The sequence below is a fragment of the Labilibaculum filiforme genome, assembly GCF_002843315.1.
Taxonomy (GTDB): domain Bacteria; phylum Bacteroidota; class Bacteroidia; order Bacteroidales; family Marinifilaceae; genus Labilibaculum; species Labilibaculum filiforme.
Genome location: NZ_MVDD01000005.1, coordinates 115,343 through 173,013 on the forward strand (window position 1 = coordinate 115,343; position 57,671 = coordinate 173,013).

Here is a 57,671-nt window from a genome sequence, read left to right on the forward strand (position 1 = left end):
TGGGAATCGAAATTCGACCGGTTTATGAAGTATGTGCAATATGAAGCCAAGCATGAGCATCCAAACAAATCCGAAATTACACAACAATGCAAATTATTTTTTCAGGAAGCTTTGGCATACTCTAACGAGCAACTTGAATTGATCTTTTCGAAAAATATGACCGCTGCCACCAAAGATTTCATTCAGCAAGCCTGGCATTTCGATCCTCAATTAACGAATCATGAAATTTTTCAGGCCTTACGTAACGTTTGGATCATGCTTGGCCTACAATCTTTTTTCGGGAAAGAAATCGTAATTACTCCTTCGCTTTTAGCCTACAGTCTTTTGTATCCTTACACCGACAATTTAATGGATGATGCATCGGTTGGAAAGGAAGAAAAGCTTAATTTTTGCAAGCGATTTGCCTCGCGATTGGATGGAAAACAAGTGGAAGCACAAACCAGAACGGAATCGAGAATCTACGATTTAGTTGCTAAAATCGAATCGGAGTTTGATCGAGAAATATATCCCGAAGTATATCTTAGTTTGCTTGCCATTCACGATGCACAAACAAAAAGACTGGCATTGGTAAGCTGCAAACCTCGCTTGTCGAAAAAGGAAACCTTTAAAATCTGCATCGAGAAAGGAGCATGTTCGGTAATTGCCGATGGTTATTTAGTACTCGGAAATATTGATGAAAAACAATTGGTTTTTCTTTATGAATACGGAGCTTATCTGCAAATTTTAGACGACCTGCAGGATGCACGACAAGATTATTTGGATGGAATCATGACTTGTTTTTCGCGAAAGCTTCCCTACGAAAATCTCGATAAAATACTTTGCAAAACTTATTTTCTTGGCAAAGCTTTTTATGAAAGCATCTCCAATTTATATCCCAATCAATTGACTTTTCAAGGCTTGGTTCAAAAGAGTTTTGGATTGCTCTTTTTAGCTTCTATTTTCGAAAATCAGGAAGATTTCAGTGTCGATTTTGTTCGTAAAATAGAAAAGCATGCTCCTTTCCGGTTTTCCTTTCTTCAAAAACGAAAAAAAGAATTGGAACCCTTTCGGAATTTGTTGCTGCAAAAAATAGAAGCCTATCGACTCGAAGCTTGTAAAGTATAAAAAAGGACTTTTCGAATTGAAAAGTCCTTTTTTATCTATACGAATAGTGAGTTATTGCGAAGCTTCGTTGGTATTTCCCAACTTTAATTCCTCCTGAATAACATCCTCGGCGGTAAGCAAAGGTGAAGCTTCCAAATCTTCAATCTCTAACATAGTAACCAGCACATCCAATGATTTACTAATTAATTCCAATTCTTCACCAGGTACTTTTTTCAGCTTTAACGCCAACCTTTGTTGCAACAAATCGGGAGTTTCCTGTAAAAGGTTATCTCCCAAAGAAGTTAAAGCAATTAGGGTGGTTCGTCGGTCGCCAGCTTTTGGCAAACGAGCCAACATCCCTTTCTTCTCCAATCGTCCTATAATCCCGGTAACGGTACTTGAATTAAGATTCAACTGATCTCGAATCGATTTTTGAGTAGCCTGATAATTGGGTGAATTCTTAAGACATTCCAAGCACAATATTTGCGGAATACTTACTCCGTAATCCTTTTGAATCTTTTTTGATTCCAGGTTAATAGATCGAACAATTCGTCTAATTTTAACTATAATATTCTTATAATCCATTCGTCATCATCTAATCAACGGCACACTTTCCAAAAATAATACCAATTTAATTTCAAAAGTATCTTTAAATAAAATGGAATAATTTTCTGCTGTATCAATTCAAAAAAGTAAGAGATAGCCAAGTTAACTTGCGTCTTTTTTAACGAAAACACAGCGAAAAAGAAACATTTTATAAGATCTATTTTGATGTTAATTTGGTACAATAGCTAATTTAATTTGAAGGTCCCTCTATTCCAAAAAAAATGGAACAGCACCTAACCATTACTATTAATGCTCTCGTTGAAACCTAACAATTACTTTTCCTAACTGTTTATCACCTTCTTATCGATATACTTTGAACCTAATAAACGCAAAGCTCCCACGTAATCGAGCTTAAAGCTTAACAAATCACCAATTTTATAATCCTGATTGTTTTCCCCCAAGTCAACCACTAACATATCCGAGCTTGCTCCAACAAATTCGATTCGTTTATCCTTCGGTTTAATATGAGATTCATCTACATCTAGTAAACCCAAATCGATTATCGCTCGATAAGATGTTTTACCAGAATTATCGCTGTCGAATTCGATATGATCTCCTTCGAGATTAGTACCAAGTTCGCCGGTAGGAACCATTGGCTTTTCAATCAGTTCAATAATTTCGGCATACAAGCAAAATACATCGGTATTTAAACTTTCCATGTCTTCCCCGTTGTACACATCCGTTCCTAAAAACAGCGTTTCTCCTACCCGAAAATGATTAATGCCAGAAGGAAGCGAATCGTTAAAAATTAAAGGTATTGTTACCGAAGCTCCACCCGAAACCAATGGGATTTTCTTTTGAAACCGGGCTTCTACAAGTTGTCTGTACAAGCTTAATTGAATCAATTTATCCTCATTTGGAAGCACGCCACTTAAGCAGGTAAAGTTGGTTCCAATACCAACCACCTCAATATTTGGCAATTCAAAAACCTTTTTATAGAATTCCATAAAATCATCCCGCATTACTCCTTCGCGTAATTCTCCCATCTCTATCATGATGATGATTTTATGAAGCTTGTTCTGCTTTTTTGCCTCTTCCGACAACCATTTAATTGTTTTGTATTCAGTATTCATACTGATATCTGCATACATCACCACTTTATCGATATAACTTTTTGGGGGTGGCTTAATATAAATAGTTTCAATTCCTGGAGCTAGCGTTTTAATCATTCTAAGATTAGAAACACGCGAGTCGCACAGACTCTTAACACCTAACAAAATCAACTGTTCTAAAAATTTCTTATTGCCACATAGCAATTTAGAAACTACTGTCCACTTAATGTTTTTCTTTACAAACAAATCGTTTAACCAATCGTAATTCTCTTTTAATTTTACGGAATCTAATGTGATAAAGGCCATAATACAATTTATTTTTTTAATCTCATTTCCAGATACTTATTTTGAAATCCTATTTTTTCGTATAAAAATCTGGCTGGATTTTCAGGCTCCACGTGCAACGCAATATCGCCATCGCTCGTGCTAATTGCCTGTTTCATTAATTTTTTTCCAATTCCCTTGCCTCTGGTTTTTTCATGTACGGCAATATAAACCAAAATATTTTCAGGAATATAACCCTCCATTCCTGTTTTATTCACCACTACACAGCCAATAATTTCGGAATCATCTTTTGCAAGCAGAATAAAACCACCTTTTGATGCATCTGCTGAGAGAGAATAAAGAACTGCCTTTTCGATATCTTCCTTATCGTCGCCATACTCCCCTAAATGCTTATACAAAAAGCTAACCAGAGCTTCTTGTTCTGTAGCGTTGGGTTTCGCAACTGTAGTGTATGTTTTATAATTTACCATAAAAAATCTATTTATATTAACTGTCTATTTATTATTAGAAATGAAACAATTTTATCCATCAAGCTTTAATTGTTTCTACACCACAAAAGTAATCGAATTAATTCGAAAACCCAATAAAGCAGCGGCTTCGCTTTCCCATAAACATATAAAACACTTACTAACAATAATGTTAAGCATGCCAAATTTACACGCAAGTCATCCCTTTTTGCAGGAATTTAAACATTTTTACTATTTGTTGTGTAGAACCTATTTGTACAATTCAAACCCTCTTTATCTGCATGAAAGTTCAAGCATTTCGTATTTTTATTTCCGCTTAACTGCTACAATTAGCATACGAAAAAGAACAAAAAAATCCGCTGAGAATACAAATCGAGATGTATTCTTAGCGGATTTTACTTCCTTTTCCTTTTGATCAGGATTTGTTTTTTGTGTACTTAAGTTAAGCCTTACAGTACCGAAACTATTTATGCTTAAAAATTTAAATCTTACTAAATGTTAAAATTAGCTTGACTAAAATTATTTTCACCTATTCTTCAAAAATAAACGCTCCTTTTTTTTCAGCGGCAAAAATTCCCCAATCCGTTATTGCTTCCAATACAGGAATCAAACTTCTGCCAAAATCAGTAAGTGAATATTCTACTTTCAATGGTGGTGTTTTCGTAAATACCTTTCTTACTACTAAATCATCTTTTTCCAACTGCTTTAGTTGTAAGCTTAGCGTACGTTCTGTAATCATTGGCAATTCTTTTCTTAACTCATTGTAACGTTTCTTTCCATCTATTAAATGTATTAAAATAACACTTTTCCATTTCCCTCCAATTAATTCCATAGCCGCGCTTGTTGGGCAAAGAAATAATTTCTCGTGAAGTTTTATCATCGGTTTTTTCTCAAGTAATTCTTTTCGATCCATAATAAATCCCTAGTTAATCTGACTGTAGAATACAAAGATATATAACTACACTTAGTTTTGCAACTATACTTTTTATAGTTTTTTTTAATATGTTACAATGTTGATATACCGAGCATTGAAGTCACACCTGCCTACTATACTTCTTGACCGTTATTGTGAGGAATTAAAACTATACATACTTTTGTCACTATAAAAATGATAGTATGACTGAAGGCAAGTAGTAGGAAACAATTCTACTTAAAATTTTTTGCCTTACAAAAAAATAGTAATGTATCCTTTTTGTTAGTTCTGTCGAGCGCAAAAGACCTGAATACTCTAAAAAATTACTAGACGAAGGCGTATTAAAAGCTCATGTATGTAAAACATTCCCATTTGCAGAAATGGTGGAAGCACACTTAGAACTTGAATCAGGAAAAACCGTTGGAAAAATAATTGTTACACTTTAAAAAATATAGGTATGAATTTAATAGATGTTTTAAATAAACGATATACAGTAAAAGAATTTGATGCTTCAAAAACAATTTCGGATGAAGATTTTGAGCAAGTAAAAGCATTATTACGCTTAAGTCCGTCAAGCGTTAACTTACAACCGTGGCATTTTTTAATTGCAAACACAAAAGAAGGTAAAGAACGTATTGCAAAAGGAACAGAAGGTTTCTTCAAATTTAACACCCCAAAAGTTTTAGATGCTTCTCACGTAATTGTTTTTGCGGCAAGAGTAGATGCAGAGGAAAAATACATGAAAAGCATTTTAGAACAAGAAGATAAAGATGGTCGTTTTGCAACGCAAGAATTTAAAGATCAAATGCACGGTGCCCGTATGTTGTTTGCAGATATTCACCGTTACGACCTTAAAGATTTACCTCATTGGATGGAAAAACAAGTTTACTTAAATATGGGTTCTCTTTTAGTAGGTGCAGCAACATTAGGTATAGATGCTTGTCCAATGGAAGGTGTTGATGTAAAAGCTTTGGATGAAGAGTTTGGCTTACGTGAAAAAGGATATACAGCCTTAGCTGTGGTGTCTTTAGGATATCGAAAAGAGACTGATTTTAATGCAGAATTACCAAAATCCAGATTCCCAGAAAAAGAAATTATTACTCTATTATAAAATTTACAACAAAGCGGAACATTGCGAAAGTTTTGTAGCTACATTGAAAGAAGCACAAACACTAAGGATGTAGTAGTTAGGCATTAAATAACAAAAGTCAACCTGTAGTAAAAAACATTCTAATAAATAAACATCATGACAAAAAAAATTAGCAGATACCCAGTACCGGAATTAAACGAATTACCAGAAGACATTCAAACCATTTTAAATGGTGCAAAGGAGCATTTTGGTTTTGTTCCTAATGTAATAAAAGCACTTTCTCATCGTCCTGCAGAATTGCGTGCATTCCTGGCCTACAATGATGCATTAATGAACAAAGAAAGTGGTTTAAGTGGTGCCGACAAGGAGATGATTATTGTTGCTTTTTCTGCAAAAAATGGCTGTTCGTATTGTGTGCAGTCACACGGAGCATCTCTTCGCGTGCAATCGGGAAATCCTTACATTGCCGACCAAGTTGCCATTAACTATAAGGAAGCCGATATTACTGAACGTGAGCGCGCAATGATCGATTTCGCTATGAAAGTAACTTTTGATTCGGCTTCGGTAAACGAAAAAGATTTTGAAGTATTGAAAGGTCACGGTTTTAGCGACGAGGATATTTGGGACATTAATGGAATTACCGCTTTTTACAACATGTCGAACCGATTAATGAGCTTTTTAGCCGTTCATCCTGATGAGCAATTTTATAGCATGGGACGCAACTAACTAGAAAGGATTATTTTGACTTCCTAAAAGAAGTTTACCAATGTAATACTTAATTAAAAATAAACTACATCCCAGATACGATAGCTCGTTTGGGGTGTTTTTTTATGTCTGTAAATTACCATTCGAATTTCAATATAGCTTCTCCCTATTTCCAATGATCAAGTATCCTTAGCTATGGGTTATTTTTTCCATGAAAAAAAAAGATATTGGTTGGAATAATTACTTCCAAAGCTTAGCTTTGTATCGAATAAATTGAAGATTTCAAAAAAAATGAGTTAGTAATATGTCCGAAAATTATAAGTTTTTCCAAAATAAAAAGTGCGAATACTTTCCCTGTCATAAAATTGAAAACGAGAAGGACTTCAATTGCTTGTTTTGCTATTGCCCATTGTACATGCTAAAAGATAAATGTGGAGGTAATTTTAAATATACCAATGGATTTAAAAACTGCAGCGACTGTACGTTACCGCATGAAAAAGGTTCTTACGAATACATTATGAGTAAGATGAAAATGGTTTCAAAAATTGGTAGCGAAAGAGATTAAAGGGGCAAGGTAAAATAGAAAGTACTTCCCTCATTTAATTTGCTTTCCAACCAGATTTCACCTTTCATCATCTCGATAAATGCCTTCGAAATTGCTAAACCAAGACCGGCACCTTCGTGAACTCTTGTTGTAGAAACATCGGCTTGTATAAAACGTTCAAAAATTCGCTCCTGTTTTTCTTCAGTAATACCAATTCCAGTATCTTTCACATAAAATTGAACATTGCCAGCCGTAATAATAAACCCGAATTCAATAGCTCCTTTAAAAGTATATTTAATTGCATTCTTAACTAAGTTTATTAAAATAGCATACAATTTTTCTTTATCTGTTTTTAGAGATACAATCGCGCCTTGTTCCGGTATGGTCCTAATCAATTGCAAACCTTTACTTTCGGCTTCGGGTTTAAAAAAGGAATATATATATTCGATGGACTGATACACATTTACATCAGACATATGCACATCCATTAGTCCAGCTTCAATCTTAGAAATATCAATAATATCATTAATAATAATAAGCATTCTATTTCCACTTTCCTCAATAATATTAATGTACTCTTTCTGGGTTTCGGCCGAAAGATCGGGTTCCTTAAGTAGTTCTGAAAACCCTAGTATTCCGTTCATTGGAGTGCGAATTTCATGACTCATATTCGCCAAAAACGCCGATTTTAACTTATCACTTTCCTCTGCTTGTTCTTTCGCTTTTACAAGTTCTAATTCGGCCAATTTCCGATAAGTAATATCGCTTCCAAAACAAGAAACCCCTACTACCTTCCCACTTTTAATAATTGGATTCATAGTAGCTTCGAAGTAAATATGCCCATTCTCTAATTCAAATTTATCCTCTACCGTAAATTGCTCATTTGCCAATGCTTTATTATAGCGTGCTATCCATTTGCTTCTTATAGAATCTGGAAGGTGATCAATAATACAATCTCCGGCATCAAGACGAAGCCCAAAAGCTTGGTAAAACTCCTCCTTAAAAACCTGATTGAGGTACAAAATTTCATACTCTCGGTTTACAGCCCAAATACTATCCCCTGTTCCCTCAATTATTGAGGTAATATTTGCATTAATAACTTCTGTCGCATTTTTCGCACCAATCAATTCTTTTGTTCTTTCGACAACTGTTTGTTCTAAAATTTTATTTTGTTCTTCTACCGTTAATTTATCCCTATCTAATTTTCGGTTCAGGAAAAAATTACGTCGATTTTGCAACTCCATATAGTAGGCTGCAAACATTCCTATAAGATTTGCACTAACAAAGAAAAAATTAGAACTGATAATTGTTTCGAGCGAAGAATGGGAGTAAAATATAGAAAGAAGATTGAAAATTAGTAAAATTAACCATCCTCCCAATGTCGCCCATAAAAAACGGAGTTTAAGAAATAAATAACCCGAAAAAAATATCAACATCATGCCCGAATAGTAAGTATGCACTTTCGGTTCCAACAAAACCATAAATATAATACCCACTCCACCAAGCACATAATCGAATGTAATTACTAACTGCCAAATTTTTTCGAAAAGTTTTGTATAGGATAAAAGAAGTATACAAACATTTAAAGGAATGACAATGTAGAACCTAATTGCATGAAAAAAATCAACGTATTGAGGAAAGATTAATAGATCCAAAAAACCAAACAATCCATATAAAAACATCACCAAAACAATGGCAATTCTAAGTTGCAGAATGGAATTTGTAAAATAGGTTTTGCGAAATAATACTTCAGTACCTTCCTGAAAAGACAAAGTTATCTTATTGCAACCTATCTTTTCAGTTAACATATCTTTTGAATTAAAAATGGAGAAGTAATTAGCCATTATTCGCATACTACGATTAAGCCCTAAAAAGGTTTAATTACCGCGCATTTCGCATTCGGAATTTACCACATAACTGGTTGCAATTCATGCTGCTATTTGCCAAAACAAAAGCGCAAAATTCATTAGAAACTATATGGTAAAATCATTAGGAGTGGTTTTATGCAGCTCCATAGTACTACACGCATTAAACTGCATAAAATCGGGTAGTTCCTTACACAAAGCTTCCGCAAACGCATCTCTTTTCACCAAACTCGATTCCAGCACCAAATGATTAATATGCAATATCGATTCTTTTCGATCTACTTTGCAATCCATTCGTGCCACTAATTTGCCATCCCATAAAATAGGCAGCGAAAAATAACCATACTGGCGTTTTGCTGCAGGGAAATAACATTCCATCTGATAATCGAAATCAAAAATATTTTTCATTCGCTTGCGCTGAATCAGTAAATTATCGAAGGGAGAAAGAATTTTTAATTTACTTAGCGGCAATGGCTTAGATAGTAATTCTAGTAAATTAGGCAAAGCGTAATAGCTGTTTTCGCCAACTGCTACTCGCAACAATTCGCCGGCAATATGCATTTCCTGCAAAGTAGAAGAAATTAAAGCCCTGGTATTTTTTAGCAAATAAGCCATTTCAGAGGCTTGTCCCAGTCCGTTACTCTGTAAATAGCGCAGTATCAAAAAACGAGCGTATTCCTCCTGCGAAGGCGTCGAGCAGTCCATATTATCAGGTAATACTCTTTCGGTAAGATCGTAAACTTTATGAAAATTTTTCCGGTAAGGAATCATCAAATCGCCCTGCATAAACAAATATTCTAAGGCTCGCTTGGCAGGTTTGCTTTCCCAATCCATCTTTTTTTTCGCGGTATGCTCAAAATCCTTCGCAAGCAAAGGCCCTTCCTTGCGAATTCGCCTTAGTACTTGTTTCATCAATTTCTCGTCCCTATCGTACCAATGGCTCTGCTTCCCACTTGCAATTTCTCGTTTTCGCACCAAACTATAGCGATAATCGCACATCGGTAGGTAAGCTGCCGCATGCGACCAATATTCAAACACCTTTTTATTGCAGATTAACTGCTCTAAATGAGTATTTTGATAGCGTGGGTTTCGTGCCCATAAAATATGATGATGCGCCCGTTGCACTACCGAAATAGTGTCGATTTGAATATAAGAAAGATGCTCAATAGTCAAAAGCGTGGCATCTAATGCCGTACCTGTTTCCTTTGCAGGCGGTAACTTTTGTGATAACAAAACTAGTTTTCGGGCTTCTGCTTTGGAAAGGCTTTCGCTTATTTTTATCATGTAGATCTTCCTTGAATTACACCAATTTAATATCAAAATACCTTTTTATAACCAGCTGTTTTTTAACTATTAAAAAGCATAAAACTAATGACTTATAAAATAATACTGATCGTAATTTAGTTCTACCGCCCCTCTTACCAACGAAGCTAAAACTGGTACAAAAATTAAACTGCCAATATAGTAAACAGAATGCGAAGCGAAAATTATTGAGTCCCTTTTTTCCTATTCCGAAAAAATAGTACAGGAACTTTTCACCTCTAGGTAAACTTGCATTTTCATTACCTGATTCACAAAAACTTCCAGCGAACTTTCTGTTTGTATGCATTCACCATCTACAAACAGGGAAAATGCTTCTTTTGAGTCATTTTTCACCTCTAACCAACTACTCTCCTCCTCATTCGCCCTTATCACCTTAATTCCCTTGCGGGATAATGCTCTTCTTAACAAAACATATTCGAAACCGTGGCCTTTTACAGCTACTTGCGAATGTTGATCGTGCATTACTTTAAACAATCCCGTTTTATTATCGAACACGATTCCTTTGTGCTGAAACATTCTTTGAAAGGCATTTTGCAATAATAAATCTTCGGGACTACCAGTAATTAGGGGAACACCATTTTGTAACAACCACAAACGATCGGATAGTTGCAAAGCCAAATCTAAATCGTGAGTCGACATTAAAATTGATTTTTGGGAGGTATTGGCAATATCTCGCAATAGCTGCATAATTTCTACCCTGGCAGGTAAATCTAAAAACGCCGTTGGCTCATCCAAAATAATCAATGGAGTATCCTGCGCAAGCGCCTTAGCTATAAAGGCTTTTTGTCTTTCTCCATCGCTTAACGATGAAAGTAAGCTGTCTTTTTTGTGATCGATACCACACTCCTGCATCGCCCGCGACACCATAATTTTGTCCGCAGCATTCAATCGTCCCATCATCCCCGTGTAAGGGCTACGCCCATAACCTACCAATTCCTGAACACTGGCATTTGGAACAACAACCCTATCGGTTAAAACAACCGCAATTCGTTTCGATAATTCCTTTTCGCTTAGCTGATTCACTTCCAAATCATCAATAAGAACAGAACCGCCTAAAATAGGCTGAAAACCACAAATACTTCTCATTAAAGTACTTTTCCCTGTTCCATTCGATCCTAACAGACAAATTAACTCCCCGGCTGGAATCGTTGCAGATAGATTTCCGGCAACAAGTTTGTTCCCATAACCAATCGAAAGATTTTTAATTTGCAATAGATTTTTATTCATATCAGAAGCTAAAAGTTTTCTTTGCGTTTTTTCCAGATTACCGAAATAACCACCGGAGCACCAATAAAAGCAGTTACCGAATTAATTGGCAATTCACTATCTATTCCGGGAAGACGAGCCAATAAATTGCACAATAAGGCAGTTATCGCCCCTAAAATACAGGCATTACAAATTAAATAAAAATGATTGCTTGTACGCGACACCAATTTGGCCAAATGCGGAACAGCCATACCAATAAATATAATGGGTCCACAAAAAGCAGTTACAATAGCTGTTAAAGTTCCTGCACATAGAATGATTAGTAAACGTGCTCGTTTAATTTTTAATCCCAGGTTACTGGCATACCGATCGCCTAAAGCCATTAGGTTTAACGATTTGCTTAAAAATAAAGCAAGTAGCGAAGGAATAATGGTAATTATCGCAAACAAATAAGCCCGATCAACCGACATACGTGAAAAACTACCCAAACCCCAAATTACGTAGTTGTGTACATCTTCTTCCATGCTATAAAATTTTAACACCCCAACCACCGAATTGGAAAGGTAACCAATCATCACCCCAATAATTAAAACACTGAGCGTTCCTCCTATTTTATGGGAGATAAATAAAATAATAGCCAATACTGCAAAAGCACCGCCTAGCGAAGCGATAATTACTGCTAAATCGCCCCAAATACCCAATCGAGAGAAAGAAAAACCCCAAAATTGTCCGGCAATTAATAGCACAAAACCAACCCCTAAACTAGAACCCGATGAGATTCCTAAAACAGAGGGACCTGCCAAGGGATTACGAAAAAGTGTTTGCATTAACAAGCCAGCCACTCCCAAAGCCATTCCGGCTCCCATAGCAACAATGGTTTGTGGCAAACGGGTGCGCAATAAAATATTCTCCCAAATAATATTCGAGGAGCCATGCCCAAGCACTATATCAAAAACTTCGGAAATAGGGACGCTTACCGACCCCATTGCTAAGTTTAAAGCAAGTAAAATCAGCAAAATACCGAGAGATAATGGAATGAGAATTGATTTTCTTAGTAAGTTGTTCTGCATATTTTTTTACTTTAAAACCTCATAAAACTCCGGTTGATAGTTGGGCAATAAATTAGGATGAAAAAAATGAATATAATCTGCTAATATCACATCTGGTTTCATAGCATTTTGCTCGTAATAAGGCTTTTCTCGAATGTTACACATCACTACATTTCCATTTTTATAAGCTTTAAAATCGCCATATCGTGCATCTTGCTTTACCAAAGCTTCCCGATCGAAACCAACTGGCTCTGGAACCAAAATTCGCCAAAAATCGGCATTAGCAGCTTTGGTGTAAACACTTTCGAAGCCCAATGGATAGGCGCCTTGCTGATCGTCCTCAATAATATATTTCGCACCTGCATCGCGAAAATAATTGGCGTAAAAGCTTTTCCCTCCGGGCACATACCAAGTACCCGATTTCATTTTCCCCGAAAATACCGTTGGTCGCACCCTTACATTTTCGGTAAGGTTTTTCAGCGAATCGTAGCGAATAGAAATTTTTTGGAACAAAGAATCGGCTCGCTCCTCTTTTCCAATAAAAGGAGCAATCATCTTTACCCATTCAGCTCTTCCCAAAGGTGTTTTTTCATCGTAAGCAGCCATTGGAATTAACGGAATCCCTAAGTTTCTTAATGCATCGTAACCACCCGACTTAAAGGGCGATACAAAAATTAAATCTGGATTTAATCCGGCAATTAATTCGGCATTAAAGTGACCTTCTTTTCCAACCCGTTTCACACTTCCATTTTTAATTCGTTTGCTTATTCCCTCGTGAAACAAATGACGACTACTATTGGTCGCTACAATATTATCGATATCCTTTAAGGCAAAAAAGTAGGTAAGTTGTGTTGACGAAAGGCAGATTATTTTTTTACAAGGAACCTGAATAGTTGTGGTACTTTTATCGCCTGCTAATTTCTTTTTTACCAACTTAAATTCCTGATATGTAGAATCATTTGCTTTATCCTTGTAAATTCTGAGTAACTTATCCTCTTGGGAATGAAAAATTTCGAAGCCCTTAGCATGCTCCAAATTTTCCTTCTTGTATGTTTTCGATACTTTAGAATCTAAATTCTTAGCACTAGGTTTACAAGCTGTTACCGAAAACAGAAGTACAATCAAAATATACCATCCAAAATAATTCCTTTTCATATCATTCTATGTTTTTACCTTATGGAACCTAACACGCTACAACAATCAATTTCCTTTAGGTGCCAACGCCTTTACCATAAACGTTTCATCATCTTTTTCTTAATGCTCTAGTCCCTTTTTGATATATTTAACAAAACCCATCGCTCGCCCTTCTTTATCATACGAATAGGTGTGTTTTGAATCGCCGCGCCTCCCTGTTTTATAACTCGCGAAGCTTTCTACTAGTTGGGAATTCGAATTGTAAGAATAAGCATTACTCTTCACCAATTCTTCATCGTCGTTCCTTTTGTACTTTTCAATCAATCGGCCGGTTGCATCGTACTTGTTTTCGGTAAAAAACAGCACCAACTGCTCATTTTTCCCATTGCTTTCTTTATACTCCGTCTGATCGCCATTTTTGTTGTATTTATAATACACTCTTTTCGTCAACTGGCCATTGTTATCATATTCCGTTTCAATATTCTGCCCTAAACTATTGTAGCGATAAACCTTACCACTTTTCGAGCTTTTTACCCAATCTGTTTTTTGGCTGACAACTTTCTGATTTTGTGCATTAAACTCATATTCATAAGTAGCCAACAAAGTGCCATCGGCTAAATATTTCTCCGTTTTTATCTTATTCCCCTTATCATCGTAAGAATAAACCACCCTTTTGGTCAAAATATTGTGAGCATCAAAACTCAACTTCTCAGTACGTAGTCCACTTTCATTGTAAACAAACTTCCCAATGCTCGAAACCTCGTAATCCTTCGCATCCTGCCCGTTCACCAACACGCAATGCATCAAAAACAACCAACTAATTAAGTATTTCATACTTCTCAATTTTAAGCTTCTAATTCCTTTAAGCTTTCCTGCAGGTGCTCTATCCAAATTTGAACAACTCCTGGCAAATCAGCCATTCCTATTAAAACTGCTTCTACTTGGTAACCTTTTGCCTCCAATACCGACTTCCAAGACTCCTCCTCTGTTCCTGCCATATCGTTTCGAGCATGATCTCCAGCAATCGTCATAAAAGGAAGTAGATACACCTTGTTTATTTTTTGTTTCAATAGCTTTTCCATCACCTGATTTAATTCGGGATAGCCTTCGACAGTAGCTAGGAAAACATTCGGATTTTTTTCCCACAAATAGTACTGCATGCCAGGATAATAAATATTAGAAGAATGATGGGTTCCATGTCCCATATAAACAAGCGCATCGCCCTCGAGCATTTCTTTAGGCAAATTTTCCAACAAAACATTGCCTAACTTCTCCACATCTTTTTGGTGAAATAACAAAGGCTTGCCTAATTTCACCACCTCAATTCCCTTCGGAATTCCCGAAAAAGCCACAACCGTCTTTTTCAGATTTTCGTATTCTTCGCCTGGAATTACGTGTAAGGATTGAACCGCAACCTTAGTAAAACCTTCCTCACCCATTTTCGCTAAGGCCTCTGCAGGTGAATCGATAAGTTCACCTCTCGAGCGAAGAATTTTGCGAATTATTTTTGAAGTAAAAGCCCAACGTATCTCCCGATCGGGAAAACTTGCTTTCACTTTATCTTCGATATGTTGAAAACTTTCTCTGGTTTCGGGATAACTGGATCCAAACGAAACAAGCAAAATTCCAGTTTTATTCGATTTTTGTGTGTGGGCTACCGCCATAAAGGAAGGCATTAGTAAAAATAGGAACAAGCCTATCTTGCAAAAATTAGGGAATTGGTATTTTTTCATCATTGTATTTTATTTTTAACCAGCTTCGCTGGTGCCGAAAGTGACTTTTTAGCGCTTCTCTTCATCCATTTTACTCCCAACACCAAACCCGTTGCACTTAGCACTGTTCCTCCTAAGGATAAAAATAGGAGCAGGAACTTTCGTAACCATTCGTGTTGTTTTAAAAAGGGAAAATCCAAAGTATGTAAGGATCTGTACAACCAACGGTGCGCCCTGTCGTTGCTATTGCAGCTTTTTAAAAGCGCTCCCGTTTGCGGATGGATGTACATGCTGGTTTTATCGGCATCCTGTAAATTGATTTGCCATACTGGTAAAGGTCGTCCCCACATTCCTGATTGCTGATAGTAGGAATCAAATTCATTTAGCTCTTTTAGCTCGTAATTGGTATTTGCAAATACACGATTGCACCAAATGCTTACTTCCTGCTTGGAATAAACTTCTTTTGCAATAATCCCATCACTATCAATTACATAAGTATCTGGCAACTCGTAATTATCGCGATACACCCAAAAGCAGGCTTGATTCATTACCGTTTTCCAAACTACTTTTCGAATGGGTTTTTCTCCTTTTATTACCTTCCACAAATCGGGGAAGGATACTTCTGCATGCTGTTTCACATCTGTTTTCTGGTTCCAAACTTTAGACGGAACTTCCTTCGCATGCACAGGAATTATAGCTGTAGGAATATCCACCACCGAGAAAAATCCACTCAATATAAAGGTGAATACAAAAAAACCAAACAAAAATCCACTAAGGTGATGCCACTTGTACCAAAACTTTTTATAAGGACTAAAAGCAGTCCATTTCGCACTTTTTTTCTTTTTTTTCAGCCGTATAAAACCAGCAATTAAACCACTTATACTCACCAAAATACCTAGAAAGGATATCCAGGCAACTACATTGGTCCAAAGTCCTGCTTGCAAACGAAGCGATGTAAAGTAAATCCAATGAGGAATAGCTCCCAAGCGTGCTGCCCATCTGGTTCGTCTATTGGTTTCCTGAACAATTGTTCCACTTTTTGCCGAAATATAGATTTGAGTATGTGCCTCATCATCCATATAGCATTTGTATAGTGGAAGAAAACTTCGGTAGTACGACCAGGGAATCCATTGATCTAACTGTTGTACTTTTACAAGCGAAGACAGCTTTGCCTTGCAAAAATTTTCGGCTAAATAAACTGCTTCATCCTCACTGGTATTTTTACATTTCTGCAATGAGATAGCATCATACACTTCTTGAGATTTACGGCCGGAATAAACTCTATAAACAGGCTTTCCATTCATTTTCTCCAATTCTATCTCTCCCGAAAAAATATCCAACGGAGCCTGAATAGCATCAAAATCAGCCTTTGTTAAGGAGGATAAGTGTAAGAACCTTTCCTCTTTGGAAGCATGCGGAAAACCAGCGAAAATCAGGACAAATCCTGATAAAAACCAAATCACAAACATCAGGCTAAGAACACTGCCCGTTAGATCGTGAATAGATAAAATAAGATTTTTTAATCTGCTCATAATAAGCTATCAAAATTGGCAAAGAGCAAATCCCCCGATCCTAAATTTCTAATTTTTAAACAGTTCAGGAGATTTGCTTTATGCAGATAAATGTGTATTCTATTTTGCAAATTTAATGTTACAACCAACAAATACGGTTCTACCCGGATTTAGAGTTCCGTAATGAGATCCGTATGGACGATCGTCTACGTAATCGAAAATATTATCAAGCCCGGCAGTAATTTCGAAAGATGTACCTGCTCCGGTAAAACGATGTGCAGTAGTCAATTTCCAAAGGTTATATCCCTCGGCATTTTTTTCTCCCTCGTAAAATTTATCATCCTGAATTCTACCTGTTAAGCTTACGTTTAAAGCATAATCTTTCCAGTTTCTATCGTATAGTAATCGTAAATTAACGTAGTTCCTAGCAACATTCTCTAAACGGATATCATCTGTTTCATTCATCGCATCAACATAAGAATAACCACCACCAAACGTAAAACCTGCACCAACTTTCACATTAAACAAAAAATCAAATCCCTGCGATTTAGTTTCTCCAATATTGTAATGCTCCCGGGTCTTTTTAACTCCTTCGGCTAGGTCGGAAGCACTAGTCTCTATGCTTCGGTAGGAAATCATATCATTAATACTATTTTGATAAGCCGATACACTAAGTGATAATTTGGAAACAATGTATTCTACCGAAAAAGAATAATAATCGGACTTTTGCGCATCAAGATCAACATTTCCCAGGTAAAGAGTTCCACTTTTTTCATAATGATAATACAACTCTTTTAAAGTTGGAGCCTTAAATCCTTTCGCATAAGTTGCTCTAAAATTAAAGGCATTCCATTTATACAAAGTTGATAATTTCGGGGTAAAATCGCTTCCAAATTCTTTGTGCTTCACATAGCGAATACCAGCTACCAACGAAAGATTTTTTATTAGTTTAATTTCATCCTGAGCAAAGGCCGCAAAAGTATAAGCCTCCTCTTTGGCACTTACTAATCTGCCATCCGATTCCAAACTTTCGTTAACATACTCTCCACCCAAAGTAAACTGGTGAGAGTTTCTGATTTTGAAAATGTATTTTAGGTTTACATCCTCGCGTTTTTGATTGGTATTAAGAATTTTATCGCCTAAGGCATGAAGTTGTTCCCCTGTTTTCGAAGAAATATCCTCCTGATTGTACTTGTAGTAGTATTTGTATTCGTCGGAGTTAAAATCAAGACTGATGTAATCTTTCTTATTCAGTAAGTACTTTGCTCCTGCCGAATACGAAAAATCTTTGTAGTAATATCCATATTTTTTTACCGTAACAGGATACAATACATCCTTTTCGTAAGTCGATCCTAAGGCATAAACACTCAATTTTTTTGTTAGTGCATAATCAAAACGCTGACTAATGGTGTAATCCTCGTAAGCATTTACCTGCTTGGCATCTGTAGCTACAAGTACATCATCCGATGTGTCTTCGGTATCCATATCGTTTTGTATTTCGAACTTGCTTACCTGCCATCCCTTCGACTCCTTTCTGGTGTAGGTGGTTAGCGATGAAAAACGACCTAAGTTCAGACCTACTTTATTAAAATACTGTCTGTTTCCATATTCGCTAAAACGAGAATTACTTTCTGCAGCAACTTTTCGTTTCGATTTTTTTGTAATTACATTAATAACACCAGCAATAGCTTCCGATCCGTACAAGGAAGATGATGCTCCTTTTACCACTTCTAATCGCTCAATATCATCTGGGTTGATTCGACTAATATCATTCTGTCCCCCAATATCTCCATACAGTCTTTTTCCATCCACCAACACAAGAATGTAATCGTTGCCCAATCCGTTTAATTGCATAAATGCACCCATACTTCCCGGACTAAAATCAAAAGAGGGACTTACTCCTGTCATTAAATCAGCAAAATCGCTTGGTGCGACTGCTTCAATCAACTTCTTACTAATTAATTCGGTTTGAACCGGTGCATTTTTTAAATGATGGGGAGTTCCTGTACCAGTAATTACCACCTCCCCAATTTCTTTTTCCGATTTCTCTAACTGAAAATTAAGGGTGTTAATTCCGTCCTTAATTTCAATCATCTCTTTTGTTTTACCATATCCCGAATAGGAAACAACTATTTCGTAAGCTCCTACTTTTAAATTGCGAAACGAATAATATCCTTCACTATCGGTCGCCACTCCAATGGTGGTTCCATAAAAATAAACATTAGCACCAATCAAAGGAGTAGTCCCGTCCTTTTCTGTAACTGTTCCAGACAATGCCCCAACTTGAGCAAATAAACCCTGACTTAATCCTAAAAATAGACAAATCAGTAGGTAACTTTTAAACTGCATGATAGAATAGTTTTTTTTAATAAAACATTACATCCTGCTTCCAAAAGTTTACAAAACAAAGAATTTTAGAGTAGTAAATACTGAACACACACGCAAGTCCAATACATAAACTTCGATTCCCGGAAGCAAAATGATATTAGTTACGACTTGGCAGGTCTCCTGACTTATCTCAGTTTTTACAGCCTTCCCCCCTTTACGAGAGTGGCTTGCGGTGTAAAAACCATATTCTGCACATTGCAGAATGAGATTTACAGTAGCGGGTACTGTTCCGGTTTCTCACCGGATTCCCTTTTCATTCCCTCCAACGATAGTTCGAGTAGAACACCAAAATCGAGACAAATGTATACTGTTTTTTTTAATATCCTGTTAAAGAAATATTTAAATCATCCTGTTTTTAAACACAAGCCTTACAGAAAATGAATTTTGAAATTTATCTGCCATTATTATTGATTTTCACCCCGTAGAAACGCAATTTATCGCGTCTAAAATGACAATCAGTTCTAATAAAATCCAATCCATAAAAATTCCCAAAACATAAAAAAAGCGATGAATCGCGTCTCTACGAGATTTGATTTCCATGCATACAAAAATGAATTGTTGAAAAATCTAAAAAAATGGAAAACATTTTACGAAACAGCTCAACTAAAAAAAAACAAAACCCTCATAATCATATGATTATGAGGGTTTTTAGTAGCCCCAACAGAACCCAATTTAGAACTCATAAACAACTCTTTATTAGTTTTTTGTGTGGTTTTTCTCAGGTGAAAATCCCCTTATTTGTCCCCCTTATAAATATTCATTGAATATTGGGTTTTACGGCAATCTCTCTAATTAATCTAAATAAATTGCTATCAAGTTTTACCTTTTTAGACAGTCTGACGTACCGGCTATGCAGCGTAAGTTTGTGTTGCACCTGTGGCAAGCCTATGATGTATGAGCCATTGTGTGGCTGGGGTTGTTAGTTAATTTGACGCATTATTATTCAACAATTCTTTAACTTCTTTTCGATAGCTTCTGCCAATATTTAGCCTAATATCATCTACTAAAACTTCATCAAGAGAATGTTCTTTAATTCTATCAGTATTGATTATAAATGAACGGTGAATTCTTAAAAAAGTATCGGGTAATCTTTCCGATAGTCGACTTATTTTCTCTTTGCTTGTAATTTCTTTGTTGCTAGTAATCACCTTGATATAATCCGATAAGCTTTCGATGTAAACAATATCGTCGTAGGCTATTTTGGTCATTTTTCGATTAGACATGATTTTAAGAAATGATTTCTTCATTTTCTCTTTTTCCTCCAAAAGTTGTTGAATTACTTGTTGGTTTTCATTTATTTGATTAAACATCAAGAGAAACGAACCAACAAATACCAGCAAATACAATACAACTGCTAAAAGCATCGGTTTAGCAGCATCAGTATCCAAACTTTGATAATTCATATTTACCAAGAAGAAAAAAGTAAACAATAAAACCAACATTTCGAGGTAAAACGAAATAATAGCTGTGCAAAAAGTATAAAATGCAAACCTCCTGTACCTTTTTGTAAAGTAAAATCTAGGTACAAGCACATAGTTGAAAAAATAAGAGGTCCCTATAACAACTAGAAAAATCATGCTCACGAAGTAAAAGGCATTGATCCTGTCTTCCCACGAAAATCCGAATGCTCGGATTAGAACGAGTAAAACAAAAATCCAATAAGCAATATGTAAATGAATATTTTTTGGTTTTTTATACATTCTATTTAATTATTTCGGGCTAATTTCGGCAAAGATATCGTTATTACCATTTAGTGTCGACAAACAACCGATTAAGAAGCGGATTCGACCTTGATAGATTTACTTATCTCACATAATTTGGCAGAAGTATTAATTGCAAATTTACTTATTTATGAAAGATTTATTTATTACGGGAGGATCTTTTTTTATGTGGGTTCTAACTCTTTTATTAATTATTACAGTTGCTTGGATTATTTATCATTTTATACTTGCTTACAGTTCCAAACAAACAGATAAAGCGGTTCTATTACGAAAGCTTGGATACGGAAAATCAATTGGACTATTTGCACTAATGAGTGGAATTTTGGGTCAAATGTTTGGATTTTTTAGCATGTTTATAATATTGGAAGAAGGAGTAGCAAAATCAATTAATTATGCGCCATCAGCAATATTTGAAGGACTAGAAACTACTACAATTGTTCCATCTTATGGAATTCTCATTTATCTTTTGTCACTATTGTTATGGTTTTCATCATCAATATTGATTGAGAAAAAGCAAGAAAATCAGTATTCCGCTTAAGCTCCCTATCAATTTTTAAATACTTCAATATGCGTTCTCGGTCTGCCAACCGACGGGCATCCTATACCCTAACATTTAATTTTTAAATCAAATATTATGAAACACTTACTTATTGCATTTCTAATTCTATATTTATTTTTTTCATTCGAGAATAAAATATATTCTCAAAATACAGATGTGCTACCAATTGATTTAAACACTTGGATCGATTCTCAATTTACGGAAGGCTTAGATTCCCTTAATATTGCAGGGGCTACCATAGTTTTAATGCAGGGAGATTCAATTCTTCATATAAAAGGTTATGGCGTAGAAGACATTGAATCCAAAACGCCTGTGAGTAGTCGCTCTTCTATCTTTGAAATTGGCTCTATTTCAAAAACGTTTGTAGGTACAGCTGTCATGAAATTAGTTGAGGTTGGACTGTTAGATTTGGATCGGGATGTTAATAATTATCTCAAATCCTTTCAATTAGCATATAAATTCAACGACTCGATTACCATAAGACATCTTTTAACGCATACGGCTGGGTTTGATGATTGCAATATAGGCACTATAGCTCATGCTGAGGAAGATATAATTCCCTTAGCCCAATATATAGAAAAACGAATGTCACCACAGATACGCCCTTCAGGTAAGGTCATATCGTATTCTAATAAGGGTTATGCCTTACTAGGGCTCATTGTTGAAGAAGTAACTGGCATACCCTTTCATGAGTACGTTAGAAAAATGATTTTGCAACCCTTGGAAATGAATTATAGTGGTTATAGACGACAAGCCGAACTCAAAGAAAACTACGTTACCAGTTACTTGCAAAAGAACGAGCAACTAATTCCATACGAGCCTGCCTTTCATCACTTCTACCCCGCATCCTCATTTCGATCAACAGCTAATGACATGGGGCACTACATATCTATGTTTCTGAATAATGGGGAATTTAATGGAGTTCAAATTTTAGATTCCACCACTGTTATTAAAATGCATCAAACAGGATTTAAGCACTACAAAAAGGCTAATTTCGGTTGGCTGTTAGGTTTTGAGGATTCGCATTGGTATGAAATAAGAACGGTTAGTCATAGTGGTGGCATTCAAGGTTTTTCTAGTCAATTAACATTGATACCGGAAAAAAATTTAGGTTTGTTTATTTCTGTCAATTCTTCGAATTTTTACCAACAGAAAAGTCGAGTATTTATGGATAAATTTAGTAACGATTTGTTTACACGACTCATTCCAGAATGTTTGGTTAAAAAAGAAAAGGCAACAGTTTCGCCCAAGGTGGGCGCTGTTGATGAACCATTAGAGATATTTACCGGCACGTATCGATTTACAAGATATGCACATACAACTTTCGATAAAGTGAGTGTTTTAGTTGGATTGACGCCTGAAATTGAAATTGTATCAAAAGATAATACACTTGAAATAGTAGAATGGAACGATAAACTTGTTCCTATATCCGATTTAACATTCCATTCAATATATGATAGATACTTAGCTTTTGGCAAGAATACGAAAGGCGAAATTTCTTATTTTTTTACAGATTCTTATTCTTACCAGAAATTAAAATGGTACGAACCTATTAAATTTCAACGTTTATGGATAGGTAGTATTGTCCTTTTTCTATTGTTTTATATAATTACAAGTGTAGTGCGTAAACTATTTGTGCGCAACAGAAACAGTCATTTGCTTAAAAAAATCAATTTTTCGCTAGCCTCTTTAGTTCTCCTTTTTATTGCAGTGCTTTCTTATGCTTTATTTACCACCGACCCTTTTGAATTTTTCTACGGAATACCTTTGCTCATTAAAATGGCATTAGTGATCCCTTTTTTAATTATTCCATTGGAATTTGCTTCAGTATACTTAGTGATAAAAGCCTTTAGATATAAGGAGCTGAAAACTTCCGATTTAATTTATCAATCTGTAATTGTTGTTGCAACTTTGCTATTTATTCCTTGGTTAATGTATTATAATTTAATTGGTTTCAATTATTAAGAAATGGGAATAACACTCCCCTGCTTTGCGAAGTTAAAAACTTCGAAGAGCAGGGGTAATATGATTGTTACAATGTATGGGATACTACTCGCTATTATAAAGGATTCTTAAGAATTATTTATCCAGATCTTATCTAGTTCCTATCTCGATCACTTATCCCGCTTCCATATCGATCATTTACCCTACTTAAACGATCTTTTTGATAGCAAAACAAATCAATTTGGCAGCTAAATAACGGAATGTAAATTAAGCTGGTTTTCCCAATTCTAAAGGACTTTCAGAGTAAATGAATAAATTGTAAGGGTTTGGCATATTTAAGCAGTTAACTGGTTATAACATGCCTAAATTGTTTTCAAAAGGAGTAATATTTTTTTAATAATTTGCTAGTTCAGAATGGAACTAAAACAGCATTAAAATGAAAATACTGATAATCGTTTGATTATCAGTATTTTAGTAGCCCCAACAGGACTCGAACCTGTATCTAGTGTTTAGGAAACACTTGTTCTATCCCTTGAACTATGGGGCCAAAGAACATGCAAAAATATTCAAATCTTGCTAATCAGCAAAACAATTGCAAAAAGGATTCAAATAAATAAACTGCATCGCCGAATTATTGCTCCTCCTGAAACAGTTCGTAAAGGACAAATAAAGATTTTAAATTGCTAAAACCATCAATTTGGAGCGCGTAAAAGTTCAAAATTGCTCGCAAAAGAACATCCAACTCCTCCTTATTCATTTTTAGATCGTTAACACGATCAATTGAAGTAGAGAATAAAGAATAAAGCCTTCCACTTACCTCTTTTTCGAGACAGTGAGCATGCTTCCTCTCCTCCACTACAAATAAGCCATTATCTAAATCGAAAAAGGCATTTTGATCGGACCAATTAAGTTGTGGATAAAAACCAAGAAAACCGCTTAGCTTACTTAAAAAATACAAATGAAATCGTCCGATTGGCTCTTCACTCAAGTCGAGGTAACGAATACTATTATACAGAAATACAAATAGTTCCTGATTCTGCTCTTCTTCTCGAAGTACTTTCGAACATACTTCAGTTAGAAACAAAACCATAGTACTCTTGTACACATCAAAAACCAAATTATTAAGATTCTCGCAAAGCCGAACCTCCTTTAACGACTGAATATTCTTTCCTTCGCGATGATAAACTTCCATTTCCAAGAGAAAAAACGGCCGAAATAAATTACTTTTCCTACTTGATTTCTTAGACCTTCCGCCTTTTACCATATACGTTTGTCGACCAAACTTTTCGGTATACACCTGAACAATCAAGCTGGTTTCTCCATACTTAATCTGATTCAGAACAATGCCTTTGGTCTTATGAATCATATTCTTTACAATTAATGCATGTACATTTTAAACATTCCATAATTATCGCAATACATATCTTTTTGTAAACAAGCTATTAGCCATTAGCTTTTCATATTTCACTGAAGTCAGAAGCATCAACAAATTAAGTCTTGAGCTACAAATTGTGATATTTTTCTTGATACTCTCGAATCTTACTGCTTCACAATTTTTAAGCTAAAACTAGTTTACTTACAGCCAACAAGAACTCAAGCATAAATTGAATCACTTTTAATTAATGAACAACAATTTAATCACTTTCGATTTAGAACCATCGGAATTGGAACAGAAAATTAAATACACTCCAGTGTGAACACGCGATCCGTTAAAATTGCGTCCGTCCCAAATAAACTGCCCGCCTTCCGATTCTCCTTCCATCACCAAATTCCCGCTAATATCGGTGATTTTCACCGTCGATTCGGCAATTAAACCGCTTACAACAACATCTCCGTGATAAGTTTCTCGAACCGGATTCGGATACACATACAAATTGTTGTACGATTCATTTCCCGCAGTAACTTCCCCTTTGTAGGAAACCATTCCTTTATCAGTAATAAAAAAGACTTCGCCTGTTTTGGGATTTACACTTATTTTGTCGACCGCATTGGAAGGCAATGGGCTATTTTCACTTGTAAAATGAGCCAATTGCTCATCACCATTTTCTGATATCAGGAAAGCTCCCGTATTTGCCGTTCCCATCCATTTTTGATTGGCACCATTTATAGCGATGGTATTCACACTCTCGGTTCCCAATAAAAATTGGGTAGAGCCATCAATACTAATAATTGGTTGGTAAGCAAAAAAATCTCCCGTTCTAAAAATAGTTCCAGGATTGGAATAAACCGCAACACCATTCGAAGTTCCCACCCACACATCGCCCGTATCATCTTCTATTACATCGAAAACTTTCGAACTAATGATCGAATTATTTTCGTCACGAATCAAAAAGGAAGCAATTGCATCATCGTCCTGATTGGCGAGTGTTCCATTTTCATTAAACGCAAAAAGGCTTTGTCCGGGAGCACTTAAAACCCATTTATCGCCATTATCCAGACACAGAATTTTTTGCATATCTACTCGATTGGCAAGTGCCGTATACGTCAAGCTCGTCCATTCCTCCTCCATGGAACGAACTTTTACCGGAGCCGACGAATTAGCATCTAAAATCCATAGCATACCATCCTCATCCGAATCCATTCCACTTATTCCTTTCGTTCCCAATGGCGAGTTCTCAAAATTCCAATTGGCTTGATATTCTTTATCTTCAAATACAAATATTCCAGCCCCCCAACTAGCAACATAAACCAAGGACGGTTCTCTTTTATTCCCGGCTAATAAATGCAAATCCATTTTATTCTGAAAAGCTGTTGTATTTTCTTTCGAGTAGTTATTCCATTCCTGATCTTCGAACAAAAACAATCCTGCAAGTTCTCCTAATCCTTCATTAGTCGCACCAGTACCACCAGCAACCGCCCAGGTTTGCTCGGCAACTGAAAATAGGTTCGTGATAGAACCACTTAGCGGACCATCTGGCTTAATTGTAATTGCTCCAGTCGTACTTATTTCGCACAATGACTTCTGATTATCCGCAACAAAGCTTCTCCCCTCCACTTCCAAAACGTCCCTTATTTCGGTAAGACCAGAATAATTTACGGATGTTTTTTCATTCCCATTCGAACTAAATATCCGAGTTTTATCGGTCTGCACCACCCACAATTCATTATTCATCTCCCTTAAAGAATAAACTTTTGCAAAACTCCCCGAAAAACTTACCCACGCTCCATTGCTAGTTTGATACAACTCACTTGCCGTTTCGGATACAAATCTACTTGCGATTACTGTTTCCTCTACAAGTACCAAATGCTCACATTCTTTTTGATAATCAGGCAATCCTATCTCTCGACTCCAATTATTAAAATCGGATAAATTCGAGCCCGTTAACGAAGCTGTGTAAATTCCCTGATTGGTTGCTGCCCAAATTTTATTGGCATTAATCGCAATATCATTTACTCGTAAATTCCCGCCATCGCTAACAATAAAATAGGTGTCGGCCACTTCTTTTTTATCCAAATTAATCGCTACAATCCCAAAATTTGTTGCCAAATACACCAAATCAGCAGTGCTAACAATTGCATTAATCGACTTGTCTTCAATGAGTCCAAACTTTTTAATATCTGCAATATTTGAAATCACTCCCTTCGATATAATATCCAGATTACCACTTTTATAAGCTACAATTAAGCTTTCCGAACCTTCGTGCCAGCCTATGGCTGAAATTTCCGATTCCGATAAGCCTTTTGTTTTGCTGTAAGCAACAATTTCGTTATCGTTTAGGGAATAGGAGAACAAACCCGATTCACTTAAACAATACAAACTTTCGCCGCCTTTTAACAAGCTCTTTGCTTTTTGATATGGCAAATGCTCCCTCCATTCCCCAATCTTTATCTGGCTTTGACCATTACTGATAAGTAGTAAAAATAAAAAAGTGAAAACGGAAAGGAATCGTTGAATCATACTTTACCAGTACTAAATTATACGTAAACGAAATATTTAAATACAAGAAATTAATTGTGAAGACTCAATAAGTAAGTCACCAATTTTTGAACCGCCAAACCTCGGTGACTAATTCTATTTTTCTCCTTCATATCCATTTCTGCAAACGAAATTCCATATCCGCCTGGCTCAAAAATTGGATCGTAACCAAACCCATCAATTCCTCGCTCTTTTTCAAGGATATTTCCTGAAACAATCCCTTCAAACTGCACCTCCTTACCATCAATTATTAAGGAGATTACGGTTCTAAACCTAGCTTTTCTATTTTTCACACCTTTTAGGTTCTCCAAAACCTTTTTCATATTGGCTTTTGCGTCCTTTTCTTCTCCTGCATAACGGGCAGAATACACTCCAGGCTCATTGTTCAAAGCTTCTATTTCCAAACCGGTATCATCTGCAAAACAATTCACATTAAATTTATCGAAAACGTATCGAGCCTTTTGACTAGCGTTTTCTTCCAGCGTTTCATAATCTTCAGGAATCTCCTCCTTGCAGTTAATAGCTGCCAGGCTTAACAGTTCCATCTCTTGGCCTAAAAGATTTTGAAGTTCCTTAAGTTTATTTAGGTTATTAGTTGCAAATACAAGCTTCATACTGTGTCTTAATTTTAGGATATAAAAAAACAACGGCTATATAACCGTTGTTCAAATATATAAATTCCAATTCATGCTTTAATAAAAACTGCCATATTTGGCAAGATCTGTTCGTGGATTTACACACATTACAGGAATATGAGCCGAATTTGCAATCACAAACTGCTCATGTGCTCCTAACATATAATCCTGAAAAGAAATATTTTTTGTTGTCATGATTAAAATGATATCTGCTTCAATTTTCTTAGCAAATTCGACAGTTTCCATGGCAAAATCATTGCCTCCGTCCGCAGTATCAATCTCATAATCGATGCCTCTGTTTTCTAAATATTTTTTCGCAAATACTAAATTCGCTTTTGTTCTCTGAAGCATTTGTCCTTCAGGAATCTTAGGAGTAATTATCCGCATTTTTGCTTTAAAGAATTTACCTAAAAATTCGGCCCAGCTTAATTTCTCTTTATTTTCCTTTTTAAAGTCGACAGGTAACACTACCGAAGAGTACTTTTTATGAACTGGTGGTGCTTGAACCACAATAAATGGAACACGAGATCCAACAATCACCTTCAGCGCCCAGCTTCCGGTAAGTTTCTGCATTCCTTTAATACCATGTGTACCCATAAGTACTAACATGGAATTCATTTCTTTGGCAATATCATTAATAGACGTAAAGATACTTCCCTCACGAACAATTACTGCAGGGCGAACTCCCCTTTCCTTATCAATTTGCGCAACTGCCTTGGCCATATTGGCATTAGCTTCATCTAACTGAGAGCCTTTTTTGATAATGTGCAACAACGTAACCGTTGCATCTACATTCTCAGCAAATATTAAAGCGTGTTCCAATGCGTACTCCGCGACAATCGAAAAATCCCACGCCACTAGTATTGATCTCTTAATGTTTTCCATAGTTTATAGTAAAAGAGGATGGTCGTAAATAGTTTTAACATAACCGTGCTACAATTTAGCTAATTTCTACTAAACTAGCAAATTTTAACAACGACTCACATTATTCTGTATTAATTACAGCTAAAGTACATTATTTAAAATTTCTTGGCTATTTTTATTAACATTGTTTATCAGGAATTATAACTTACAACAAATGACCTTAGTACTATACAATGTAACACTCTTTCCAACAACTGATTGCATGCAATATCTACTTGTATCTTTAGGAGGAAATGCGTTCGATTTTATTTCTGAAAACATGATTGTTCTGGCTATTTTGCAATTATTCCTTATTGCTTTCATGTATTTATGGTTTAAATGGAAACTAATAAAACAAAAAAGAGAGATTGAAAATGAATTTTACGATAAAAATCAAGAGATAATTCTTCAAAAAGATAAGGCCGAAAAACTTCTTTCCAACTTATTACCCCAACAAACTGCCGAAGAATTACAATCTACCGGAAAAGTAAGTTCCCGAAGATTCAGAATGGTTACCGTTTTATTCTCGGATATTCATGGGTTCACCAAAATTGTGGAACAAATGAATCCAGAAGATCTGATTGATGAACTGGACAAATTTTTCATGCATTTCGATTCAATAGTTGATAAATTTAATATCGAAAAAATTAAAACCGTTGGGGATGCGTACATGTGTGCTGGTGGTATTCCCAATAAAAACAGAACAAATCCTATAGAAGTTATTTTGGCTGCAATGGAAATTCAACAGTACATGAAAAGCATGAAAATAAACTCGAAGGCAGGTAAGAAAGGCATTTGGGGATTGCGAATTGGAGTTCACACAGGTCCTGTAATTGCAGGGGTTGTAGGCACTAAAAAAGTTAGTTACGATATATGGGGCGATACAGTTAATACTGCCAGTAGAATGGAATCTTCGGGTTCGGTAAGCGAAATTAATATCTCGGGCATGACCTACATGTTAATTAAAGATTTCTTTATTTGTGAATACCGTGGAAGAATGCCCGTAAAATACAAAGGAAATATTGACATGTACTTTGTGAAGGGATTTAAGCCAAATATGTCGAGCGATTTAAAAGGATTAGTTCCTAATCAGCACTTTCTTACTCAATTTCAAATGCTTCGTTATGACGATTTGGAAGAAGCAATTCTTACTAAGCTAGAGAATGAATTGCCTAAGAATCTGTACTATCACAATTTAAAACATACCATTGATGTTATTACCGAAGTAGAAATAATTGGTAGAAAAGAAGGCATTTCGGATGCTGAAATGCTAACCATTAAAACCGCTGCATTGTTTCATGATTCCGGCTTTATTCTTTCCTATAACGAACATGAAGAATGTAGTGTGAAAATGGCGCGACACATTCTTCCCAAATATTTTTATTCCGAGCAACAAATCAACGAAGTTTCGAACCTAATTATGAATACGAAATTTCCACCGCAACCAAAAACTAAGCTGGAAAAGATAATATGTGATGCCGATTTGGATTATTTGGGTCGGACCGACTTTATTCCTGTTTCCGGCAACTTATACCGAGAACTAAAAGAACATGGCAGAATTAAAAGTATTGATGACTGGAATCGTCTACAAATAAAATTTATCGAAAACCATCAATACTTTACAGAAACTGCTCGTAACATGAGAGATGTAAATAAAATACGCCAGCTCGATAAACTTCGCGAACTGATTTAATTGATTTTCATTTTTTTCAGGCTTATTGATTATAAATTACAAGCTAAAAGCCTTTTTTATTTTCAATTTCGTTGTTTTAGCCAGCAAAACAATGTAAATTTAATAGTAGAATACTACAGAAGTATTTCATCTAAAAAACAATTTTAAAAAGGGGAAATAATGATTACAAATCTTGAAGACATTCTTTCTGATAGTGCTAAAGGCATGAAACGATCTGTTATCAGAGAGTTACTAAAATTGACACAAAAACCGGAAATTATCTCTTTTGCCGGCGGGCTTCCCGCTCCAAGCACCTTTCCTATTCAAGAATTAAAGCAAATAAGCAATGAAGTTTTAGAGGAAGATGGACTTGCGGCCTTGCAATATGGAGCTACCGAAGGAGATACTAAACTTCGGGAAATTCTTACCAAAAGATATCAGCAACAAGGACTAAAAATTTCCACCGAAAACCTGGTAATTCTTACTTCATCGCAACAAGGACTCGATTTAGCTGGAAAAATATTTCTGAACCGGGGAGATAAATTTATTTGCGGATTACCAAGCTATTTAGGTGCTTTAGGTGCTTTTTCAAGCTATGGAGGTATTCCAGTTGGAATTAAATTTGATGAGTTTGGAATGCGTTCCGACTTGCTTGAAGCAACTTTAGCTGCGATGTTAAAGGAAGGAACACTACCAAAATTCATTTATGTAATTCCTGATTTTCAGAACCCTGCTGGCATTACCATGCCTGAATTTCGAAGACTGGAAATCATTTCAATAGCCAAAAAATATAATATTCTTATCGTTGAAGATAGTCCTTACCGAGAATTACGATTCGAAGGGAAAGCACAAAAAATGATGTTCGAACTAGATAATTCGGGACATGTAATTACATTGGGAACCTTCTCAAAGATATTCGTGCCTGGTTTTAGAATTGGTTGGGTAATTGCTCACGAAACCATTATCGACAAATTTGTGAAAGCAAAACAATCGACTGATTTATGCACTTCGGCGTTTGTTCAGAAAATAGCAGCCAGCTATTTAGAAAAAGGGCTTTTCGATAAAAATTTGAAAACCATTATTGAGATGTATCACCGCAAACGTGATATTATGCTGGCAGCCTTTGAAGAATTTATGCCAAAAGGTGTTAGCTGGACAAAACCTGAGGGTGGTTTGTTTCTTTTTCTTAACTTACCGGAAGATATGGATGCCAAAGATCTTTTTGAAATTGCTATTCAAAAAAATGTTGCATTCGTATTAGGTTCGGCTTTCCACTGCGATGGAAGTGGTAAAAATACAATGAGAATCAACTTTTCGTATGTAGATGAAGAACACAGCAGAATTGGAGTGCAACGCCTAGCAGCATCTATTAAATTGTTGATGAATAACAAAGTAAATGCGTAACGGTTTGATCCTTTTTAATGGAATCAAACACATTTTTTTAGTATTTATAAATCCTAATTCTCACCTTACATTGAGATTAGAGGGAATTCCGTTTGGAATTCCCTCTTTATTTGTAACAATACCTTGTGCCCTACCACAAGCATTTAAACATGAAGATATTACAAATTCAAAATAACTTATTGAAAATATCACTACAGAACAACAGCAAAAAAAATTGAAACCCTTTTGATTCCTATTTCATAATACAGGAAAAATGTATTGGCTCCTTCGTTTTCTCCGTGGCAAAAAAAACATGCTTTAATCTAGAAGTAAGCACTTAAAAAAACTCAATAAAAAAAGAGGAAATCCAAAATTGAAATTTCCTCTTTATATGTTTATATAGTTGACTAACTGTCAATTATATTCTTAGAATTCGATAATTGTATTCCAATTGTGTTTGTCTTCAACCGTTCCGTACTGAATTCCACGAAGCGTATTGTACAATTTTAAACTGGTTTCTCCTGCCTCATCGCCATAAAAATAATCTACTTTATTATCGGCATCAACAATTTTGCGAATTGGAGAAATTACAGCAGCGGTACCACAAGCTCCAGCTTCGGTAAAATCAGCTAATTCTTCCACTGTTACTTTTCTACGTTCCACAGTCATTCCCATATCTTCAGCAATCTGACACAAACTTTTGTTGGTGATCGATGGCAAAATAGAATTTGATTTTGGAGTTACGTAAGAATTATCTTTAATTCCAAAGAAGTTAGCAGGACCACATTCGTCGATGTATTTTTTTTCTTTTGCATCTAAAAATAATACTGCAGAAAATCCTTCCTTATGTGCACGAGTTCCTCCACGAAGTGAAGAAGCATAGTTACCACCCACTTTAATTGTTCCTGTTCCTTGTGGAGCAGCACGATCGTATTCGCGATAAATCACGTAATCGGTTGGTTTGAATCCTTCTTTAAAGTATGGTCCAACTGGCATTACAAATACTGCAAAAGTATATTCAGGAGCTGGGTTTACACCAACTTGTGCTCCATTTCCGAAAAGTACCGGACGAATGTATAAAGAGGCTCCCGACTCGTATGGTGGAATCCATCTTTCATTCAATTTAATCGTTTTAATAACCGCTTCTTCGAATAAATCAATCGGCATTTCCGCCATCATAATACCATGAGAAGAAGATTGCATACGTTTCGCATTTTCATCGATACGAAATACTCTCACTTTTCCATCAGGACCTTTAAAAGCCTTTAAACCTTCAAATGCCTGCTGTCCGTAATGCAAGCCAGTAGCTGCAATATGTACATTTACCTGATCTGAAGAAGAAACTTCTAATTCTCCCCATTTTCCATCACGAAAGTGACAACGAACATTGTAATCGGTTTTAGTATAACCGAAACCAAATTGTTTCCAGTCTATGTTTTCCATCTTTAATTAAGAATTTTACGATTAGTAAAGAATATTTATTGTGTTTGTGTTTAATATAGCAAACTTAGTCTTCAACAGAAAGTTCAATAAGGTATCCACTGTGCTTTCTGATATTGAGAACTTTTCCGTCGTCAAAGATAAGATATTGTCCTTTAATTCCTTTTAAAATACCCGAGTATTCTTTCTCCTTTTCGAATCCAAAACTGACTATTTTTTCTGGTTGTAAAACCATTGGGTAAATCATTTCAAATACCTGATCTTCATCAGAAATATATTGTTGCAACTCTGGGTGTAATAGCTGAGAAGCTTTTTGTTTTTCGGATAACAAATCAACGCCATCAGCATTGTCTAATTTTAGCATTGCTCGCCAATTGGTTTTATCTGAGAAATGCTCTTTTAAGGCTACTTCGATAACACCTGCAATATGACGATTGGGTGTTTTGGCTAATTTTATTGCTTTGCTGGCTCCTTGATCCATCCATCGGGTAGGCACTTGTGATTCTCGTGTAACTCCAACTTTTAGGTTTCCAGAATAGGCCAGATATACAAAATGAGGCTGAAGCGTGTGCTTTTTTGACCATTCCATATCGCGAGAAATTCCTAAATACGAAAGATCCAATTCCGGACGAAGAATACTTGCGTCGGTCTGCGGAAGTGTGGTAAAACAGGAATAACAGTATCCTTGCGAGAAAGATGTTTTTGTTATTTTTCCACAATGAATACAATTAATTTGACCTAAATAAGTAAAGCTGAGCTTTTTACCTACCAAAGGATTCATTTCAACTAAATCCTCGCCTATTGGCAACTGATACTCAACTACATCCTTAAGATCAGTTCGCATTTTACTGATATTTCCTTGCTTTTGCATTCAATTCTCTTTTATAAATTCTCTTGAATCACTTTCATCATATGATCGAGTTCCTTCTGATTGAAGCCAACTCCCTGCCATATAATTTTTCCTGTTTTATCAACAATAAAGTTACGAGGAATGTATTGACTTGCAAATTTTGCATACACCTCACGTTTCGAATCGGGAGCGATGGGAAATGTAAAGCCTTTTTTCTTATTGAATTCCAGTAATTGTTCCTTGGTATGTTCGCGACCAATAGAAATCATTGCAAAATTTTCATTTTTAAATTTAGGCCATAACTGACTTTCAACTTCTGGCAGTTCTTTCATGCATGGTCCGCACCAGGTAGCAAAAAAATTAATCAGAACCACTTTTCCCTTTAAATCGCTGATAACAAATTCATTCCCATCCAAAGTAAGAACAGAAAAATTAGGAATCTGATCGCCATTTTTCAGCAAAGATCCTTGATAATCATCCTGTGCAAAAAGTGTTGTTGTAGCAATAATTGCCAACAGAGTAATGAATATTTTTTTCATGTTTTATTTTATTTACATCAATAACAATAGATCGTTAGATTTTAGATATGAGACATGAGACCGATTAACAATACATTCATTTCGAAATACATAACGAATTATTGTCAATAATATATTCTTTCCTTTTCCGTCGCGAATAACAATATTTCCTCAATTAAAATAATAGTGCGCGACGGTTTACAACTATTACCGATCACACAGGCCTGCCCTGTGCTATATTATACTTTTTCGACCTTTCAACTTTAGACTTTTCGACCTAAGACCTAAGACCTAAGACCTTTGACCTTTTAGACTTTAGACCTTTAGACCTTTAAACTCTTAAATTTCTACTGAATTAAATCGTTGGTAACCTCTACAATCTTATACAGTTTATCCGATCGGCGAATCATTGTATCCAGTGAAATGGAAAAACTATCTCCTTTCACAGCTTTTTCTACCGATTTTAAATCTACACGAATTTCTTTAATGGTAGTTTCAACTACACCAGTTGTTGGTCCGGTAATCAAAATATGATCGCCAACCTTTAATTCCTGCGATTCCAATAAAAACTCAGCCACTTTAATCTTGGCAAAGTAATTTGTGCCCTTGCCAATTAGCATTTTACGTTTGGTAGCACGGTTGCCGTACTCCTCACTCCACTCCCCAATTTTTTGTCCGAGATAATAACCATCCCAAAAACCTCGATTGAAAACAGTAGCCAAATTTGTCATCCATTGGTCAATTTTATCGCGAGTATAATCTCCTTCCAAATACGCATCGACTGCTTCGCTGTAGTTTTCGACCACTGTTTTTACATATTCGGGAGAGCGGGCTCGGCCTTCAAATTTCAAGACACGAACTCCTGCATCGAGCATTTTATTCAGAAAACCGATGGTGCACAAATCTTTGGGCGACATGATATATTCATTATCGATCTCGAGCTGATTTCCCGATTCCTTTTCGGTAACGATATAGGCTTTTCGACAAGTTTGCATGCATGCTCCGCGATTGGCAGAAGAATTTTTCTCGTGCAGACTCAAATAGCATTTTCCAGATACTGCCATGCACAATGCTCCGTGCGCAAACATCTCAATTTGAATCAGCTCCCCTTTCGGACCACGAATTTCCTCTTCAACAATTTGCTTATAGATAGCTGCCACCTGATTCAGATTTAATTCCCGGGCTAAAACTACTACGTCGGCAAATTGAGCATAGAACTTCACTGCTTCTATATTGGTAATGTTGCATTGTGTAGATATATGAACTTCTACATCGATGCTGCGGGCGTACATGATTGCAGAAACATCTGCAGCAATAATCGCTGTTACACCGCCTTCTTTTGCCGCATCAACAATTTTATGCATTACCTGTATATCATGATCGAACAAAACCGTATTCACTGTTAGGTACGACTTGATATTATTCTCTTTACAAATAGATGCAATATTGTGTAAATCTTCGATGGTAAAATTATTCGAAGATCTCGATCTCATATTCAACTGCTCAATGCCAAAATAAATAGAATTGGCTCCTCCTTGTATCGCTGCCATTAATGATTCGTAAGAACCAACCGGAGCCATTAACTCAATTTCGTTTCTCTTCATTTAAAAAATTCCCTTTCACTCGAAAAAATAAAAAACTTCCCTTGTAAGTTGATAATGCCTGTTAACAACAAAGCTTATCCAACAAACACTTTCTTTCTGATTCTCAGCAAAAGTAATCTTTATGAGCCATTCCTGCAAAACAAATAGGCAATCAAATGAAAGGCAAAACAATAATTCCAAAGCTTCCCAAGCACTCTCTTTTCGAATCAGAAAAATAAAAAAGAAAGTGCTATAATTTGAATAAAAAAACAGAAGTTGTTAATTTGAGTTAATTCCCGTTAATTGAAGTTAACGACACAAGCCAATCATCTATAATACTGAACATTACCTACTATTGCAATTATTTTAAAATAATGATGGAAACTCAAAAATGTTAGTACATTTGAGCAGTTCTCACTAATACATTTTAAGGGTCGCGATAGTTAAAAAATATGTAAATAAAACATTATACAATAATGTTATCGTGCGCAAAGCGCACTAAATTAGGGAAAGCAAGAATAAGTGTATATTTTAAAGGGAAGTTGATAGTATGAAAACGCGATTTATAGTAGTAACAGTTCTATTGGTTGTTGTATATTTTGGTTGTGCAAACAAATCGATTAATGAACAGGTTGTAAAAAAAGAAATGGCCTTACCGTTACGGTCAGCCGACCAAATAATTCCTTTGCAGGAACTAAAAAACAGCGATTTACAGAATAAACTCGATATAAAACTAAAAAAGAACAGCAAATGGAAACGTTTGATCGAAAATAAGAAAATGGCTGTTGGTTTAGTCGATTTACGAGATTTAGATAACATTCGATTTGCTAGCGTAAATGGCGATAATATCATGTACGCCGCTAGCTTGCCAAAAATTGCGGTTTTATTAGCAACCGCAGATGCTCTGGAAAAAGGAGAAATAGAAGAAACTCCAGCTATTTTGAGCGACATGAGACTTATGATGAGTCGATCGAATAATCAGGCAACTACCCGCTTAATTGACCTATTGGGATACGAAAAAATTAAGGATGTATTGATGGATCCTACCTACAAATTGTATGATGAAGAACAAGGTGGAGGCTTATGGGTTGGGAAAAGGTATGCAAAAACAGGAGCACGATATCCTGAACCTCTTAAAGGAATCAGCCATGCAGCAACTGCAGATCAGGTTTGTCGTTTTTATTATATGCTAATCAATGGGGAATTGGTTAGTCCTGATCGATCCAGTCAAATGTTAGAAATGATGGTAGATCCTGAAATTCATCACAAATTTGTAAATACCATCGAAAAAGTTCGTCCCAATGCCAAATTGTTCCGAAAATCAGGAACCTGGAAAAATTTTCATGCCGATTCGATATTGGTATGGGGAAAAGAGGATCGATTCATTCTAGTTGGTTTACTTCAAGATGATGATGGCGAAAGAATTTTGAGACAGCTGGTTTTAGAAGTTGAAGATGTATTAGACGATATAAACTAATCGTAAATTCCCTTTTTACTGTGCAGCAAACAGCTTCTAACTTATTTTTAAAATACTGAGAATCTGTTTTTTCTTCACCTAGATGCTTGAAAAATCAAGGTGAAATTTTGTTTTTCCCTGATCTCTAGTCCTTAAGTGACTAAATACTATGGGCAAAATAACTCCAAAGCATCTAACATCTTGATACTTACGATTGCTTTTGCAAACTACTTCGCTCCCGTTAAAATATTTTATTAAATTGAGAAAGAACTTAACATTTTTTCTCAATTTTGTTTTTTAATAAAATATCGTTTTAAACGTAAGGGTAACACAAGACTTTTAAACCTAACCATATACTACCAGATTATACCGAATGAAAAATTTTGAGAGTTCTGTTAGAAATGTTTTCCAGGAAGCTTTTCAATACTTCTTAAACAAATCGTTCGATATTCGAGTAGGTGAATATCGAAGGGTTGTTTTAATGCAAGTCAATATCTTTTTGATCATCTCTACTCTTTTGATCATCAAGCCAATTGTTAATTCGCTATTTCTTTCCTCCTTCGGTTATTCTTATCTTCCTACAGCATTCATTATCGTTTCTATTTTTGCGGTTGCTATTTCCAGGTTGTATTCCCGCTTGTTATCGAAATTCGCATTCGATAAAATTATGACTCGAACGCTTCTAATTTCGGTTATAACCCTGTTTGTTTTTGGATTGTTGCTTCGCCTAAACATACTGGTACAAGTGGTGCTTTTACTGTTTTATGTTTGGGTAGCCCTTTTTGCTGTAGTCTCCTCCTCTCAATTTTGGGTATTGGCCAACATTATTTTTAATGCGCGAGAAGCCAAACGAGTGTTTGGTTTTATTGGTGCGGGTGCAATTGCCGGAGGAATTTTTGGTGGTTACCTAACCTCCATTATGGCTCCAATAATTGGTAGCGAAAATCTTATTTTTTTTAGTATGCTGGTATTGTTGCCAAGCATTTGGATTACTAAAAAAATATGGGCCGAAAGAGACAGCGAACAGCAACTGGTGCAACAACAAAAAGTACAGGAAGAGCACCAACCCGAAAACCCATATCAAATCATTAAAAAGTCGAGACATTTAAGTTTAATGGCAGGCATTATTGGAGTAAGTGTTGTTGTTGCCAAGCTGGTAGATTACCAATTTAGCGCAATCGCCTCTACCTCCATCCTCGATCCGGATCGATTAACCGCCTTTTTTGGGTTCTGGTTTTCGAACTTTAACCTTTTATCCTTATTCATACAATTGTTTCTTACCCGACGAATTGTTGGTGTATTTGGTGTGGGCAGCTCCCTACTAATTCTTCCCGGCGCTATATTTTTAGGAGCTTTAAGCATGCTGTTTTTTCCTATACTTGGTGCCGCAATATTTATTAAGTTATGTGATGGCAGTTTAAAACAATCTATTAATAAATCGGCCACCGAACTCTTAGCTTTACCCATTCCACTCGAAATTAAGAGTAAAACCAAATCTTATATCGATGTAACTGTAGATAGTGTTGCTTCCGGAATTGGAGGATTGCTTTTATTTTTCCTTGTTAATGGATTACAGCTCTCTACGAATTGGATCAGCTTAATGATTATTGGTTTGCTTGCGCTTTGGATCTACTTTGCCTTGCAAGTAAGAAAAGAATATCTAAAATCATTTAAACTAAAGATCAGTAAAAAAATTAGCCGGAAGAAAGCAGAAAAAAAGGCTGAAACCACCGAATCGGTTATCAGTAATCTGCAAAAGCAATTGGAAAGCACTAAGGAAAATCAATTATTGTACATTATTCAGAAAACACGAGAAATACCTAGAGTAGAGTTCTATTTACGACTTAAACACCTGCTCTCGCATCCATCAAGTAAGGTTAGAGCCGAGGTAATTACCAATCTTAAATCCTATATCAATCACAATTTATCGGGCGACATGCTACTTTTGGTAAATGATGAGGATCAGGAAGTTCGTGTAAAGGCTTTTGAATACTTAATCGCACTAGCGCCTGGCAACCGTGTAAAATTAATTGAGTCGTATCTGGAACATGAAGACGATAAAATTCGGGAATCGGCCTTATTGGCATTAGCAATTGAAACTCGTGGAAACCAAGAGCTCCAGAACTGGTTTTCATTTGGAGATCGCTTGCAGATGCGAATACAACAAATGAATAAAACAGAAGATATAAACGAGAAAGACAAATTACACCAACATATTATACAAGTGATTGGAGCTTCAAGTGCTTCTGGATATTTTAGTTACTTGCAAAATGCTTTTCATCACGAAAGAGAAGAAATTGTTACAAAAGCGATTGAAGCTGCTGGGAATACTGCACACCCTCAGTTCATTAGCGTACTATTGAATTTCTTAAATCAGAAAACTTTTTTACCAACGGCACAAACGGCTTTAGCAAATTACGGCAGCAGAGCCTTTTCTGTATTCCAAAAACTAATTCAAGAGGAGAAAATTTCGGCCGAATTAGTCCGAAAACTGCCTGTGGTTGCACAAAAAATAAACAGTCAGAAATCAATTGATTTTCTTTTCTTTTTACTTGATTACGAGGACTATATGGTTCACTTGGAAAGCTTGAAAGCTTTAAATAATCTTAAACAAAGCTTTCCCCATCTGTTTTTTGACAAGAAACTGGTTATGAGTCTTATTGTAGAGGAAATACACTTGTCGCAGAATAGCTTAGTGGTGTTAAAATCAAAATTTGTAAATAAAGTAGATACCGATTCTATTCCTGCAGAAATTATGGATGCACGAAATAGTTTAATTCATTTATTAGAACGAAGACTTGATGGTAGCTTAGAGCGTATTTTCCGTCTGTTAGAGCTGCGATATCCTCCGGAAGATATACTAACCGTTTACAAAGGCATTCAAAGCAATAAGACTGATCTTAGGATGAATGCAATTGAATTCTTAGATAATGTATTGGAAGCTCGTTTAAAAAAGATCCTGATTCCAGTACTGGAAACAGCCATTTTAAATAGTATGGCTGAACCGGTTTTTAGTTTATTTGCCGAAAAAGAACCCGATGAATTTGGATGCTACCGACTTATCTTAGAAGGTGTTGATGTGAAACTGAAATTAGCTGTATTCTACTTACTGGAACAACTAGCAGACCCAAAGTTTTTGCCTTTGGTTCAAACTTACCTGAATTCCGAAAACTTAAAAATTAGAACATTTGCTCAAAAAGCAAATAAGGCAATGATAGCTGACTAATTAAGGCTTCCGAATTAAATCATCAATACTACTAGCTAATCCCATATGATCGAGATTGGAATTCTTTCTCAATACATTCGTCATTACCACCACCATGTAGGTTGCTCCGTCGGGTTGTTCAACAATTACCACGGAATTCATATAGTTCTGTACATTTCCCATGTACTTTTTGCAGGTAAATCCCTCTTCGGGTTTGCACTGATACAAACTTCCCGATTTAAAATAAATAGCTGCATTGGTTAAGCGAGGCGAAGCACCATAGCGAATTCGTCGATCGGTCATATACATCATTCTTTTAATTTCGAGACTACTATTATAATCTACAATTTTACCACGCTCCAAAGCAATTAAGAACTTCATTAAACCACGCGGACTGCCAATACTACCGCCCGAACCTGGAATAATGCGTTTAGCTCCCTGCGTAAACATACTCCCTAATCGCCATTCCTCTTCGCTAATTCCAATTTTAAGCAAAGGTTCATTTACAAGCAAGTTGGCCAAATTTTGCAAACTAGCCCGGGGAGTTGTTTTAAAATACTCGGAAGCCTGTTCCTCGGTAAGATTTGGGTAATCTTGTCCGAAAGCACGCATTAGCACCGCTTCGCGCCAAACAATGCTTGCAGCACCATTATTACTTACCGAAAGCATATGATCTACCCATTCGTAAAGCGAAAAAATATCGTATTCCTTAACCGTTCTTTTCACCAAAACATTTGTGATGGTGTCGAAAAAAGGAACCGTATGTTCGTCGTAATTTCCCCACGTTCCGGCTTTTACAAATCGCGTTTTTAACAAATTTACCCGATCCTCATACGAATTAGGATAAAGTCGTTCCAGCTCATTAAATAAGCCAGCTATTACCGCCAACTTACCCACACTACCTGGTTGAAAACCTTTGGTATCCTGGCGAGAAGCATATCTTATTTTTTTTCCATTGGTGATATCAAGTAATGCCACCGAATAGCTTTCGTGCAGGTTGGGAAACAAATTATTTAGCTTTTGCTGCAACTTTTTATCGGCCTGAGGAAAAGTTTCCAAACTATCGCCCCGAACTCCCAGTAAATTCAATTTGATATCCTTTATGGACTTAAGTGCACCTGGAATTGGTTTTGTATCCTTAATTTGTCCATCAATAATTTTTTGCAAACGCACCAAACGTCTTATCCCTGTAGTTTTGTAACCATCAATTGGATAAGGCTCCCCGCTTCCTTCTGCAAAAGTGAAAAAGGAAGAAAACAAGAAAACGATTATGAGTAAATTTTTACGATTCATCATTTTAAAATTGTAGTGAGTGAAATGGACTGAACTGATTTAACCTCGGGAGAAACAGACTGTAAGTAAGCCGAAGCTTTTGCCTGCTTATTCTCAACAAAAGGACGTACTTGAAACAACCATAGCTTGTTATTTTTAAAACCCAACTCAACATCCCAAGGACCATTACTATGAACCCCTTCGGTCGTTTTTAATTTTTCCTGCAATTTATTTGCAAAAACACGAATCTCTTGCAGATTCTCCATCGACAAAATCGATTTTTCGAAAGTACTGCTCAGCTTTAAAGTGCCACCCGTTGAAGGCAAACCGTTATAGCTAGGCTCTCGTGCCGGCGACAATAATTTATTTACGCCACTTGCCTCCAAAACATGAGATTGCGCCACTTGTCCGTCTACCGCACCACCAGCACCTCTGCTAAAAGCAATTGTTAGCTCGTCGGTATTCCCCGACTGCACGCCTTTGGTGATTAACACGCCAGAATAATCCACATCTACACTCGGGATTATTAAAATAGAAGGAAAAACATTCTCAGGATTCAACAAATAACTTTGTCTCCACTTATAGCTTCTTTCGGAATAAGGCGAAGCCCAAACATCTTTAATTCCCTGCACTATTTTTTCAGTATCGAGCACATTAAATAGTGTTAAATTAAGACCTGCTCCTGTAAAGCTCTTTAAATCTTCCATATTGGTATCGCTACGCAGGAAAACCGGTACTTTTCCCATCGGTTTACCCAATACGGAAATAAACTGTTGCTTTATATCCTCCTTAAATTCAGGTAGTAAAGGCATTTTTTTTATCGCTTCGCTTAAGGTAGCCAATTGCCCCAATACATACTCATCTACTTCTATACCAGGAAGTCCAGCCTTTTGTTTTTCCGTTGCAACGCGAAAAGTTTGGTTTAAAAACTGCCAATAGGAAAGATTTACTTCTGGCATTGCTTGATCCATATGCTTTCGGAATATCCCGAAAGGGACTACCAAACCTTCCACCACCTGATCGGGAAACAATTGCTTTAGTTGTCCTAAATTTGCAGCCTTAGGACCACATAATTTTCCTGAGTTGGCAGCATTTACCTTTCGGAGATTTACCAATTGAGTTTGATTCAGATCAATTTGCTCTACCGGAATTCTAATTTTTTCCTCGCTTCGTTTTTTCACCACAAACAATTTCTTCTCCTCATCGGTCATCCTACTTTCTGGCTTAATAATCACTTTTCCTTTCGGCGATACCACATAAAAAACCGATGTTCCCGAATATTTTTTAAGATCGGTAAGGTTTTGCTGCGAGAGTACCGCATTTGGTATTCCTAAATTACGAGCCAAAAGTTGTACGTGCGATACCATATTTCCTTCCGAAACAGTTGCAATACCGGCTACCGGTTTTAAATCGGAAGGTGGCTTGCTAAACAAATATATTTTCTCTTTCGATACTTCGATCTTGTCAACATTACCTTCAACCACCACTAATTCTCCTTTGGCAAAACCAGGATTTAAACCTCTAAAATGACTTTGATTTTCGATATCCATCACCTCGTTGGACTGCATAGAAATCAAATTCATAAAATCGCCCAATCGGCTTACCGAAGCACCCAAAGGAAGCAAAACCGAAGAGCGAATACGATCGTCGGTAAAATGATAGGTAAGTGGTTCAAAAGCACCAAAAGTACTTATGGTTTCGTCGAAAACCGCAGTATTCATTCCGGTTCCCCACTCTATAATGCTACGCGCACAATCGTGCACTTTTCGGATGGTTTCCAAAGAAATATCCGAAACATCGGGAGCCTGCAAATCATTTTTTACTTGTTGCCATTCCCATAATTCAATATATCCGCATGCCGTTGCAGCCTTGGCAAGCATTTCATTCAAGTTAATTACTCCCTTTAAACTTTGCGGTTTCCAACTAGTTAATTCATAAAACAGAATGCTTTCTAACTGAATCGAAACATCTAAAAAGGCCAAACGATTGGCAGGAAGTTCCTGCAACAGATTCTCCCGAATTTCGAATAACATATCGCTAACGGCTTTTACCCGTTGCTCTCCTTTTGTATTGGCTTGTAGTTTGGTGAAATTAAGCATGCTTTGCTTTAATTTCGAGCTAACAGGAACTTTTACCAAGTATCGTTCTAAATCTTTTAAATGAATTGGCTGATAATAAACTTCCAGTTCGCGTATCAATTTATCGACCTGTTCTTTGGTGTCCGCTTCGAGCTTTGTGTACTTTTTCGTTTTGTAGGCTTTTACTCGTTCAATATCCGATTGATCGGGCTGTCCGTGAATTTTAATCCGCGCATCCATAAACTCCACATCGCTATCTGCAATTAGCAAAGACAAGGAGCGAATGTTCTGCAGACTTTTGGTTTCCTGCATATGAGGAAGGCCACGAACGGCTTCGCGCACTAAATAAAACTGACTTTTAAGTGCATCCTCATTCGCCAGCAACCAGTTGCAAAATTTAATTCCCCACGCATTTTCATCTTCTGCCTGAATGGCTCCCCGATAAAATTGCCCGCGACGAAGTACCCAAGCATTATCGGTGGCTTGTAAATATTTCTCCAACAAATATTGTTTTAATCGGGATTGTTGATTGGAAGCATCCCAAAAATCCTCGTTGGGAGTGGTTGCCAAAATCTGACCTAAAAACACGTGGTTGGTTTGCGCCAAACGAACTACTGCATCTTTGTATTTTGCACGTTGAACGCCTCCGGGTTCGGGACAGCGCATTTTAGGGGCCACCATCGATCCATCGGGACAAAACCACATAATTTGCTGATAAGGGCCTTTCGGATCCTTCTTAAAACTTTCAATCATTTTGCTGATTTCAAGATTGGAAACCGGTTGTGCCTGAGCCACAATTCCCCAAAAACAAATTCCCAACACAAACACAAGTACTCTTAACTTCATAACTAATTTATTTATGCAAATTGTAGTCAAATTTATCATTTTTCGTAACATCAATTCTATTCTTAACCGATTATCTTACAACAAAAAACAATCCAAATTTATTCGTGCCAGAAGCCTATATATTAGATCAACAATTAATTTAAACAGCTTAAAATTTAAGCTAAGTTTTTAGATTTAGTACTGATTTAAAACACCTATTACCTCATTGTAGTTATGTGGTAGCTTTTTATTCAGCACTTTTCCATTTCTATCCACCAAAAAAAGAACCGGAATGGCTCGGGTAAAAATCTCCTCCCCGGGAAAAGCTTTTTCTAATAGCAATTGAATGCCCAAATTTTGAAATATGCCTTTGTCGGGCCCCGCGAAATCGAGAAAATAGGAATTTATTTGTACGTTAGTGTTGGAGAGCAGAGAAGCTACTTCTGATTTATTTTTACTTGCTGCAATTAGTAGTATCTGATATTCGGAAGTGTCGATATTTTCCTGCAGTTGGGGAAGCGTTTCGGCCAGTGTCTTTCGACAGCCACTGCACCAAGTTGTCCATATGTAAACTATTGTTTTGTTCTTTTGGGAGATTAGGTGAGTCAATTTCTCGGAATCCATCATTCGTTCCTTTTCGAGACTATTGGAGCAGGAAAGTGTTGCAAATAATAGGCTGATGACAAGTAAGTATCTCATGGCAAGTATTTTTATGCCGAAGAAGATACAAATTTTATTCTTTTGGAGATAAAAATGATAGCCGAATTCGTGGCACTTTCCTGTCGAGTTACACCTAACTTGATGCGTGGCAGAATGCTCGAATAACCGCAACACCCCCAATATTTTATGACCGTGTTAGCAGCCGTTATTAAATCTCTATTATTTTAATATTACTATTTTTTAGTTCATTTTTTATACTTTCGATATTGTCACTTGATTTCTCAAATTGTTGTTCAATATATCCAGGAGGATAATCAGTCCATCTATTGTGAACTGCATATTCCTTCAAAGATTGCTCTAGAATCTTTTCTCTACGTGTTATTGAAGGAAGGTAAACTCCACTAATATTTTTACCAGATACATTTAACTCTTTTTGAATCAATTTAAGGTCATCAATATTCCAAAATGCATACCCAATCAAAATATCAGTGGCACTGTTATTTATCTTTGAAATAAGCAGTTTAAACTCATGTTCTTTTTGCTTGCTATATTCAAGTTGTGGATTCGGGTCGGGAATCTCTACTTTATTAATCTTTTCAAAACTATTTAAATCATCAAATTCGGGAAGACTTACGTCCAAATTCAAAGTCAGGTTGATACGAATAGTTTTTTTTTCATTCAATATTGAACAATCTCTCATATAACCTTTGTGAGAATCATAAACTTCTTTAATCAACCAAATTTTCTTACATGAAGGACATTCAAATTGTTCCAATTTCTCATGAAACCCAATTCCTTTTCCAACATTACATGTTCCTCCTGTAACAAGAGCCACTTTACCCTTTAGTGGTTTCATTCTTTTAAAAATTAATACTGATTCCTATTTTAGGGAGTAATTTTGTGTCATCTTCTAAATCCGTTTTAAGCTCCACTCCCAATAGTAAAGTAATATTTTCACTTATAATATTGTTTTTACACAAGTATAATGGTAAACGAAAATAACCAAATTCCCCATCAAATATGGAAGCTCCTATTCCCCATGATAGATTAATATCGGATCCTTCTTTAAACGAAAAATCATTTCGCAATAATAACGAATACTCCGATACACTGTAATAGTCATCATTTGCCTTCACTCTTATTTCCGGGTAAAACTTGCTATCTGTAAACGTGGCAAATCCGAATTCGTTTGTATTATAGTAACTTGCTCTCCATTTTGTAGTTTGTGAGAATGCCGACATAGTAAATCCTAAAACTAGGAGTAGTAATAATGCTTTTTTCATAAGTTGGTTTTGTAAATAATGGATTGTAATATGTTATTTTTCAAAGCTTGTTTTCGTTTGTATTAACGCCAGCTACCGAACGAATCCTTTCGTGTGGCTTTTATCTTTTTATCAAAGAACCTGATACAATCGCGCACTAACGGGGGTGCAGTTCCTGCCACACAAACGCTTAGTTGTTGTATGCTGGCTTTTCTTCATTCTTCCTCTATCTCAACGAAATCTTTCTCAATACTATTAAAAACATTTATTGTTGCGCTTATTGCTTTAAACAAATCAAAGCTTAACATCTCACTGAAAACTTCTGAATACCTATTTAATTCGTCCTTTGATTTAGTCTTTAGATGAATCATGTTTTTTCTGTGATTATATAATTCATTGATAACTTCTAAATTTTCACGTCTTGTTTCCCAGAAATCATTTTGTTTTATAGCTAACGGCACTACAGATTCTAATTTTTCCTTAAATGAAATACCATTCTCAATCTTCTTCTGATTGTAATTTGTCTTACCGTGTTTATTTTCTTTTTTATAAGAAAAATTAGTAGGTATTATTTGATTCATAAAACTTTCTAATGCACTAACAAGCATTATAACACTACTAGTAACTGCCTTAATATAACTTGTGTAACTCTGATTTGTACAACCGTAGCTAAAATCCAAGATAAATAAGTTTGTATCATTACCACGTTTGCCAAATCTGATAAATTCATCTGATTTAATTTTTTGCGAAACCTCAAAAAATTCTAGAGAAGATGTTAAGAATAAATGAGTAGGGCTAGGTAGGACTGATATGAATTGTTTTTCATCATGCTTTATTCCTAACATTTGATATACTCGTTCTTTCTCTCCTTCATGTTTAGCTATAACAATGAAATTATTTGATTTGTTGTGATTGGAATTATCGTTATTTGCTAATTCGGATGGGGATATTTTAGCCAAAGATTCTTCTGTTATTATTGGATCTGCATGTGGTGGAATTTTTATTTTCATTTTGATATTCTATGTTTATTTAAGCTTGCATACAACTTATAACTAAAGCCATGGCCTTTATTTCATTTTTACTACTTTAAAAAGTGTGTTTATCGTTCCTAATAGATCGGTAATTAACACTAATTATGATGACAACACGAAATGTCATATGTAAAAACTCCTCTAAAGTATCAAATTTCAACTAAGATTCATACTGTCAAACTTGCCAACTTGCTTTGTACACATAAAATATATTTTAAGCAATTATTATTTGCTTAGTAGGTTAGGGAAATTATTCTGTTTCGCCAAAGAGATCAGTAATCTTTCTGCTAGTCGTTTAAAATAGCAAGCCAATACAAGCACTTGTAAAGAATAGCTCTTAAAATAGCTTATGCTGTCGCACTCCTCTTTCCAGCTACATCCCCAAAAAGGGGATTTTTTTGCTCCCTGCAAAAACAAGAGAGCTCGCGAACATTTGTACATGGCTTGCTTTATCAAAAAAGGGAGCCATCAACATTTGTTCACGGTTTGCTTTACCGAAAAAGGGAGTCATTAACATTTGTTCACGGTTTGCTTTATCAAAAAAGGGAGCCATTAACATTTGTTCACGGCTTGCTTTACCGAAAAAGGGAGTCATTAACATTTGTTCACGGCTTGCTTTACCGAAAAAGGGAGTCATTAACATTTGTTCACGGCTTGTTTTATCAAAAAACAAGAGAATTTCAGAAAGAAAGAAAGAAAGAATCATCCTTTTTTTTCCTTGTTACTTGATACTTGGAACTTGATACTTGTTACTTGATTTACTTTGAGGTTAAATCATTTTGTAGGCTACGCACCCCTCTGCCTGTCGGCATCTCCCCTTAAAAAAGGGAGAATTCCAGAAACGAAAGCATCATCTTTTTTTTCTTGAGACTTGGAACTTGGAACTTGGAACTTGGAACTTGACGCCTGATTTATGAATCGCATTGCAATTTCGTCGCTTGTTGCAACACCTCCTCTATCTAAATTTTTAACTGCGACGATTTTACTTTACATCGCAAATACCTGGGGTGGCAGTCGCTTCGCTTCTTTACCCCAGGCTATTGGAATTTGAGCCCTTCAGGCTCAACATTTGCAAACAAAATAGAAAGTTCAGAAAGATAGCATCATCTTTTTTTTCCTTTGTGCTCTTTGGGTTGCCCTTTGATTTACTTTGTGGTAAACTATTTTGTAGGCTACGCACCCCTCTGCCTGTCGGCATCTCCCCTTAAAAAAGGGAGAATTCCAGAAAGAAAGTATGATCCTTTTTTTTTCTTGATTCTTGTTACTTGTTACTTGTTACTTGATACTTGGAACTTGACGCCTGATTAATGAATCGCATTGCAATTTCGTCGCATGTGGGAACGCATCCTTTATCTAAATTTTAACTACTACCAATTCCTTTTACGCACAATAACCTGGGGTGACAGTCGCTTCGCTCCTTTACCTCAGGCTATTGGAATTTGAGCCCTTCAGGCTCAGCATTTGCAAACAAAATACAAAGTTCAGAAAGATAGCATCATCTTTTTTTTCCTTTGTGCTCTTTGGGTTGCCCTTTGATTTACTTTGTGGTAAACTATTTTGTAGGCTACGCACCCCTCTGCTTGTCGGCATCTCCCCTTAAAAAAGGGAGAATTCCAGAAAGAAAGTATGATCCTTTTTTTTCCTTGATACTTGATACTTGATACTTGTTACTTGACGCCTGATTTATGAATCGCATTACAATTTCGTCGCTTGGTGCAACACCTCCTCTATCTAAATTTTTAACTGCGACGATTTTACTTTACATCACATATACCTGGGGTGGCAGTCGCTTCGCTTCTTTACCCCAGGCTATTGGAATTTGAGCCCTTCAGGCTCAACATTTGCAAACAAAATACAAAGTTCAGAAAGATAGCATCATCTTTTTTTTCCTTTGTGCTCTTTGGGTTGCCCTTTGATTTACTTTGTGGTAAACTATTTTGTAGCTACGCACCCCTCTGCCTGTCGGCATCTCCCCTTAAAAAAGGGAGAATTCCAGAAAGAAAGTATGATCCTTTTTTTTCTTGATTCTTGTTACTTGTTACTTGTTACTTGATACTTGATACTTGGAACTTGGAACTTGACGCCTGATTTATGAATTGCATTGCAATTTCGTCGCATGTGGGAACGCATCCTTTATCTAAATTTTTAACTACTACCAATTCCTTTTACGCACAATAACCTGGGGTGACAGTCGCTTCGCTCCTTTACCTCAGGCTATTGGAATTTGAGCCCTTCAGGCTCTGTATTCTAAAAAAATAGCTTACTCCTTATCTTATTGATACTTGATATCTACTCCTGTAAGAGAGGAAGAAAAAGGAACTAAAACAAATATGAACATCTTTTTAAAGCACGAGGTTGAATAAATACCCCAAAATAATAATGAATAAAGTGATGATACCAAAGAAAATACCAATCAGTTTCCACTTCATTACTTTCTTTAATAAAGTTGCCTCGGGCAATGATAAGCCTACTACTGCCATCATAAAAGCAATGGCGGTTCCTAGTGGCACTCCTTTTGCAACAAACACTTGAATAACGGGAACTATACCTGCGGCATTTGCATACATAGGAACAGCAAGGATAACCGCTAATGGAACAGCATACCATTTATCAGCAGATAAAAACTCGGTAAAGAAATTTTCGGGCACATAACCATGCATGGCCGCTCCAATGGCTATTCCAATAATCACGTACAACAATACTTTTCGAACAATATCCCATCCTTCTTTAATAATGGAAGGCAGACGATCTAAAAAGGATAATTTTTCAGCGTCCCATTCTTCCTGCTCTTGTATTGCATTATCCTGTATTTCTCGTACCCAATCGCTTAAGTATTTATCGAGCTTCAGTTTTCCTAATACAAAACCACCCAACATCCCCATTAAAATACCTGTTCCCGCATAAATAACGGTGGCCTTTACGCCAAATAAGCCCAAAAACATAGCTACAGCTACCTCGTTCACCAAAGGGGAAGTTATTAAATAGGCAAAAGTTACGCCTAAAGGGATACCTCCTTTTACAAAACCAATAAATAATGGTATGGATGAACAGGAACAAAATGGAGTAACTGCACCAAAAAAAGAGGCGAAGAAATATTCCAATCCATACATTTTTTTAGTAGTCAGGTAAATCCGTAATCGGTCCACCGGAAAATAAGCATTAACAACTCCCATTAAACTACTAATTATAAATAGCAGAATTACAATTTTTATGGTATCGTAAAAAAAGAAGTTAACTGCTGCTCCTAAATGAGATTCAGGATTCAACTTCAACAAATCAAAAGCAAAGGCATCAATGATATGCGGTAAATAGTGATACAAGGCTATTATAAGCGGTAAAACAACTGCTATGGAAGCAATTAATCGTGCTTTGCTATTCACCTCTTGATTCCTTTCATCAGAATTATCGAGAGCATAAGCCACACTCTCTGCTTTGTTTCTATTCTTTGTAGGGATGTTCAACTTATCCATTGTTTATTTTTTTGTAGTTCGTTAAAATACGAACTGATAATGTAAATTTTTTAGAAAAAAATCGTGATCATATAATACAGACCCACCACTATGAAAACTACTGCAACTACTCGTCTGAACCAAAGTTCAAAATTTTTCAGTTTATTGTAAATGGAACCAATTGAACCAACACTAAATGCAATAAGCCATGCAAAAATAATCACCGGAATTCCAGTAGCAATGGCAAAAAACACAGGCAAATACAAACCACTTGCATTACTGATGGTCATAGGCATAAGCATGCCAAAATAAAGAACCCCGCTATAAGGACAAAATGCCAATGCAAACACTACTCCCAGTAAAAGAACTCCCCAAAAACTGTTGTTCGCTTTGTTTTCCATTTTTTCGGTCAACGAACCTATTCCAGGGATTTTAAAGTTGAGAACCCCAAGCATAAACAATCCGATGATCACTAAAAGTGGACCCAATACTTTTTCGCCCCACTCCTGAAAAAAGCCTGCAAATTCGAATTGACTGGCTCCAAAAAAGAAAAGCAAACCAATTGTTGTATAAGTAATCGCTCGTCCCAAAGTATACACCAAGCCATTTATAAAAACCTTACGTTGGCTCACAATATCTTTACTGATAAAACCAATTGCAGTGATGTTGGTTGCCAAAGGACAGGGACTTATGGCGGTCATAAGTCCCAGTATAAATGCCGTGAATATTGGAAACTGCGATGTTTCGAGAAAACTTTGTAATACCTCCATGCTTACATCATTGAATCAACAGTGGACTTCAGTTTACTTTTTAATTTATCGGGATTGCTACGAGCGTTTAAAAAAGCATCGTTGGTTAAATTTACCATTTTGTCTCCCTTTACAATTAAAAGTGAAGTACCACTAATTTTATATTTTGCTACCAAAGCTTTTTCTACTTCTTCTTCTCGATTAATCGATTGAAAAACTACCTTATCGCCATAATATTCTTTCACTGCTTCTTTCGAAACCGCTTCTACTGCCTCACAGGTAGCACAACGACGAGTAGCATGAAAATAGTAAACTTTTACTTCGCTGGTTTTCTGATTTTCGTCACAAGTTACTTTTGTACTGCTTGAATTATTTGCTGTTGCGCCCTTGCAACATTGTGCCGATACGGCAACTACTCCTACAAAAAGAAGGATACTTAAGGTGCTTATTAACTTTTTCATTTTGAGATCCGTTTTATTATTTGCTTAATAATTTTACAATTTCATTTACCGAAGGTACTTTCCCCTTTACTACAATTTCTCCGTCAATAACTAGGGCAGGAGTCGTCATTACTCCAAAATTCATAATTTCAACAATGTCTTCCACTTTCGTGATAGTAGCTTCTACTCCTGCTAATGCAACAGCTTCCTGAGTTGCTTTTTCAAGCGATTTGCATTTTGAACAACCTGTGCCTAATACTTTAATTTCCATACCTATACGTTTTAAATTATTTAAATCTATCTTGTTTATACTATCCATTCGCAGTTCGCAAAACAACGAACTTTGTCTTCAAATTTTTTTAGATTCCAAGAAATTCTTTAAAAAGCAATTGGGCTTCTTTCCAGTTTTCTTTGTTGATACAATACTTAATTCTTGGAGATTCAATTTCGCCCTGAATTAATCCAGCATCCTTCAGTTCTTTTAGATGTTGCGATAAGGTTGATTTTGCAATAGGCAAATCGTCGCTTAAATTGCCACTGTAGCAACAACTTTGCTTCGACAACAATTCCATAACATACATACGTACTGGGTGTCCCAAGGCTTTAGCATATCGGGCTGCCCTAATTTGTTTGTCGCTTGTAACGGTTTTTATATTCATCTCTGTTCGTAAATTCACGAACAAATATAAGAGCTTTTTTTTAGCTGCAATAAAAAAACCTTATTTTTTTTCGTTCGATAAAAGATTTACCAGAAAAAAGTTTGACTTCTTTGAGTTCCCTTTTTGGTTAAATTGCAATTTCGTCGCGTGGGGCAACACCTCTTCGATCCAAACTTTTACTGGCGACGATTTTACTTTACATCACATATACCCAGGGTGGCAATCGCTTCGCTCCTTTACCCCAGGCTATTGGAATTTGAGCCCTTCAGGCTCAGCATTTGCAAACAAAATACAAAGTTCAGAAAGAAAGCATCATCTTTTTTTTCTTGATACTTGGAACTTGACGCCTGATTTATGAATTACATTGCAATTTCGTCGCTTGTTGGAGCACCTCTTCGATCTAAATTTTTACTGGCGACGATTTTACTTTACATCACATATACCTGGGGTGGCAATCGCTTCGCTCCTTTGCCCCAGGCTATTGGAATTTGAGCCCTTCAGGCTCTGTATTTGCTGGAAAAAGAGAAGTTCAGAAAGGTAGCCTTAGACTTTTCTTCTTTGATACTTGTTATTTGTTACATGGGACTTACTCCTGAACAAACACGCCTCTGCCAATATGTTTTTATTTTAATTTATTTAAGAAATCGCTAATAGCTTTCCAATATTCCTCTCCTCCTTGTTGATTGATCCACAAAGCTCTTGAGCCATGATGCCCAGCTCCTTCGGGAATAAACTGCACTTGGTTATCAAGCAATTTGTGTTTTTGAAGCAGATCGCTAATATTGTTTGCTTCGCTCTTGGAGCTGGTTAGAAACATCGGCTTGTTAAAATCTTCCAAAACATCCACTAAAGACCCTTTGGTTTCGGCCATGTAATTCCCCGGACTAAAGGAGATAACGGCATTTACATCTTCCCGTTCGGCAGCTAAATACAATGCCAAGGTGGAGGAATACGAAGATCCCCACAGAATTACTTTTGAGGTATATTTTTCAGTCAAGAAATCAAGCGCTGCAATAATATCTGCTTCAGCATCGATATAATCTACGCTTTTTGTCATTTTAATAGCTCTTAAGTTAGTTTCGTTTTGAGTATTGCCAATAGGACCACCCGATCGCTGATCGATAGCCATGCAGTTAAAACCCATCGCATTTAATTGCTCGGCGATGCCCGCATATTCAAATTTATTGAAGCGTGCCTGGTGACAGAGTAAAATGAATGGAGCTATCTCGTTAATCTGATACAAATGTCCAGTAATCTTCAAGGAATCTAAAGATTCGAATTCAACCACTTCGGGATATTCTCCACTTGCTTCCGATTTAATATCGTGTGCTTCTGATTTTGGACCAATAGGTTTGCAGGATGCAAAAAATAGGCTGTATGCAACTAGTAATAAAAAGATATTTTTCATCAATTTTTAATTTAGTATAGGTACAATACGATGCTTAAAAGTAAAAATACCTTGCTTAAAAACCAAAGAAATAAAGTTGATAATGTTATGCCATTCAGCAATTAACACCATCCTATTTTTCAAATCGCACAACCAACCGGAGTCACTTAATGTCCATTTTTTTTCAAATTATATTGTTCTTGATTTAATGGGTTTCCATTGTGGCAAATCGGACAATAATGAATGTATCTAGTTTTTATTGGAAAAACGGAAATGAAGAACAGACTTGCAAAAGTGGCATTCTTTTCCAATATCCAGTTGGTGGTATTGTTGCAATGGTAACAATGTTCCTGTATATAACATTGTTGCTTTTCTACTACTTTATCGTTGGCTCCGAAAATGAAGATCATATTGCTATTTTAATTAGTCCCATAAGGGGTTTGGGATAATTTTTACAAGATAATATTTGATTTTAGGAATAAACTAAGTCTTGCAAAAAAAAATTTAATTAGAGTCAATATGTATCCTGTTTTCTGATTTTATGCGTTATTCATTGATTTAATTATTGTTGACATTGCTATTTATGAATCGCATTGCAATTTCGTCGCGTGGGGCAACACCTCTTCGATCCAAACTTTTACTGACGACGATTTTACTTTACATCGCATATACCCGGGGTGGCAATCGCTTCGCTCCTTTACCCCAGGCTATTGGAATTTGAGCCCTTCAGGCTCTGTATTCAAAAAAAATAGCTTACTCCTTATCTTCTTAATACTTGATACTTAATTTATGAATCGCATTGCAATTTCGTCGCGTGAGGCAACACCTCTTCGATCTAAATTTTTACTAGCGACGATTTTACTTTACATCACATATATCCGGGGTGGCAGTCACTTCGCTCCTTTACCCAAGGATATTGGAATTTGAGCCTTTCAGGCTCTGTATTCAAAAAAAATAGCTTACTCCTTATCTTCTTGAGACTTGATACTTAATTTATGAATCGCATTGCAATTTCGTCGCGTGGGGCAACACCTCTTCGATCCAAATTTTTACTGGCGACGATTTTACTTTACATCACATATACCCGGGGTGGCAATCGCTTCGCTCCTTTACCCCAGGCTATTGAGATTTGAGCCCTTCAGGCTCTGTATTCAAAAAAAATAGCTTACTCCTTATCTTCTTAATACTTGATACTTAATTTATGAATCGCACTGCAATTTCGTCGCTTGGGGGAACGCATCCTTTATCCAAATTTTTACTGGCGACGATTTTACTTTACATCGCAAATACCTAGGGTGACAATCGCTTCGCTCATTTACCCCAGGCTATTGGACTTCGAGCCATTCAGGCTCTGTATTCAAAAAAAATAGCTTACTCCTTATCTTCTTGAGACTTGATACTTAATTTATGAATCGCACTGCAATTTCGTCGCGTGGGGCAACACCTCTTCGATCCAAATTTTTACTGGCGACGATTTTACTTTACATCGCATATACCCGGGGTGGCAATCGCTTCGCTCCTTTACCCAAGGATATTGAAATTCGAGCCCTTCAGGCTCAGCATTCTAAAAAAATAGCTTACTCCTTATCTTCTTGAGACTTGATACTTAATTTATGAATTGCACTGCAATTTCGTCGCGTGGGGCAACACCTCTTCGATCCAAACTTTTGCTGACGACGATTTTACTTTACATCACATATACCCGGGGTGGCAATCGCTTCGCTCCTTTACCCAAGGATATTGGAATTTGAGCCTTTCAGGCTCTGTATTCAAAAAAAATAGCTTACTCCTTATCTTCTTGAGACTTGATACTTAATTTATGAATTGCACTGCAATTGCGTCGCGTGGGGCAACACCTCTTCGATCTAAATTTTTACTGGCGACGATTTTACTTTACATCACATATACCCGGGGTGGCAATCGCTTCGCTCCTTTACCCCAGGCTATTGGAATTTGAGCCCTTCAGGCTCAGCATTCTAAAAAAATAGCTTACTCCTTATCTTCTTGAGACTTGACGCCTGATTTATGAATCGCATTGCAATTTCGTCGCTTGTTGGAGCACCTCTTCGATCTAAATTTTTACTGGCGACGATTTTACTTTACATCACATATACCCGGGGTGGCAGTCGCTTCGCTCCTTTGCCCCAGGCTATTGGAATTCGAGCCCTTCAGGCTCTGGACTCGCTGGAAAGAGAGAAGTTCAGAAAGCATTATCCTTTTTTCTTTGTGTACTTTGTGATATTCTTAGTTTTCCGTTGTTGGAAACTCCTTCACTAATTTAATATCTTTTAAAAGTGTCTCTTTCTGATCCGATGAAACTGAATTTCGGTAATCTTTCAAAATAGATTTTAACTCTTTGTAAGTTTGTGTTTCTAAAACAGGAATCTTCTCGGATCCGGTATTCTCTAAAATATCAATTACCTTGTTTACCGTCATGCCATTAATATCAAAAGCAGGTTGATATGCCATTTGTTTATCGGTATCGGTGACTAGTTCGGCCACCAAGCCGGCATTTGTTAAATCAAAAAGAATTTCCCGCACCAAACGAATAGGCATCTGTAATCGGTGAGAGATATCCTGCGAAAGCATAGGAATTTCGTCCTTTTTAAAATTGTGGATAATTAAATGAAGTACATATAAACTTAGTAAACGCTTGTAGTCGTAGGTTATTTCGGAGGTTTCTGTTTCGAATTCGTAATTTTCAACATTTTGTTCGGCAAAAGAAATTTCGGCTCCCAATAAAACAACCAACCAACTCATTTGCAACCACATCAAGAATAATGGCAAGGCTGCAAAACTACCATAAACAGCATTGTAGGTAGTTACCATTCCCTGAAACTCGATATATAAGATCTGAAACAATTGATAGATTGTACCTGCAATGATACCTGCCAACAAACTAGATTTAAATTTCACATGTGTATTCGGCATAAACGTATACAGCATGGTAAATAAGGTCCAAACTAGGAAATAAGGTGTCAAATTAATCAGAAAACTAAGATATGGCCCAACGGATTCGAGCAAAGTATTCCCTTGAGTTACCTGCTTAATCATGGTTTTTAAAAAAACAGTTGCTCCACTCGAACCAATTAGCAAGATGGGTGCAAAAATCATAATTGCAGTGTAATCGCTAAATCTTCG

48 protein-coding genes, 1 tRNA gene and 1 riboswitch (2 of these 50 running past the window's edge) are annotated in these 57,671 nt (G+C 36.3%); of the genes, 12 read left to right on the plus strand and 37 right to left on the minus strand.

Annotated elements, in window-relative coordinates; genetic code table 11:
* Window positions 1-1,104: the 3' portion of a hypothetical protein gene (locus BZG02_RS08615; RefSeq protein ID WP_101261020.1), read on the plus strand. Its footprint begins 120 nt before the window's first position; the window shows 1,104 of its 1,224 coding nt (coding positions 121-1,224); its start codon lies beyond the left edge, outside the window; the stop codon is at window positions 1,102-1,104.
* A gap of 51 nt (window positions 1,105-1,155) precedes the next feature.
* Here the strand turns inward: BZG02_RS08615 and BZG02_RS08620 are convergent, their stop codons facing one another.
* The 4 genes from BZG02_RS08620 to BZG02_RS08640 form a co-directional block, all read right to left on the minus strand.
* Complete coding sequence (locus BZG02_RS08620) at window positions 1,156-1,668, minus strand: MarR family winged helix-turn-helix transcriptional regulator (RefSeq protein WP_101261021.1); 513 nt, start codon at window positions 1,666-1,668, stop codon at window positions 1,156-1,158.
* Between the two features lie 302 nt (window positions 1,669-1,970).
* Complete coding sequence (locus tag BZG02_RS08625; protein ID WP_101261022.1) at window positions 1,971-3,047, minus strand: alanine racemase; 1,077 nt, start codon at window positions 3,045-3,047, stop codon at window positions 1,971-1,973.
* An 8-nt stretch (window positions 3,048-3,055) separates the two neighbouring features.
* Window positions 3,056-3,496, minus strand: a complete 441-nt coding sequence (locus BZG02_RS08630) for a GNAT family N-acetyltransferase (protein ID WP_101261023.1) — start codon at window positions 3,494-3,496, stop codon at window positions 3,056-3,058.
* Window positions 3,497-4,022: 526 nt separating this feature from the next.
* Window positions 4,023-4,406, minus strand: coding sequence for a winged helix-turn-helix transcriptional regulator (locus BZG02_RS08640; protein ID WP_218972195.1), 384 nt, complete (start codon window positions 4,404-4,406; stop codon window positions 4,023-4,025).
* Window positions 4,407-4,678: 272 nt separating this feature from the next.
* Here BZG02_RS08640 and BZG02_RS21330 point away from each other — a divergent pair, with 272 nt between their 5' ends.
* From BZG02_RS21330 to BZG02_RS08660, 4 genes are all read left to right on the plus strand, one after another.
* Entirely contained in the window at window positions 4,679-4,852 is a 174-nt protein-coding gene (locus BZG02_RS21330; RefSeq protein ID WP_101261203.1) for a zinc-binding dehydrogenase, read from the plus strand.
* An 11-nt stretch (window positions 4,853-4,863) separates the two neighbouring features.
* Window positions 4,864-5,517: an oxygen-insensitive NAD(P)H nitroreductase gene (gene nfsB, locus BZG02_RS08650; protein WP_101261025.1), complete on the plus strand. Its 654-nt coding sequence runs from the start codon at window positions 4,864-4,866 to the stop codon at window positions 5,515-5,517.
* Between the two features lie 135 nt (window positions 5,518-5,652).
* Entirely contained in the window at window positions 5,653-6,222 is a 570-nt protein-coding gene (locus BZG02_RS08655) for a peroxidase-related enzyme (RefSeq protein ID WP_180335678.1), read from the plus strand.
* 283 nt (window positions 6,223-6,505) lie between these two features.
* Window positions 6,506-6,766 carry a cysteine-rich small domain-containing protein gene (locus BZG02_RS08660; RefSeq protein WP_101261027.1) on the plus strand — a complete coding sequence of 87 codons (261 nt, stop codon included), beginning with the start codon at window positions 6,506-6,508 and terminating at the stop codon, window positions 6,764-6,766.
* On the opposite strand, the gene BZG02_RS21025 is transcribed toward BZG02_RS08660, so the two are convergent.
* The 10 genes from BZG02_RS21025 to BZG02_RS20815 form a co-directional block, all read right to left on the minus strand.
* Window positions 6,763-8,553, minus strand: coding sequence for an ATP-binding protein (locus BZG02_RS21025; protein WP_218972196.1), 1,791 nt, complete (start codon window positions 8,551-8,553; stop codon window positions 6,763-6,765). The two genes, BZG02_RS08660 and BZG02_RS21025, sit on opposite strands and share 4 nt — an antisense overlap.
* Before the next feature lie 165 nt (window positions 8,554-8,718).
* Entirely contained in the window at window positions 8,719-9,894 is a 1,176-nt protein-coding gene (locus BZG02_RS08670) for a winged helix-turn-helix domain-containing protein (protein WP_101261028.1), read from the minus strand.
* Between the two features lie 222 nt (window positions 9,895-10,116).
* Window positions 10,117-11,160, minus strand: coding sequence for an ABC transporter ATP-binding protein (locus BZG02_RS08675; protein WP_101261029.1), 1,044 nt, complete (start codon window positions 11,158-11,160; stop codon window positions 10,117-10,119).
* An 8-nt stretch (window positions 11,161-11,168) separates the two neighbouring features.
* Window positions 11,169-12,209 carry a FecCD family ABC transporter permease gene (locus tag BZG02_RS08680; RefSeq protein WP_101261030.1) on the minus strand — a complete coding sequence of 347 codons (1,041 nt, stop codon included), beginning with the start codon at window positions 12,207-12,209 and terminating at the stop codon, window positions 11,169-11,171.
* Between the two features lie 6 nt (window positions 12,210-12,215).
* A complete protein-coding gene (locus BZG02_RS08685; RefSeq protein WP_101261031.1) occupies window positions 12,216-13,343 on the minus strand; it encodes an ABC transporter substrate-binding protein in 1,128 nt (375 codons plus the stop codon).
* A 99-nt stretch (window positions 13,344-13,442) separates the two neighbouring features.
* The gene (locus BZG02_RS08690; protein WP_101261032.1) at window positions 13,443-14,156 is read right to left on the minus strand and encodes a hypothetical protein; all 714 of its coding nucleotides are present in this window, start codon (window positions 14,154-14,156) and stop codon (window positions 13,443-13,445) included.
* Window positions 14,157-14,167: 11 nt separating this feature from the next.
* Window positions 14,168-15,058 (minus strand): sirohydrochlorin cobaltochelatase, encoded by an 891-nt coding sequence (locus BZG02_RS08695; protein WP_218972197.1) that lies wholly within the window; start codon window positions 15,056-15,058, stop codon window positions 14,168-14,170.
* Complete coding sequence (locus tag BZG02_RS08700) at window positions 15,055-16,566, minus strand: PepSY domain-containing protein (RefSeq protein ID WP_101261033.1); 1,512 nt, start codon at window positions 16,564-16,566, stop codon at window positions 15,055-15,057. The genes BZG02_RS08695 and BZG02_RS08700 overlap by 4 nt, the downstream gene beginning before the upstream one ends.
* 99 nt (window positions 16,567-16,665) lie before the next feature.
* Window positions 16,666-18,894, minus strand: coding sequence for a TonB-dependent receptor (locus BZG02_RS08705; protein WP_101261034.1), 2,229 nt, complete (start codon window positions 18,892-18,894; stop codon window positions 16,666-16,668).
* A gap of 132 nt (window positions 18,895-19,026) precedes the next feature.
* Window positions 19,027-19,239, minus strand: a riboswitch (cobalamin riboswitch).
* Window positions 19,240-19,856: 617 nt separating this feature from the next.
* Window positions 19,857-20,336 (minus strand): LytR/AlgR family response regulator transcription factor, encoded by a 480-nt coding sequence (locus BZG02_RS20815; RefSeq protein ID WP_180335679.1) that lies wholly within the window; start codon window positions 20,334-20,336, stop codon window positions 19,857-19,859.
* 448 nt (window positions 20,337-20,784) lie between these two features.
* Between BZG02_RS20815 and BZG02_RS08715 the strand changes: the two genes are divergently transcribed.
* Both BZG02_RS08715 and BZG02_RS08720 read left to right on the plus strand, forming a co-directional pair.
* Window positions 20,785-21,192: a hypothetical protein gene (locus BZG02_RS08715; RefSeq protein WP_101261036.1), complete on the plus strand. Its 408-nt coding sequence runs from the start codon at window positions 20,785-20,787 to the stop codon at window positions 21,190-21,192.
* Between the two features lie 177 nt (window positions 21,193-21,369).
* Window positions 21,370-23,178, plus strand: a complete 1,809-nt coding sequence (locus BZG02_RS08720) for a serine hydrolase domain-containing protein (RefSeq protein ID WP_180335680.1) — start codon at window positions 21,370-21,372, stop codon at window positions 23,176-23,178.
* A gap of 454 nt (window positions 23,179-23,632) precedes the next feature.
* Here BZG02_RS08720 and BZG02_RS08725 read toward each other — a convergent pair.
* The 5 genes from BZG02_RS08725 to BZG02_RS08745 all read right to left on the minus strand — a co-directional run bounded on the left by BZG02_RS08725 (window position 23,633) and on the right by BZG02_RS08745 (window position 28,593).
* Window positions 23,633-23,704, minus strand: a tRNA-Arg gene (locus BZG02_RS08725).
* An 84-nt stretch (window positions 23,705-23,788) separates the two neighbouring features.
* Window positions 23,789-24,523: a DNA repair protein RecO gene (gene recO / locus BZG02_RS08730; protein WP_101261038.1), complete on the minus strand. Its 735-nt coding sequence runs from the start codon at window positions 24,521-24,523 to the stop codon at window positions 23,789-23,791.
* Window positions 24,524-24,772: 249 nt separating this feature from the next.
* Window positions 24,773-27,055, minus strand: a complete 2,283-nt coding sequence (gene porZ, locus BZG02_RS08735) for a type IX secretion system anionic LPS delivery protein PorZ (RefSeq protein ID WP_101261039.1) — start codon at window positions 27,053-27,055, stop codon at window positions 24,773-24,775.
* A gap of 50 nt (window positions 27,056-27,105) precedes the next feature.
* A complete protein-coding gene (locus tag BZG02_RS08740) occupies window positions 27,106-27,687 on the minus strand; it encodes a non-canonical purine NTP diphosphatase (protein ID WP_101261040.1) in 582 nt (193 codons plus the stop codon).
* A 78-nt stretch (window positions 27,688-27,765) separates the two neighbouring features.
* Window positions 27,766-28,593, minus strand: a complete 828-nt coding sequence (locus BZG02_RS08745; RefSeq protein WP_101261041.1) for a universal stress protein — start codon at window positions 28,591-28,593, stop codon at window positions 27,766-27,768.
* A 193-nt stretch (window positions 28,594-28,786) separates the two neighbouring features.
* Between BZG02_RS08745 and BZG02_RS08750 the strand changes: the two genes are divergently transcribed.
* Window positions 28,787-30,304 (plus strand): adenylate/guanylate cyclase domain-containing protein, encoded by a 1,518-nt coding sequence (locus BZG02_RS08750; RefSeq protein ID WP_101261042.1) that lies wholly within the window; start codon window positions 28,787-28,789, stop codon window positions 30,302-30,304.
* A 159-nt stretch (window positions 30,305-30,463) separates the two neighbouring features.
* Window positions 30,464-31,687 carry an aminotransferase-like domain-containing protein gene (locus BZG02_RS08755; RefSeq protein ID WP_101261043.1) on the plus strand — a complete coding sequence of 408 codons (1,224 nt, stop codon included), beginning with the start codon at window positions 30,464-30,466 and terminating at the stop codon, window positions 31,685-31,687.
* Between the two features lie 405 nt (window positions 31,688-32,092).
* On the opposite strand, the gene BZG02_RS08765 is transcribed toward BZG02_RS08755, so the two are convergent.
* The 4 genes from BZG02_RS08765 to BZG02_RS08780 all read right to left on the minus strand — a co-directional run bounded on the left by BZG02_RS08765 (window position 32,093) and on the right by BZG02_RS08780 (window position 36,078).
* Window positions 32,093-33,109, minus strand: a complete 1,017-nt coding sequence (locus BZG02_RS08765; protein ID WP_101261045.1) for a branched-chain amino acid aminotransferase — start codon at window positions 33,107-33,109, stop codon at window positions 32,093-32,095.
* Between the two features lie 64 nt (window positions 33,110-33,173).
* The gene (locus tag BZG02_RS08770) at window positions 33,174-33,977 is read right to left on the minus strand and encodes a DUF2797 domain-containing protein (protein WP_101261046.1); all 804 of its coding nucleotides are present in this window, start codon (window positions 33,975-33,977) and stop codon (window positions 33,174-33,176) included.
* 11 nt (window positions 33,978-33,988) lie between these two features.
* On the minus strand, window positions 33,989-34,495 hold the full coding sequence (locus BZG02_RS08775) for a peroxiredoxin family protein (RefSeq protein ID WP_101261047.1): 507 nt from the start codon (window positions 34,493-34,495) through the stop codon (window positions 33,989-33,991).
* A 326-nt stretch (window positions 34,496-34,821) separates the two neighbouring features.
* Window positions 34,822-36,078, minus strand: coding sequence for a peptidase U32 family protein (locus tag BZG02_RS08780; RefSeq protein WP_101261048.1), 1,257 nt, complete (start codon window positions 36,076-36,078; stop codon window positions 34,822-34,824).
* Between the two features lie 529 nt (window positions 36,079-36,607).
* Between BZG02_RS08780 and BZG02_RS08785 the strand changes: the two genes are divergently transcribed.
* Window positions 36,608-37,534, plus strand: coding sequence for a serine hydrolase (locus tag BZG02_RS08785; protein ID WP_101261049.1), 927 nt, complete (start codon window positions 36,608-36,610; stop codon window positions 37,532-37,534).
* Window positions 37,535-37,886: 352 nt separating this feature from the next.
* Window positions 37,887-40,739: an MFS transporter gene (locus tag BZG02_RS08790; RefSeq protein ID WP_101261050.1), complete on the plus strand. Its 2,853-nt coding sequence runs from the start codon at window positions 37,887-37,889 to the stop codon at window positions 40,737-40,739.
* On the opposite strand, the gene BZG02_RS08795 is transcribed toward BZG02_RS08790, so the two are convergent.
* The 13 genes from BZG02_RS08795 to BZG02_RS08855 all read right to left on the minus strand — a co-directional run bounded on the left by BZG02_RS08795 (window position 40,740) and on the right by BZG02_RS08855 (window position 54,551).
* The gene (locus tag BZG02_RS08795) at window positions 40,740-42,014 is read right to left on the minus strand and encodes a serine hydrolase (protein ID WP_218972198.1); all 1,275 of its coding nucleotides are present in this window, start codon (window positions 42,012-42,014) and stop codon (window positions 40,740-40,742) included. It lies immediately after the preceding gene.
* Window positions 42,011-44,914 (minus strand): PEP/pyruvate-binding domain-containing protein, encoded by a 2,904-nt coding sequence (locus BZG02_RS08800; RefSeq protein WP_101261052.1) that lies wholly within the window; start codon window positions 44,912-44,914, stop codon window positions 42,011-42,013. Before BZG02_RS08800 ends, BZG02_RS08795 begins: the two co-directional genes overlap by 4 nt.
* A gap of 174 nt (window positions 44,915-45,088) precedes the next feature.
* Window positions 45,089-45,592 carry a redoxin family protein gene (locus BZG02_RS08805; RefSeq protein WP_101261053.1) on the minus strand — a complete coding sequence of 168 codons (504 nt, stop codon included), beginning with the start codon at window positions 45,590-45,592 and terminating at the stop codon, window positions 45,089-45,091.
* 169 nt (window positions 45,593-45,761) lie between these two features.
* Window positions 45,762-46,409: a hypothetical protein gene (locus tag BZG02_RS08810; protein ID WP_101261054.1), complete on the minus strand. Its 648-nt coding sequence runs from the start codon at window positions 46,407-46,409 to the stop codon at window positions 45,762-45,764.
* 4 nt (window positions 46,410-46,413) lie between these two features.
* The gene (locus BZG02_RS08815) at window positions 46,414-46,836 is read right to left on the minus strand and encodes a hypothetical protein (RefSeq protein WP_101261055.1); all 423 of its coding nucleotides are present in this window, start codon (window positions 46,834-46,836) and stop codon (window positions 46,414-46,416) included.
* 194 nt (window positions 46,837-47,030) lie between these two features.
* On the minus strand, window positions 47,031-47,825 hold the full coding sequence (locus BZG02_RS08820; RefSeq protein WP_101261056.1) for a hypothetical protein: 795 nt from the start codon (window positions 47,823-47,825) through the stop codon (window positions 47,031-47,033).
* 394 nt (window positions 47,826-48,219) lie between these two features.
* On the minus strand, window positions 48,220-48,552 hold the full coding sequence (locus tag BZG02_RS08825) for a hypothetical protein (RefSeq protein WP_101261057.1): 333 nt from the start codon (window positions 48,550-48,552) through the stop codon (window positions 48,220-48,222).
* Window positions 48,553-50,188: 1,636 nt separating this feature from the next.
* A complete protein-coding gene (locus tag BZG02_RS08830; protein WP_101261058.1) occupies window positions 50,189-51,316 on the minus strand; it encodes a permease in 1,128 nt (375 codons plus the stop codon).
* Between the two features lie 50 nt (window positions 51,317-51,366).
* Window positions 51,367-52,065, minus strand: coding sequence for an aromatic aminobenezylarsenical efflux permease ArsG family transporter (locus BZG02_RS08835; RefSeq protein WP_101261059.1), 699 nt, complete (start codon window positions 52,063-52,065; stop codon window positions 51,367-51,369).
* Window positions 52,066-52,067: 2 nt separating this feature from the next.
* Window positions 52,068-52,505: a nitrophenyl compound nitroreductase subunit ArsF family protein gene (locus BZG02_RS08840; protein WP_101261060.1), complete on the minus strand. Its 438-nt coding sequence runs from the start codon at window positions 52,503-52,505 to the stop codon at window positions 52,068-52,070.
* Between the two features lie 16 nt (window positions 52,506-52,521).
* Window positions 52,522-52,755, minus strand: coding sequence for a thioredoxin family protein (locus tag BZG02_RS08845; protein ID WP_101261061.1), 234 nt, complete (start codon window positions 52,753-52,755; stop codon window positions 52,522-52,524).
* Between the two features lie 88 nt (window positions 52,756-52,843).
* Complete coding sequence (locus tag BZG02_RS08850; protein WP_101261062.1) at window positions 52,844-53,143, minus strand: ArsR/SmtB family transcription factor; 300 nt, start codon at window positions 53,141-53,143, stop codon at window positions 52,844-52,846.
* Between the two features lie 622 nt (window positions 53,144-53,765).
* Window positions 53,766-54,551 (minus strand): alpha/beta hydrolase, encoded by a 786-nt coding sequence (locus BZG02_RS08855; protein ID WP_101261063.1) that lies wholly within the window; start codon window positions 54,549-54,551, stop codon window positions 53,766-53,768.
* A gap of 218 nt (window positions 54,552-54,769) precedes the next feature.
* Here BZG02_RS08855 and BZG02_RS21405 point away from each other — a divergent pair, with 218 nt between their 5' ends.
* Window positions 54,770-54,979 carry a hypothetical protein gene (locus BZG02_RS21405; RefSeq protein WP_245868071.1) on the plus strand — a complete coding sequence of 70 codons (210 nt, stop codon included), beginning with the start codon at window positions 54,770-54,772 and terminating at the stop codon, window positions 54,977-54,979.
* Window positions 54,980-56,774: 1,795 nt separating this feature from the next.
* Here BZG02_RS21405 and BZG02_RS08865 read toward each other — a convergent pair.
* A protein-coding gene (locus BZG02_RS08865) for a YihY/virulence factor BrkB family protein (protein ID WP_101261065.1) crosses the window boundary here: on the minus strand, window positions 56,775-57,671 show its 3' portion. It continues 474 nt past the right edge of the window; only the last 897 of its 1,371 coding nucleotides appear in the window; its start codon lies beyond the right edge, outside the window; it ends in the stop codon at window positions 56,775-56,777.

Bases quoted from the DNA above. Each gene is read 5' to 3' on its own strand.
- BZG02_RS08675 (WP_101261029.1), bottom strand. From the start codon at position 11,160: ATGAATAAAAATCTATTGCAAATTAAAAATCTTTCGATTGGTTATGGG.
- BZG02_RS08820 (WP_101261056.1), bottom strand. From the start codon at position 47,825: ATGAAAATAAAAATTCCACCACATGCAGATCCAATAATAACAGAAGAA.
- BZG02_RS08835 (WP_101261059.1), bottom strand. From the start codon at position 52,065: ATGGAGGTATTACAAAGTTTTCTCGAAACATCGCAGTTTCCAATATTC.
- porZ (WP_101261039.1), bottom strand. From the start codon at position 27,055: ATGATTCAACGATTCCTTTCCGTTTTCACTTTTTTATTTTTACTACTT.
- BZG02_RS08620 (WP_101261021.1), bottom strand. From the start codon at position 1,668: ATGGATTATAAGAATATTATAGTTAAAATTAGACGAATTGTTCGATCT.
- BZG02_RS08655 (WP_180335678.1), top strand. From the start codon at position 5,653: ATGACAAAAAAAATTAGCAGATACCCAGTACCGGAATTAAACGAATTA.
- BZG02_RS08670 (WP_101261028.1), bottom strand. From the start codon at position 9,894: ATGATAAAAATAAGCGAAAGCCTTTCCAAAGCAGAAGCCCGAAAACTA.
- BZG02_RS08695 (WP_218972197.1), bottom strand. From the start codon at position 15,058: ATGATGAAAAAATACCAATTCCCTAATTTTTGCAAGATAGGCTTGTTC.
- BZG02_RS08815 (WP_101261055.1), bottom strand. From the start codon at position 46,836: ATGAAAAAAGCATTATTACTACTCCTAGTTTTAGGATTTACTATGTCG.
- BZG02_RS08855 (WP_101261063.1), bottom strand. From the start codon at position 54,551: ATGAAAAATATCTTTTTATTACTAGTTGCATACAGCCTATTTTTTGCA.
- BZG02_RS08630 (WP_101261023.1), bottom strand. From the start codon at position 3,496: ATGGTAAATTATAAAACATACACTACAGTTGCGAAACCCAACGCTACA.
- BZG02_RS21025 (WP_218972196.1), bottom strand. From the start codon at position 8,553: ATGTTAACTGAAAAGATAGGTTGCAATAAGATAACTTTGTCTTTTCAG.
- BZG02_RS08825 (WP_101261057.1), bottom strand. From the start codon at position 48,552: ATGATTCTTTCTTTCTTTCTTTCTGAAATTCTCTTGTTTTTTGATAAA.
- BZG02_RS08800 (WP_101261052.1), bottom strand. From the start codon at position 44,914: ATGAAGTTAAGAGTACTTGTGTTTGTGTTGGGAATTTGTTTTTGGGGA.
- BZG02_RS08775 (WP_101261047.1), bottom strand. From the start codon at position 34,495: ATGAAAAAAATATTCATTACTCTGTTGGCAATTATTGCTACAACAACA.
- BZG02_RS08640 (WP_218972195.1), bottom strand. From the start codon at position 4,406: ATGGATCGAAAAGAATTACTTGAGAAAAAACCGATGATAAAACTTCAC.
- recO (WP_101261038.1), bottom strand. From the start codon at position 24,523: ATGATTCATAAGACCAAAGGCATTGTTCTGAATCAGATTAAGTATGGA.
- BZG02_RS08755 (WP_101261043.1), top strand. From the start codon at position 30,464: ATGATTACAAATCTTGAAGACATTCTTTCTGATAGTGCTAAAGGCATG.
- BZG02_RS08770 (WP_101261046.1), bottom strand. From the start codon at position 33,977: ATGCAAAAGCAAGGAAATATCAGTAAAATGCGAACTGATCTTAAGGAT.
- BZG02_RS08660 (WP_101261027.1), top strand. From the start codon at position 6,506: ATGTCCGAAAATTATAAGTTTTTCCAAAATAAAAAGTGCGAATACTTT.
- BZG02_RS20815 (WP_180335679.1), bottom strand. From the start codon at position 20,336: ATGAATTATCAAAGTTTGGATACTGATGCTGCTAAACCGATGCTTTTA.
- BZG02_RS08805 (WP_101261053.1), bottom strand. From the start codon at position 45,592: ATGAGATACTTACTTGTCATCAGCCTATTATTTGCAACACTTTCCTGC.
- BZG02_RS08785 (WP_101261049.1), top strand. From the start codon at position 36,608: ATGAAAACGCGATTTATAGTAGTAACAGTTCTATTGGTTGTTGTATAT.
- BZG02_RS08690 (WP_101261032.1), bottom strand. From the start codon at position 14,156: ATGAAATACTTAATTAGTTGGTTGTTTTTGATGCATTGCGTGTTGGTG.
- BZG02_RS08795 (WP_218972198.1), bottom strand. From the start codon at position 42,014: ATGATGAATCGTAAAAATTTACTCATAATCGTTTTCTTGTTTTCTTCC.
- BZG02_RS08850 (WP_101261062.1), bottom strand. From the start codon at position 53,143: ATGAATATAAAAACCGTTACAAGCGACAAACAAATTAGGGCAGCCCGA.
- BZG02_RS21405 (WP_245868071.1), top strand. From the start codon at position 54,770: ATGAATGTATCTAGTTTTTATTGGAAAAACGGAAATGAAGAACAGACT.
- BZG02_RS08740 (WP_101261040.1), bottom strand. From the start codon at position 27,687: ATGAAGCTTGTATTTGCAACTAATAACCTAAATAAACTTAAGGAACTT.
- BZG02_RS08810 (WP_101261054.1), bottom strand. From the start codon at position 46,409: ATGAAACCACTAAAGGGTAAAGTGGCTCTTGTTACAGGAGGAACATGT.
- BZG02_RS08715 (WP_101261036.1), top strand. From the start codon at position 20,785: ATGAAAGATTTATTTATTACGGGAGGATCTTTTTTTATGTGGGTTCTA.
- BZG02_RS08765 (WP_101261045.1), bottom strand. From the start codon at position 33,109: ATGGAAAACATAGACTGGAAACAATTTGGTTTCGGTTATACTAAAACC.
- BZG02_RS08830 (WP_101261058.1), bottom strand. From the start codon at position 51,316: ATGGATAAGTTGAACATCCCTACAAAGAATAGAAACAAAGCAGAGAGT.
- BZG02_RS08745 (WP_101261041.1), bottom strand. From the start codon at position 28,593: ATGGAAAACATTAAGAGATCAATACTAGTGGCGTGGGATTTTTCGATT.
- BZG02_RS08845 (WP_101261061.1), bottom strand. From the start codon at position 52,755: ATGGAAATTAAAGTATTAGGCACAGGTTGTTCAAAATGCAAATCGCTT.
- nfsB (WP_101261025.1), top strand. From the start codon at position 4,864: ATGAATTTAATAGATGTTTTAAATAAACGATATACAGTAAAAGAATTT.
- BZG02_RS08840 (WP_101261060.1), bottom strand. From the start codon at position 52,505: ATGAAAAAGTTAATAAGCACCTTAAGTATCCTTCTTTTTGTAGGAGTA.
- BZG02_RS08705 (WP_101261034.1), bottom strand. From the start codon at position 18,894: ATGCAGTTTAAAAGTTACCTACTGATTTGTCTATTTTTAGGATTAAGT.
- BZG02_RS08685 (WP_101261031.1), bottom strand. From the start codon at position 13,343: ATGAAAAGGAATTATTTTGGATGGTATATTTTGATTGTACTTCTGTTT.
- BZG02_RS08680 (WP_101261030.1), bottom strand. From the start codon at position 12,209: ATGCAGAACAACTTACTAAGAAAATCAATTCTCATTCCATTATCTCTC.
- BZG02_RS08780 (WP_101261048.1), bottom strand. From the start codon at position 36,078: ATGAAGAGAAACGAAATTGAGTTAATGGCTCCGGTTGGTTCTTACGAA.
- BZG02_RS08700 (WP_101261033.1), bottom strand. From the start codon at position 16,566: ATGAGCAGATTAAAAAATCTTATTTTATCTATTCACGATCTAACGGGC.
- BZG02_RS08750 (WP_101261042.1), top strand. From the start codon at position 28,787: ATGACCTTAGTACTATACAATGTAACACTCTTTCCAACAACTGATTGC.
- BZG02_RS08790 (WP_101261050.1), top strand. From the start codon at position 37,887: ATGAAAAATTTTGAGAGTTCTGTTAGAAATGTTTTCCAGGAAGCTTTT.
- BZG02_RS08625 (WP_101261022.1), bottom strand. From the start codon at position 3,047: ATGGCCTTTATCACATTAGATTCCGTAAAATTAAAAGAGAATTACGAT.